A 57,671-nucleotide genomic window follows, 5' to 3' on the forward strand; every position below is an offset into this window, starting at 1 on the left:
ACCGCATACGCACCGAAGGCATCGAGAAGAACACCCACGACAACCCCTTCGGCGCCGTCCTCTCCTTCCGCGGCACCGTCACCGACACCACCGTCGAACACACCCTGAGCGCCGCGATGCCGGACCTCTGCGACCTCTTCGAGGTCGGAGACTCGTCGAAGTTCGCCGTGGGCCAGTGGTGGGCCGTGGAGATCAACGCCCTGGCCGGGAAGTACGAGAAGGAGATCCAGCGGCTCGTCCAGGTCACCGATGTCGTCGACTCCACGCACATCCGGGTCAACTACCAGATCGGCTGGGATCTGGCCGCCGGCCGCACCCTGACCTGGACCCGCGTCGAGCCCGTCGACCGCGCCCACGTCCGCAACATGGTCTTCGAGGGCTGGGGCGAGGACGAGATGACCGGCTCGCACCCGGTCGCCTACGAGTACGCGGTGCGCTGCGACGTCTCCGGCATCGAGGCCATCGGCACCTTCTGGCCGGTGGTGATGCGCCGCTGGTGCACGTACTACCGCACCGAGCAGTGCTCGCTGACCAACCCGAAGTCCGTCACCTACGGCGGCGCCGGCTACCTCACCCAGCAGATCTACTGCCTGTACGGGCACGTCGAGGACTGTCACACCTCCAACGCCCGTCACCTCAACGACTTCACGGCCTCCGCCTACTGCTATGTCACCAACTGCCACGGCGACGGTGACGACGAGGGCCCGTTCGTGACGCACGGTCAGTTCGAGCACGACCTCGTCTACACCGGCAACTCCGGTCTGATGACCTTCGCCAACTCCGGCGCGGCCTGGGGCGGCAGGGCCAAGCGGATCACCGTACGCCGGCACGCCTGCTCCTGGTTCGTGGCCCGGGTCAAGATCACCGATCTGACCCTGGAGGACGTCCTGGTCGTCGGCAAGAAGTCCCTCGCAGGCTCCGGAATGCTCTGGGTCAACGCCGACGGTGTGCAGATGCGCGGCTGTACGGCCACCGGTCCACTGATCGTCTCCCGGGCCTCGGACCTCTCCGCCCGGCCCAATGTGATCGCCGACTCCTCGTTCGCGTTCGCGGCGGGCGCGGAGATCACCCAGGCCAACGTCAGCGCCCCGCTCAGCCTTCAGCGCTCCACTCTGAAGGGCGTCGACGGCGCGGTGTTCAACGGCACCGGTCCGCTCACCCTGGACCAGTGCACGCTGACCGGCTCCAAGGACACCGCCCCGGTCTCGCTCGCGCACTCCGAGGTCACCGTGCTGGGCGGCGAACTCCGGGACACCGGACTGAAGCTGACCTCGGCGAAGGACCAGCGACTGCGCATCGACGGAACACGGCTGAGCGGCACCAACAAGGACGGCGCCCTGCTCGCCCGTACCGGCTCCGGACGGACCGTCGACTGGCAGCTCACCGGCCTCGACTCGACCGCGCCCAAGGGCACCGCCCATGTGCTGGTCACCGAGGGCCCCAACCGCTACCGGGCCACCGGCTCCACCTTCACCGGCGGCCGGCTCGAACTGCGGCCCGCGGCGTTCACCGGCGACAGCCATCTGCTGCACACCGGCTGCGTCGAGGACGGCACCGAACGCACCGCGCTGCCGGACGAGGGCGACCGCGTCGCCCACACCGCGGCCACGCTGCGCATCTGACCACCACGCCCATCGAGCACCAGGGATTCCCGTGTCCACGCATACCCCGATCACCGGCCGGCCCGTACGGGTCGCGCTCGTCGGCGCCGGCAACCGCGGTCTGACGTACGCCGAGTGGATCAAGGCGCACCCCGAGCGCGCCGAGCTCGTCGCCGTCGCCGATCCGCGCCCCGCGGCGCGGGCCGCCGCCGGCGCACCCGTCGAGTTCGACGACTGGCGGCCGCTGGTCGACAACCGCATCGCCGACGCCGTCGTCGTCGCCACCCAGGACCGCTTCCATGTGGAGCCGGTGCTGGCACTGGCCGAGGCCGGCTACGCGATCCTCGCCGAGAAGCCCCTCGCCCCGACCGAGGAGGAGACCCGGCGGATCGTCGAGGGTGTGGAGCGGGCCGGAGTCCTGTTCGCGGTGTGCCACGTCATGCGGTACACCCCGTACACCGACCTGGTGAAGGAGGTCGTGGACTCCGGGGTGCTCGGTCAGCTGGTCTCCCTCGACCATCTGGAGCCGGTCGGCTGGTGGCACTACGCGCACAGCTATGTGCGCGGGCCGTGGCGCAGCGAGAAGGACTCCTCCCCGATGCTGCTCGCCAAGTCCTGCCACGACCTGGACTGGATCACGTATGTGATGGGCGGCCGGATCGAGCGGGTGTCCAGCTTCGGCGGGCTGAAGCACTTCCGGCCGGAGAACGCGCCGGCCGGGTCCGCCGAGCGCTGCCTCGACTGCGCGGTCGAGTCCGACTGCCCCTACAGCGCGCTGAAGCTCTACATGCCGACGCTGCGCGAGAAGGGCGCGGTCTGGCCGGTCACCCATGTCACCGAGGCGACCGACGAGGCCGGTCTCGTCACTGCGCTGCGCGAGGGCCCGTACGGCGTCTGCGCGTACCGGAGCGACAACGACGTGGTCGACCACCAGGTCCTCGCGATGCAGCTCACGGACGGGGTGACCGCGACCTTCCAGATGGTGGCGTTCACCGAGCAGACGCACCGCCAGACCCGGATCTTCGGCTCGCACGGCTGGCTGATCGGGGACGGCGAGCGGGTCACGGTGCAGGACTTCCGGACCGGCGAGACCACCGTCCATGAACTCGGCGCGTCCGGTTCGAACGCGGCCGACGGGCACGGCGGCGGGGACGCCGCGCTCGTCGAGGCGTTCGTCACCGCCGTCGCCACGGGTGACGCCGGGGCGGTCCGCTCCGGTCCCGCCACCTCGCTCGGCAGTCATCTCGCGGCGTTCGCCGCCGAACGTGCCCGGCACACCGGCACCGTCCAGACGGTCCCGGCGCAGTGACTTCTTCCCGCCCCACCCTCACGTCCTCGGAGGACCACCTCATGTCCCGTCTCCTCACCCGCCGTTCCAGAGTCCGCGCCGTGGCAGCCCCCGTGGTGGCCACCGCGCTCGCCGCCGGAGTGCTGGCCGGCTGTTCCGGCAGCGGCAGCGACGACAACACCGTCACCATGTGGACCTACCCGGTCATCTTCGACGAGGCCAAGAACAAGGCGTACTGGGACGGCCTGGTCAAGGCGTTCGAGAAGGAGCACAAGGGCGTCAAGGTGAAGGTGGAGACCTTCCCGTGGGCCAACCGCGACACCGCGCTGGCCACCGCGATCGCCTCCGGCAAGGGCCCGGACGCGGTCTACCTGATCCCGGACCAGCTGCCCAAGTACGCCAAGAGCATCGTCCCGGCCGACGACTACATGCCGGCCGACGCCAAGTCGGACTACACCGACTTCGCGCTGAAGTCCGTCACGGTCGACGGCAAGGCGCTCGGCACCCCGGTGCTGACCAGCGCCAACCCGCTGATCTGCGACAAGCGGGTGTTCGCCGCGATCGGCGAGAAGACCTACCCGACGAGCTGGGCGGACCTGGAGGCGCTGGCGCCGAAGCTGAAGGCGAAGGGCTACTACGCCACCAGCTACAGCGGTGACACCCAGCAGACCCTGAACATGACCTTCTACCCGCTGCTGTGGCAGGCCGGCGGCGACGTCTTCTCCGAGGACGGCAAGAACGTCACGTTCAACGACGCGGCCGGTGTGAAGGCGCTGACGTACCTGAAGAAGCTGGTCGAGGGCGGTTACACCGACAAGGACCTGGTCACCACCACTCCGAAGCTGGAGCAGACCCCGACCGCCAAGGGCAAGGTCGCCTGCACCTGGCAGAACACCCCGGCGGACGTCGAGCCGTTCTGGGGCAAGGAGAACATCGTCGTCCAGCCGCCGCTGAAGGACGCGAAGTCGGTCGGCTACGGCACGGTCGGCGCGCTGTCGATGCTGAAGGGCGCCGACAAGAAGAACACCGGTGACTGGCTGAACTTCGTCGCCGAGTCGAAGAACGCGGCCGGCCTGCAGAAGGGCGCGGGCTACTTCCCGGCCCGCAAGTCCGGCGGCGACCTGTACCCGGGCGACGCCCTGCAGACGGCGGTCGGCGCGACGCTGCCGAGCATGACCGTGGGCCCGCTCCAGGACAAGGCCCGTGAGGTCCAGGGCGTGCTCGCGCCGGAGATCCAGGCGGCGCTGCTGGGCAAGAAGAGCCCGCAGGAGGCGCTGAACGCCGCACAGAAGGCCGCGCAGGCGATGCTCGGCCGCTGACCGGGCGCGGTGCCCGGGTCCGGCCGCACCCCGACCCGGGCACCGCTCCCTCCCCGGGGGCACTCCCCCCGAACCCCCGCAATTCCCCCGTACCGCAAGGAGATCCCCGTGGCAGTCGTCGCGGAACCAACCCGCCGGGGCCGTCGCAGCGGGCCGCAGGCGCGCCGCGAGGCCCGGATCGGCCTGCTCTTCGTCCTTCCGTGTTTCCTGCTCTTCCTGGCGTTCCGGTTCGGTCCGGGCATCGCCGGTGTGCTGATGAGCTTCACCGACTACTCCCTCACGGGCGGCGGCAGCTTCATCGGGCTGGACAACTTCACCCGCCTCTGGGACGACCCGCTGTTCTGGCAGGCGCTGAAGGTCACGGTCCTCTACACCGTGCTCGCCGTGCCGGGCACGCTCATCGCCTCGGTGTCGCTGGCACTGATCACCCGCCGCGCGTTCCGCGGCGCCAAGTTCTTCCGTTCGGTGTTCTTCCTGCCGGTCGTCACCTCGCTGGTGCTGGCCGCCACCGTCTTCGTCTGGATCTTCTCGACCGGCGGACCGTGGTCCACCCTGATGAGCTGGTTCGGGATGTCCGAGGGTTCCTGGCTCTCCGACGACGTGCTGGTGCTGCCCGCGCTCGCGATCGTCGGCGTCTGGTCCCGCTTCGGGTACGGGATGCTCATCCTGCTGGCCCGGATGCAGGACATCCCCCGGGAGCTGGAGGAAGCCGCGCTCACCGACGGCGCGGGCCCCTGGCAGCGGTTCCGGTACATCGTGCTGCCGCAGCTCAAGCCCGCCCTGTTCTTCCTCGCCGTGATCGAGACGACGGCGTCGTTCCAGGTCTTCGACGCGGTCTACACGATGACCGGCGGCGGCCCCGCCAACGCCAGCTACACGCTCGTCTTCCAGCTCTACGACGCGGGCTTCAAGTACTTCGACCTGGGTTACGCCTCCGCCATCGGCGTCGCGCTCTTCGCGCTGACCGTGGTGGTCGCGGTGATCCAGCGGCTCGTGATCGGGAAGGACCAGTGACCATGACCGCAGCACCCGCCCAGACCGAGACCCCGCCCGCGCCCGAGGCCCCGGCGCCCCCCGACCGGGCCACCCGCCGCGCCGAACGCAAGCTGCGCAAGCTCTCGGAGCAGGACACCGTCCCGCACGGCATGCGGCCCAGCCGGGCCGGCCGGATCGGGCGCGCCGCGCTGCTGACGGTGGCGGCGATCGTGACGATCTTCCCGTTCTACGCGATGGTCGTGCTCTCCCTGAAGCCGTCCGCGGCGGTCGAGTTCCCCGGCAGCCTGCTGCCGTGGCCGCTGACCGGCGAGGCGTACGACACCGTCATGAACGCCCAGGACGTTCCGCGCTGGCTGGTCAACACGCTGGTCTACTCGGTCGTCTCGGTCGTCGGCGTGCTGCTGCTCGCCTCGCTCGCCGGGTACGCGTTCGCCAAGAAGCGCTTCCCGGGCCGGGAGACCATGTTCTGGTCGTTCCTGTCGATGGTGATGGTCCCGTACCACGTCACGATGATCCCGACGTTCGCGATGATCGCGAAGCTGGGCGGCGTGGACACGTACTGGGGTCTGATCGTGCCGACCCTGGCCAACGCCCAGGCGGTGTTCCTGATGCGGCAGTTCATCCAGGGACTGCCGGACGAACTCTTCGAGGCGGCCCGGCTGGACGGCTGCAACGAGTGGCAGATCTTCTACCGGATCGTGCTGCCGCTGCTGAAGCCGATCCTGGCCACGCTCGGCGTCTTCGTCTTCCTGTGGCACTGGAACGACTTCCTGTGGCCGCTGGTCATCGGCCAGTCCACCGACATGCGCACCCTCACCGTCGGCATCGCCTCGCTCCAGCAGCAGAACGTGCCGCTCAACGTGGTGCTCTCCGGCTCCGTCATCGCGTTCGTGCCCATCTTCGCCGCGTACATGGTGGGCCAGCGCTACTTCACCGAGGGCGTCACCGCGTCCGGAATCAAGGGATAGCTACGAATGTTCACCGATGAGGCCGCGCTCGAAGAGCGGCTCGCCACCCCCTCCCCCGCGCTCGTCGCCGATCTCGGCCGCCTCGAAGGCGATCTGCTGGTGCTCGGAGCGGGCGGCAAGATGGGCCCCAGCCTGTGCCGACTGGCCCGCCGGGCGCTGGACGCCGCGGGCCGCGACGACGTGACCGTGTACGCGGTCTCCCGCTGGTCCGACAAGTCCGCCGCCGACGAGCTGGAGGCCGCCGGGGTCTCCACCGTGGCCTTCGACCTGATGGACCCGGCCGCCGACCTGGCCGAACTGCCGGACGCCGGGAACGTCGTCTTCATGGTCGGCGCCAAATTCGGCTCCGCCGGGGCCCCTTCGCACGCCTGGGCGGTGAACGCCGCGATGCCGGACCGGGTTGCGCGCCGCTGGTCGGGAGCGCGGATCGCCGCGTTCTCCACCGGCAATGTGTACCCGCTGGTGCCGGTCTCCTCCGGCGGCTGCACCGAGAGCGACCCGGTCGGCCCGGTCGGCGAGTACGCCATGTCCTGCCTGGGCCGGGAGCGGATCTTCGGCCACGCCGCACTGACCCGCGGCACCAAGGTCGCCAACATCCGCCTCAACTACGCGGTCGACCTGCGCTACGGCGTCCTCGCCGACATCGCGTACCGCGTACAGGCCGGCGAGCCCGTCGATGTGACGACCGGTCATGCCAATGTGGTGTGGCAGGGGTACGCCAACGAGGTCGCGCTGCGCTCACTGCTGCACGCCACCGACGGCGAGGCGTTCACCATCAACCTCACCGGCCCCGAGACCGCTTCGGTGCGCCGCATCGCCCGGTGGTTCGGCGAGGAGTTCGGCAAGGAGCCGGTGTTCGCCGGCGAGGAGGCTCCCACCGCGTTGCTCTCCGACGCGAGCCGCTGCCACGCGCTGTTCGGGTATCCGGACGTCGCGCTGCGCACCCTCGTCGAGTGGCAGGCCGACTGGCTGCGCCGCGGGCTGCCGCTGTCCGGCAAGCCCACCAAGTTCCAGGTCCGTGACGGAAGGTTCTGATCCACTCCATGTCCACTCCCTCCCTCGCGTCGACCCCTGCCCTGGACGCGCTCGCCCAGGGTGCCGTGATCCCCGCGCACCCGCTCGCCCTGCACGACGACGGCTCCTTCGACGAGCGCCGGCAGCGTGCGCTGACCCGCTACTACCTGGCCTCGGGCGCGGGCGGTGTCGCCGTCGCCGTGCACACCACCCAGTTCGAGATCCGCGAGCCGGAGGTCGGCCTGTTCCGGCCGGTGCTGGAACTCGCCGCCGAGACGATCGACGCCGAGGCCGGCCGCCCGTTCATCAAGGTCGCCGGTGCCTGTGGGTACACGGCCCAGGCCGTGGCGGAGGCGGAGACCGCCGCCGGGCTCGGCTACGACGCGGTGCTGCTCAGCCCGGCCGTGCCCGGCGCGGACGAGAAGGGCCTGCTGGAGCGGGCGCGGGCGGTCGGCGAGGTGCTGCCGGTGATCGGCTTCTACCTCCAGGAGGCCGTCGGCGGACGCTATCTGTCGCCGCACTTCTGGTCCTCGTTCACCGATCTGCCGAACACGGCCGCGGTGAAGATCGCCCCGTTCGACCGCTACCGCACCGCCGATGTCGTACGCGCCGTGGCCGCCGCCGACCGGGCCGACGAGGTGGCGCTGTACACCGGCAACGACGACGACATCATCGGTGATCTGCTCACCCCGTACGAGACGGCGGCCGGCCGGCCGCGCTGGTTCGCGGGCGGGCTGCTCGGCCAGTGGGCCGTGTGGACCGGCTCCGCCGTGACGCTCCTGGACGATGTCCGAAGGGCCCGCGGCGGGGACCACGAGGCGATGGTGCGCTGCCTGGCCCGGCGTCCGGAGCTGACCGATGCCAACAGCGCGGTCTTCGATGTGCGCGGCGCGTTCCGCGGCTGCATCGCCGGTGTTCACGAAGTGCTGCGCCGCCAGGGCCTGTTGGCGAACATCCGGTGCCTGGACCCGGCCGAGACGCTCTCCCCCGGGCAGGCCGAGGAGATCAGCCGGGTGGCCGCGGCCTACCCTTGGCTGACCGATGACGCCTTCGTTGCGGAGCACCTCGATGCCTGGCTCTCCTGATCCTGCCGATCGCTCCCGGGTGGTCGTCGCCGTACCGCCGGGCCTGCGCGGCCAGTTCTTCACCGCCGAGGTGTGGCGGGAGCTCGAACGGTCGGCCGACCCGGTCGTCATCGACGACCACTCCGACCGGGCGGCGGTCGCGGCCGCGCTGCCCGGCGCCCGTGCGCTGATCACCTCGTGGCGGGCGCCCAAGGTGGATGCCGGGCTGCTCGCCTCGGCCGACCGGCTGGAGCTGGTGGCGCACACCGGTTCGGCGGTCGCGCCCTATGTCACCGAGGAGGTGTTCCGGCGGGGCATCCTGGTCACCCAGGCCGGTGACGAGATGGCCCGCCCGGTCGCCGAGGTGGCCCTGGCCTTCACGCTCTCGCTGCTCCACCGCATCCAGCGCTTCGACCACGCGCTGCGCGGCGGGCTGGAGTGGGCGGCGGCGAGCGAGGCCCCGCCGCGCCACGAGATCCACGGCTGTGACGTCGGCGTGGTCGGCGCCTCCCGCACCGGGCGCGCCTACATCGCCCTGGTGCGGGCGATGGGCGCGCGGGTGAGCGTCACCGACCCGTATCTGTCCGCCGCGGACGCCGAGGCGCTCGGGGTGGAGTCCGTACCCCTCGAAACGCTGCTCTCGCGCAGCAGGATCGTGGCCGTGCACGCGCCGGTCACCGAGGAGACCCACCGGATGATCGGCGCCGAGCAGCTGGCGCTGATGCCGGACGGGGCGGGTCTGGTGAACACGGCCAGGTCGTGGCTGGTGGACGAGGACGCGCTCCTCTCCGAACTGGCCTCGGGCCGGCTGGACGCGGCGATCGATGTCTTCGACGCCGAACCGCTGCCCGTCGGCCACCCCTTCCGTTCGCTGCCGAACGTGCTGCTCACCCCGCACCAGGCGGCGGGCAGCGTCGAGTGCCGGCAGCGGCTGGGCACCAGCGCCGTCAACGAGGTGCTGCGGCTGCTCGCCGGGCGACCCCCGGTCCACGCCGTCACCGCCGACGCCCTCGCCCGTCTGCACTAAGGGCTCGCCGAGCCCTCAACCCCCGTACCGTTCAGGAGATTTCACTTCATGCGACTGATGCGCATCGGCGAGCCGGGCCACGAGCGCCCGGTCCTCGTCTGCCCCGAGGGCCGTCACTACGACCTGTCCGGCGTCACCGAGGACATCGACGGCGCGTTCCTCGCCGCACTCGCCGACAACCCGCACCTGGTGCCCGCCGAGCCGGTGCTCCCGGAGACCGACATCACCGGTCAGCGGATCGGCGCCCCGGTGGCCCGGCCGTCCGCGCTGCTCTGCATCGGGCAGAACTACGCGGCCCACGCGGCGGAGTCGGGGGCCGAGCCGCCCGAGCAGCCGATCCTCTTCTACAAGTCGCCGAACACCGTCGTCGGCCCGTACGACGACGTGCTGATCCCGCGCGGCTCGAAGAAGACGGACTGGGAGGTGGAGCTGGCCGTGGTCATCGGCCGCCGCGCCTCCTACCTGGCCTCCCCCGCCGACGCCGCCGCGCACATCGCGGGCTACGCCGTCAGCAACGACGTGTCCGAACGGGCCTTCCAGCTGGAGGAGTCGGGCGGGCAGTGGTCCAAGGGCAAGAGCTGCGCCACGTTCAACCCGCTGGGCCCGGTGCTGGTGACGGCCGACGAGGTCGGCGACCCGCAGCAGCTGCGGCTGCGCAGCTTCGTCAACGGTGAGCCCCGCCAGGACTCCTCCACCGCGGACATGATCTTCAGCGTGGCGCATCTGGTGCACCACCTGTCGCAGTACCTGGTGCTGGAGCCCGGCGACATCATCAACACCGGCACCCCGCAGGGCGTGGCGCTGTCCGGCCGCTTCCCCTACCTGGGCCCGGACGATGTGATGGAGGTCGAGATCTCTGGCCTCGGCCGGCAGCGCAGCGTCTGCCGGCCCGCGTAACGAGGCTCAGTCCTCCGGGAGTTCGACCGGGGCGATGTCGTCGAAGACATCGCCCGGGCCGGGGTTCGTCGCATCGGTCGCGCCGCCGAACCGGGTCATCACACCCCAGACGGCGTTGAGCGCGGTCTGCACGGCGCCCTCGGCCCATCCGGCCGTCCAGGAGATGTCGTCGCCCGCGAGGAACAGCCCCCGGCGGTCGGCGGGCAGCCGGTCCTGCATGAAGTGGGTGAACAGCCGCCGCTGGTAGCGGTAGTGGCCCGGCAGGTTGGCCTTGAACGCGCCCATGAACCAGGGCTCGTTCTCCCAGGAGACCGTGACCGGGTTGCCGATGATGTGCTTCCTGATGTCGACGTCCGGGTAGATCTCGCCGAGCGACTTGAGCATGACGTCCATGCGCTCGTTCGGGGAGAGCGGCAGCCACTTCAGGCTGTCGTCGCACCAGGTGTACGAGAGGCAGATGACGGCGGGCTTGTCGGGGCCGTCGTCCAGCAGGTACGTCCCCCGGGTCATCCGGTCGGTGAGCGTCATCGACATGGCCTCCCGCCCCGTGGCCTCGTCCTTGTCGAGCCAGAACGGCCGGTCGACGGGGACGAAGAGCTTGGACGACTCCATGTAGTGGGTGCGCTCCATCGCCGTCCAGTGGTCGATCGGGAAGAGCGCGTCGTCGCAGTCGATCTTCGAGAGCAGCAGCCAGGACTGCCCGGTGAAGATCGCGGCCGGGTAGGTACGGATGTCGCCGGTGGCGTCGGTGACGGTGATCCGGTTGCCGGCGGTGCGGTTCAGCCGGGTCACGGCGGGGCGCGGTTCGCCGTCGTGCAGCGAGGACAGCGACGTGCCGAGCGGCCAGTGGACGATCTTCTCGGGTTCGCGGTCCCAGAGCCGCAGCGGGAGCTGCTGGCTGCCGCCGACGATGCCCCGGTGGTGGTCGTCCGCCTCGGTGTAGACGACGCGGAGGATCTCCAGGATGGAGTTGGGGAAGTCGGTGTCCCAGCCGCCGGTGCCGAAGCCGACCTGGCCGAAGATCTCCCGGTGCCGGAACGACTTGAAGGCGTCGGAGTCGCAGAGGAATCCGTAGAAGGTCTGGTTGTCGAGCTTCTGGACGAGCTTCGACCAGATCTCCCGGATGCGCGGCACATCGCGCTCACGCATCGCGCGGTTCATGTCGGAGAAGTCCGCGCCCTCCTCCAGGCACCGGTTCCAGGCGTCCATCACATCGCGGTAGACCTGCGGCAGGTCGTCGATGGTCCGCGCGTAGTGGGACTCGCCCTTGAGGTCGACGACGGTCGAGGGGGTGGCCGGGGAGAGCGGGTTGGGGAACGGCTTCGTCTCCAGGCCGACCAGGTCGATGTAGTGCTGGAGCGCGGTGGAGGACGGCGGGAACCGCATCGCGCCCATCTCGGCGGTGAGCTGCGGGTCGCAGCCGTCGAAGCCGACGGTGCGCAGCCGGCCGCCGATCTCGTCCGCCTCGTAGACGACGGGCTTGAGCCCCATCTTCATCAGCTCGTACGCGGCGACGATGCCGGAGAGCCCGCCGCCGATGACGGCGACCTCGGTGCCGTGCTCGGTCGCCGGTATCTGCCCGATGCCGGCGGGGTGCGCCAGGTAGTCGTCGTACGCGTAGGGGAAGTCCGGTCCGAACATGGTGATCGGCTCGGCGGCGTCGGTGTGCTGGACGGCGTTGGGCACCGTGGACGTCATGGGGTACGGACTCCTTGCGCGAAAGACAGTGGAACGGTGGGGCGGGCTCAGACGAGGGAGCCGTACAGGCCGGGGCGGCGGTCGTGCAGATACGGGTTGGCGGTCCGCGAGGCGCTCAGCAGCGCGGGGTCCACCTCACCGACGACCAGTTCCTTTCCGCGCCCGGCGCGACTGCGGACGGCGCCGTCGGGACCGGCCAGGCAGCTCAGCCCGACGAACTCGAACTCGCCCTCCTGACCGGTCCTGTTGACGTACGCCACGTACATCTGGTTCTCGAAGGCGCGGACCGGTACGAGGGACTCGGCGACGAACTGGAAGGGGTGCATCTGCGCGGTGGGCACCAGCAGCAGATCGGTGCCCGCGAGGGCGTGGGCGCGGACGTTCTCCGGGAACTCGACGTCGTAGCAGATCATGATCCCGATGCGTACGCCGTCCAGTTCGGCCTGGACCACGGTCTGCTCGCCGGGGGTGAACCACTCGTGCTCGAAGGAGCCGAAGAGATGGGTCTTGCGGTAGTTGGCGAGCGGTGCTCCGTCCGGGCCGATGAGCTGTGCGGCGTTGAAGATCCGCTCGCCGGCGCGCTCCGGGTAGCCGTAGAGGACGGCGAGTCGGTGCCGGGCGGCGATCTCACCCACGGCCAGGGCGGACGGCCCGTCGGCCGGCTCGGCCAGCCGGGGCACCTCGGCCCCGATCGCGTAGCCGGTCAGGAACAGTTCGGGGCAGACCAGGAGCCGGGCCCCGGCGTCGGCCGCACGCCGCGCCGCGCCGTCGAGCACCTCGATGTTCTCGGCCACGTGCCCGGGACGTCCGGAGTTCTGGAGCAGGGCGGTACGCAACGGCGGCATGGCTGACCTCGGACGGTGCGGGCTGGCGGGGACGTATCGACGGTACGGTCCGCCGCTCGTGCCGGACAAGGCGCGAGCGTTGCGCGTGCACCGTCGATCCATTGCGCGCGAAAGGCCGTCGGCGGCGATTCATTGCGTGGGGCGTCTTCGCAGGTCAAAAGGGTGACCTGGGTCTCATACGGCTCGGGGCGCGGACCCTACTCCGGCGCGCCCGACGAGTACCGCCGCAGCAGCGGCGACAGCACCAGTACGGACTTCGTCCGCTCCACGTACGGCTCGCCCGCGATCCGCTCCAGCACTTGCTCGAAGTGGCGCATGTCGGCGGCGAAGACCTGCACGATCGCGTCGGCCTCCCCGGTCACCGTGGAGGCCGAGGCGATCTCCGGATAGCGCGCGAGCCCCCGCCTGATCGCCTCCGGCGAGGTGTTGCGGCTGCAGTAGATCTCGATGAACCCCTCGGTCTCCCAGCCGAGCGCCGCCGGGTCGACCCGGACCGTGAAGCCGGTGATGGCGCCCTCGGCGCGGAGCCGGTCCACCCGGCGTTTCACGGCGGGCGCGGACAGGCCGATCATCGCGCCGATGTCCGCGTAGGAGCGCCGGGCGTCTTCGGCGAGGGCGTGGACGATGCGTTCGTCGAGGTCGTTCAGGCGCACGTCGGGCGGTTCACTTCTCTGCGATGGCCGGTGTCGGGGGCGGCGCGGGCCGCCCCCGAAGTAGACCATGGCGCGCCCGCCCGGGCGCGCTCACGGCGGTGTGCGACCGGTCAGAACGGGAACCGCGAACGGCCGTGCTGCACGGAGATCCACTTCTGGGTGGTGAAGGCCTCGATCATCGAGTCGCCGTTCAGCCGGCCGAGGCCGGAGCTCTTCTCGCCACCGAAGGGGACGATCGGCTCGTCGTGGACCGTGCCGTCGTTGATGTGGATCATGCCGGTGTGGATGCGCTGCCCGACCCGTACACCGCGCTCGATGTCGCCGGTGTGCACCGCGCCGCTCAGGCCGTACGGAGTGTCGTTGGCGATCCGGACCGCCTCGTCCTCGCCGTCGAACGGGATGAGCAGTGCGACCGGGCCGAAGATCTCCTGGGAGAGTACGGGGGAATCGGCGGCCAGCCCGGTCAGCACGGACGGGCTCACCAGATTGCCGTCGGCGCTGCCGTGCAGCAGGGCCGTCGCACCGGCCGCGACGGTCTGGTCGACGAGCGAGGAAATGGCCTCGGCCTGCGAGGAGTTGATCAGCGGGCCGATCACGGTGTCCGGCTCGGCCGGGTCGCCGACCTTGAGCGAGGCGACCTTGGCGACGAACTTCTCGGTGAACTCCCGCTCCACCGCCCGGTCGACCAGGATCCGGTTGGCGGCCATGCAGACCTGGCCCTGGTGCACATACCGGCTGAAGACGGCCGCGTCCACGGCGTAGTCGAGATCGGCGTCGTCGAGGACGATCAGCGCGCTGTTGCCGCCGAGTTCGAGCACGGCGCTCTTGAGGTTCGCCGCGCACACCGTGGCGACGTGCCGTCCCACCTTGTCCGAGCCGGTGAAGGAGATGACCTGCGGCACGGGGTGCTCCAGCAGGGCGTCGCCGATCTCGGCGATGTCGGTGACCACGACGTTCAGCAGGCCGGCCGGCAGCCCGGCCTCCTCGAACACCTTCGCCACCAGCGTGCCGCCGCAGACCGGGGTGTTCTGGTGCGGCTTGAGCACCACCGCGTTGCCGAGCGCGAGGGCGGGGGCGACCGACTTCAGGGACAGCAGGAACGGGAAGTTGAAGGGGCTGATGACACCGACGACGCCGACGGGCACCCGGTAGACCCGGTTCTCCTTGCCCTCGGTCGGCGAGGGCAGGATCTGCCCGGAGGGGCGCAGCGCGAGCTGGACCGACTCCCGCAGGAACTCCTTGGCGAGGTGCAGCTCGAAGGCCGCCTTCAGCCGGGTGCCGCCCAGCTCCGCGACGATGGCGTCACCGATCTCGGACTCGCGCTCCTCGACGATCCGCAGCGCCCGCTCCAGCACCGCGCGCCGGGCGTACGGGTTGGTCTCGCCCCAGGCCCGCTGGGCGTCCTGCGCGGACCGGTACGCCTGGTCGACCTCGTCGGCCGTGGCAACCGTGATCGAGGCGAGCTTCTCCCCGTTGTACGGGTTGAAGTCGATGATGTCCCAGGACCCCTTGCCCGGCCTCCACTCTCCGTCGATGTACTGATGGGCCAGGTCGGTGAAGAAGGACATGAGTTCCCTTACCACGGAGGAACGGGCAGCTGATTGCGCTTCATGTTACTTATATTTCAATGGGGTTGAAGCGGGTGAGGGAGCCTTCGAACGGCTGGAACCGGACATCCGCGCGGGCCCTCGCGGCCACCCGGAAACACCGGTGCCCCTCCGGGCCGCAGCGGCCGGGAGGGGCACCGAGGTCATCCTGGGGGATCAGCTCCAGCTGGCGTGCAGCGGCTTGCCCTCGGCGTAGCCGGCGGCGCTCTGCACCCCGACGACCGCCTTCTCGGCGAACTCCGCCAGGGAGGCCGCACCGGCGTAGGTGCAGGAGGAGCGGACGCCCGCGATGATCGAGTCGATCAGGTCCTCGACGCCCGGCCTGGCCGGGTCGAGGAACATCCGCGAGGTGGAGATGCCCTCCTCGAAGAGCGCCTTGCGGGCCCGGTCGTAGGCGGACTCGTCGGACGTGCGGTTCTTCACGGCGCGCGCGGACGCCATGCCGAAGGACTCCTTGTAGAAGCGGCCGTCGGCGGACTGCTGGAGGTCGCCGGGCGACTCGTACGTACCGGCGAACCAGGAACCGATCATCACGTTGGACGCGCCCGCGGCGAGCGCCATGGCGACATCGCGCGGGTGCCGGACGCCGCCGTCCGCCCAGACGTGCTTGCCGTACTTCTTCGCCTCGGCTGCGCACTCCAGAACGGCGGAGAACTGCGGCCGGCCCACGCCGGTCATCATCCGGGTGGTGCACATGGCGCCGGGGCCGACACCGACCTTGATGATGTCCGCGCCGGCCTCGATGAGGTCGCGGACGCCCTCGGCGGCGACGATGTTGCCGGCGACGATCGGAACCTGCGGGTCGAGCGCGCGCACGGCCCGGACCGCGTTGATCATGGACTCCTGGTGGCCGTGGGCGGTGTCCACGACGAGCGTGTCGACGCCCGCGTCGAGGAGCTGCTTGGCCTTGCCCGCGACGTCGCCGTTGATCCCGACGGCGGCGGCGATCCGCAGCCTGCCCTGCGCGTCGGTGGCGGGGGTGTAGAGGGTGGCGCGCAGTGCGGCCTTGCGGGTGAGGATGCCGACGAGCCTGCCGTCCGCGTCGACCGCGGGGGCGAGCTTGCGGTTGGCGCCGTCCAGTTTGTTGAACGCGTCGCGTGGATCGATGTCCGCCTCCAGCAGCACCAGGTCCTTGGTCATGACCTCGGAGAGCTGGGTGAAGCGGTCGACGCCGGTCAGGTCGTGCTCGGTGACGACGCCGACGGGGCGCTGCTCCTCGTCGACGACGACGCCCGCGCCGTGCGCGCGCTTCGGCAGCAGCGACAGGGCGTCGGCGACCGTCTGGCCCGGGGCCAGCACGATCGGGGTGTCGAGCACCAGGTGTCGCGTTTTCACCCAGGAGATGACGTCGGTGACGACCTCGATCGGGATGTCCTGCGGGATGACGACGATGCCACCGCGGCGGGCGATCGTTTCGGCCATCCGGCGGCCCGCGATCGCCGTCATGTTCGCGACGACGAGGGGAATGGTGGTGCCGGTGCCGTCGGGCGCGGAAAGATCGACACCCTGGCGGGAACCGACTGCCGAACGGCCCGGGACCATGAAGACATCGTCGTACGTGAGGTCGTACGGGACCGAGGGGGACTCTGTGTAACGACCAGTACCGGGCTCAAGAAAACGCATAACGCTCATTTTTTCACACGAAACGGAGCAGGTCGCTTCCACGAAGACACAACAAAGGACACCCGCGTTCGTATGTTCCTCCGAAGGAACCGGACGGGCGTCCCGGGCAAGTGGAACCTGCCTTGCCCGCGGACCCTACCCGAAAGGCATTCGAATCATTCGCGATCATCTTCCCTGGACCTGGTGACAAGGGGTCCGGTAGCTTCAAACTCGCAGGTCCCGTGGGTCTCGCAGACGCCCCGGAGGAACAGCCGGAAGGGTCACAACTTCCGTCACCCGTACGACCGGAGAGGATCACGACCCACCCGTGGAGAGCGAACTGCCGGACATCTACTGCCCGTTCCCCCAGCTCACCAACCCGCACGTCGGACACACCCGGGACCATCTCGACGAGTGGACCCGCAACACCGGTCTGGTGCACCGCGATTCGGCCAGGGACCGCTTCACGCAGGCGGACTTCGGTTCGTTCGTCGGCATGGTGTACCCGACCGCCGACAGCAAGAATCTCGACCTCGTCGCGGACTGGTTCGTCTGGCTGTTTCTCGTCGACGACCAGCTCGACGACGGCCATCTGGGCCGCAGTCCGGAGCGGGTACGGGACGTCGTCGAGCTGATGCGGACCGTCATCGAGGGCAAGGCTCCGGCCCCGCTGCCGGACGGGCGGCTCCCCGCCGCCGTGGTCGCCCTGGCCGATCTGTGGGAGCGGACGACGCCGACCGCGGCCCCGCACTGGCGCACCCGGTTCGGCTGGCACCTCACCACTTACCTCACGACGGCCACCACCTGGGAGGCGGGCAACCGGGCCGCCGGCGTGGTGCCGTCCGAGGAGACCTATATCGCCAAGCGGCGCCACACCGGGGCGATACATGTCTGCATGGACCTGATAGAGATCGTGGCCGGGATCGAGGCTCCCGAGTCGATCCACAACGACTCCCGGTTCATCACCGCCCTGGAAGCCTCGTGCAACGTCGTGTGCTGGGCCAATGACGTGTACTCGTACGAGAAGGAGCAGGTGCTCGGCGAGATCCACAATCTCGTCCACCTGGTCCGGCACCATCGCGGCTACGGACAGCGGCAGGCGCTCGAACACGTCTGCGCGGAGATCGCGACGGAGACCGAGCGCTTCCTCGCCGCCGAGGCCGAGCTGCTGACGGCGTACCCGCAGCTCTCCTGGATGCTCAAGCCGTACCTGGAGGGGATGCGCAGCTGGATGCGCGGCAACCTCGACTGGTCGCGGCAGACCCCGCGCTACAACCCGGCCGACGTGAGTCAGTACGAGGAGCCGGAGGAGTACCTGGAGGCGACGGTCCTGGGCGTGGTCCGGGACTGAGCCACGGGGCAGCGAAACGCCCGGACAGCGCGTGCGTCGTCCGGGCGTTCTCCGTGTCCGCCACCGGGAGCGGCAGCGACCGCCTCCCGGTGGCGCTCAGTCGCCGTCCGGGTCGGCCCGCTCCAGGGCCGGCCGCTGCGGGGCCGCCGACTCCGTGAGCAGATAGTCGGCCGCCGCCGTGTCCGTCACCAGGCTGGTGACCAGCCCGGACCTCAGTACCGCCCCGATCGCCGCGGCCTTGCGCTGGCCGCCCGCGATCGCCACCACTTCGGGGATCCGGCGCAGCCGGTCGGCCTCGACCGTGATGCACCGCTCCCCCAGGTCCCGGCCGACCCGCCGCCCCTCGGTGTCGAAGAGGTGCGCCGACATCTCCGCCGCGGCACCGAGCGAGGCGTAGTGCGCCCGCTCCTCGTCGGTGAGCATGTCGTGGACGGTCGAGATGCCGGGCTCCCAGGAGCCGATGGAGACCGCCGCGACCGTCACCTTGTCGAAGTAGTCGAAGGCGCGGGCGATCCCGGTCTGGTGGCGCAGCGCGGCGGCCGTCGCCGGGTCGGGCAGCAGCATCGGCGCGTAGATGGGGTGGGCCTCGCCGCCGGACACCTGGGCGGCCCGCCGGACCGCCTCGACGGAGCCGCGCTCGGCCGTCCCCGCGTCGTACACCCCGGTGAGCTGCACGACCGTGCACGGCGGAAGCCGGTCGAGCGCCGCCGCCATGTGAATGGTGGACCGGCCCCAGGCCAGCCCGAGCACATCTCCCTCGTTCACCAGTTCGCCGAGGAGATCGGCCGCGACCTCGCCCAGGTTCTCCGGGTCCGGTGCGTCGTCCTGCTCCTCGGCCGGGGACTCGACGACGACCGCGTGACGCAGCCCGTACCGGGCGCGGAGCGCGTCGGAGCGCTCCGCGTCCAGTTCGGCGGGGACGCGGATCTCGATCCGTACGAGGTCACGCTCAAGGGCCGTCTCCAGGACCCGGGCCACCTTGAAGCGGCTGACGCCGAACTCCTCGGCGATCTGGATCTTCGACTTGCCCTCGAGGTAGAAGCGGCGGGCCATGGCCGCCGCCTGCACCAGCTCCGCGGGCCCCATCCGCAGGGCGGACCTGCCCGCCGACATTGCAGACACCGCGATCTCCTCACTGCTGTTCACACTCTCGATACGCCGTTCATCCTGTCAGATCCGGCGTTCCTTGATCGGTCCCGTCGGACCGAGTTCATCTGTCCTTGGCCGGGCGGACCCGCAATCGCGGGCGGGAGCCGGCTGCGGTGTCAGTGGGCGCACGCCCAGGCAGCCGAGGCGGTGACTCCGTCGGCCTGGGCACGCAGCGCCCGCACGGCTTCGGCCGGGTCCGTCGCCCCGTACACCGCCGAACCCGCGACGAAGACGTCCGCCCCGGCCTCGGCGCACCGCTCGATGGTGGACGCGGAGACGCCGCCGTCGACCTGGAGCCACAGTTCGAGGCCGTGCTTGGAGATCAGCTCACGGGTGCGGCGGATCTTCGGCAGCATGATGTCCAGGAAGGCCTGGCCGCCGAAGCCCGGCTCCACCGTCATGATCAGCAGCATGTCCAGCTCGGGGAGCAGGTCCTCGTACGGCTCGATGGGCGTCGCGGGCTTGAGCGCCATGGAGGCACGGGCCCCCTTGGCCCGGATCTCCCGCGCCAGCCGTACGGGGGCCGCCGCGGCCTCCGCGTGGAAGGTGACCGAACCGGCGCCGGCCTCGACGTACTGGGGCGCCCAGCGGTCCGGGTCCTCGATCATCAGATGGCAGTCCAGCGGGGTGTCCGTGGCCCGGCTGAGCGATTCGACGATCGGCACGCCGAGGGTCAGATTGGGCACGAAGTGGTTGTCCATCACATCGACGTGGAGCCAGTCGGCGCCTTCGACGGCCTTCGCCTCCTCGGCGAGACGGGCGAAGTCGGCGGACAGGATGCTGGGGTTGATCTGGGCCATGTCCCAAGCCTGCCATGTTCCTCGCCACTTCCCCGCCGCGGTGCGGGCCAAAGCCTCACGGGATCATTACAGTTCGTGCGATCCGGGGCCCCCGGCCGCACGATCCGGGCGTTTCGGTCCCGGGCGGGCGCTCCCGGGGCCCGTGGCCGCCGGAGCGTCCGGAACGGCCGCAGGGCCCCGAGGCCCGTCGAAGGTGTCAGGCGGTACGCCGCAGCAGCGCCAGGTACATCGCGTCGGTGCCGTGCAGATGCGGCCACAGCTGTACGTCGGGGCCGTCGCCCAGCGCGGGCACGCCCGGCATCAGCGGGCGGGCGTCCACCCACTCGGCCTCGACGGGGTGGCCGCCGCGCCCCTTGAGCACGTCCTCGACGACCACCCGGGTCTCCGCGAGGTGCGGCGAGCAGGTCGCGTAGCCGACGACGCCGCCGACCCGTACCGCCTTCAACGCCTCGCGCAGCAGGCCGCGTTGGAGCGGGGCGAAGTTCTCCAGGTCCTCCTTGCGACGGCGCCAGCGCGCCTCGGGGCGGCGGCGCAGGGCGCCGAGGCCGGAGCACGGCACGTCCATGAGGACCCGGTCGAAGCTGCCGGGCTGCCACGGCGGGCGGGTGCCGTCGGCGGTGATCACCTGGTACGGGCCGGGGTTGCCGGCCAGCGCGCGTTCGACGAGGCGGGCCCGGTGCGGCTGCTTCTCGGCGGCGAGCAGGGCAGCGCCCCGTCCGGCGGCGAGCGCGGCGAGCAGGGCGGCCTTGCCGCCGGGGCCGGCGCAGCCGTCGAGCCAGCGGCTGTCGCTGCCCTCCACGGGTGCGTCGGCCAGCGCGGCGGCCACCAGCTGGCTGCCCTCGTCCTGGACCCCGGCCCGGCCCTCCTGGACGGCGGTCAGCGCGCCGGGCTCACCGCCCTCCGCCATCCGTACGGCGTACGGGGACCAGCGGCCCGGCAGGCCGTTCTCGTCGCCGAGCGCGGTGAGCAGCTCATCGGTGGTGGAGCGGCCGGGGCGGGCGACCAGGGTGACCTCGGGCCGCTCGTTGTCGGCTTCGAGCAGGTCCTCGATCCCGGCGCGGCCGCCGCCCAGCGCGTCCCACAGGGCGGAGACGACCCATCGCGGATGCGAGTGCACGACGGCGAGGTGGTCCTCGGCGTCCTCCTCGTACGACGGGGCCACCTTGGCCACCCAGCCGTCGAGGTCGTCCGCGGAGACCTTGCGCAGCACGGCGTTGACGAACTTCGCCCGGCCCTCGCCGAGCACCACCCGGGCCAGCTCCACGCTGGCGGAGACCGCCGCGTGGGTGGGGATGCGGGTGCCGAGCAGCTGGTGCACGCCCATGTCGATCACGTCGAGGACCGGCGGGTCGACCTCGCGCAGCGGCCGGTCGATGCAGGCCGCGACGATCGCGTCGTACGTACCCTGGCGGCGCAGCGTCCCGTAGACCAGCTCGGTCGCCAGCGCCGCGTCCCGGCTGTCGAAGTCGCCCTTGGCGCGGGCCTTCTTCAGCAGCGGGGGCAGTACGAGGTTGGCGTACGCGTCCCGTTCGTCGACGGCCCTGAGGGCTTCGAAGGCGAGGAACCGGACGGGGTCCTTCTTGGGGCGGCGATGCGGCTTGGCGGGACGGCGACGCTGCTGGTCGTTCACGTGAAAGGTGCTCCGCTGATGGTGAGGGGGCGAACCCTCCCAGCCTACGTCGCCGTCCCGGCCACCGACGGCTCAGCTGCCCAGCAGCTCGCCGTGGACGATCCGTACCCCGCGGGCCCAGTCGGCGGCCCGCATCGGCTTCTTGCCCTGGGGCTGGACCCAGAGCAGCTCGACCGCGTGCGATCCGGTGCCCACGTACACGTTGTTCTTGGCCGCCGACAGCTCGCCGGGCGCCAGGTCGGCACGGTCCAGCACGGGCACCGCCTGGACCAGCTTCAGCCGCTCCCCCCGGAACAGCGTCCAGGCGCCGGGCGCGGGCGTGCAGCCGCGCACCACGCGGTCGACCCGCAGGGCGGGAGCGGACCAGTCGATCCGGGCGTTCTCGACCGTGATCTTCGGCGCGAGGGTGATCCCGTCGGCGGGCTGCGGCACGGCATGCAGGGTGCCGTCCTCGATGCCGTCCATCGTGGCGACGAGCAGCCCCGCACCGGCGAATGCCAGCCGGGTGAGCAGGTCGCCGCTGGTGTCGGTGGGACGCACTTCCTCGGTGAGGACGCCGTACACCGGACCGGAGTCGAGCCCCTCCTCGATCAGGAAGGTCGAGGCACCGGTCACCTCGTCCCCGGCCATGATCGAGTGCTGCACGGGGGCCGCGCCGCGCCAGGCGGGCAGCAGCGAGAAGTGGAGGTTGACCCAGCCCCGGGCGGGCACGGCGAGCGTCTCCTTGGGGAGCAGCGCGCCGTAGGCGACGACCGGGCAGCAGTCCGGGGCGATCTCCCGCAGCCGGGCGAGGAAGTCCTCGTCGCGCGGCCGGGCGGGCCTGAGCACCTCGATGCCGGCCTCCTCGGCGCGCTCGGCGACGGGGCTCGCGACCAGGCGGCGGCCCCGCCCGGCGGGGGCGTCGGGCCGGGTCACCACGGCGGCCACTTCGTGCCGGTCGGAGGCGATCAGGGCGTCCAGGGCGGGTACGGCTACCTCGGGGGTGCCTGCGAAGACGAGCTTCATGGGTGGCTGACTGCCTCTCGGGCCGGAACGTGCGGTGACGAGCAACGCACAAGTCTATGGGCCCCGCGGCCGGGGGGCGTACGCATGGCCGCGCGCCCCTTTGAACGGCGCACGCGCCCCTGCTGCGTGACCAGATCCACGGCTGAGGCGTTGGTCAAGAGAGATTGACCGAAGCGAGCCGCCACGGTGCGGCCCGATCCCTTTCAACGCCGGTTCGAGAGGCTTCTTCATGGCCGACCACGCAACCCACGACGCCCAAGCGAGGGCCAGTCTGCATCTGTTGGTGCGGGACATCGAGCGGGTCCGGCGGCAGGTGGACGCGCTGCGCACGCTCACCGCCCAACTGGGCAACGTCTACCGCCCGCGCCGCTCCGGCCCGTCCACGGGCTTCGTCGTCTACGGCAGGGCCCCGGCCCCCACTGTCCGGCTGGCCCAGGAGCTGCGCGACAGCGTCGAGACCCTGGTCACCGCGGCAGTCGACTTCGACCGCTCGCTGGGCTTCTCCTGGGACGCGGTGGGCTCCGCGCTCGGGGTCACCAAGCAGGCGGTGCATCGCCGCTACGGCGCACGCCGCAACGCCCGCCAGCCCGGGGCGGCCGAATCCGGCGCGGAGACCGCGGTGCCGCGCCCCATGCCGGGCTCCGCCGGCCCGTCCGCGCTGCCGCCCGTGGTGCCTGCCGCGCGCTCCATGCCGCCGCAGCCGTCGGCGGACCGCCCGTCGCTGCGCGACGACCTGCGCCCCGGCGTCTTCCCCGGCCCGCGCAACGGCTGACCAACTCCATCCACTGCCCCGCCGCGCCCGCCACCCGGCGGGGCAGCCGCACGCCGAGCCCTCGGCCCCGGGAAACCCGGGCCCGGCTGCCCCGAGCACCCCGCCCCGTCACCCGATGTCCGGCGGATCCACCCTGATCCGGACCTGCCCGCCGCTGCCCCGGGACATCCGGGCGGCCTGCGCGGCCTTCAGCGCGGCCGCCAGGGCCGCCCCGCTGCCCGGAGGCACCCTGAGCAGCACCCGCTCCCAGGACTCCCCCTGCGGTGCGTCCCCGGGTCTGCGGGGCCGGCCCGGTACCGTGGCCGGCACCGGGACCGGGCCCAGTACCTCGGCCTCCGGCGGCAGCTCGGCCGCCGCGAGGAACGCGGCCAGCGCCTCGGGCTCGCCGGTCACCGCGGCCATCCGGGACACCGGGGGAAAGCCCAGCTCGGCCCGCTCCGCCAGCTCACGGCGGGCGTGGCCGACCGGATCCCAGCGCACCAGGGCCTGCACGGGCCGCAGAGTCGGCTCGGCGACGACCACCACCGTGCCGCCGTCCGGCTGCCCGCGCACCAGGGAGGCCGCGGCCGTCCAGCGGCGCAGCGCCTCCTCGCCGGCCCGCAGGTCGGGGCGGCCGACCATCGCCCATCCGTCCAGCAGCAGCGCGGCCGCGTAGCCGCCCTCGGCCACGGGCTCGGCACCGGGGGTGCTGACGACCAGCGCGGGTGCGTCCGGCACCGAATCGAGGATGTGGTCACGGCCCGACGTCCGCACCGGCACGGCCGGGAACGCCCGGCCGAGCTCCTCGGCCGTCCGGCGGGCACCGATGATCCGGGCCCGCAGCCGGTTGGATCCGCAGGCGACGCAGTGCCAGGCGGTCTCCGCCCGCCCGCACCAGGCACAGTTCAGATCCTGCTGATCCGGTGCCTCCAGCGGCCCCGCGCAGTGCCGGCACCGGGCGGGCTCGCGGCAGCGCTCGCAGGCCAGCCGCGGCGCGTATCCCCGGCGCGGCACCTGGACCAGGACGGGGCCGCTGCGCAGCCCGTCCCGTACCGTCTGCCAGGCCAGGCTGGGCAGCCGGGCGGCCCGCGCGGCACCGTCCCGCGCCAGCTCCCCGTCGCCGACCGTACGGACCAGGGGCGCCGCGATCCGCAGCTGCTCCCGGTCCGCGCGCAGCGGGAGCGCCCAGCCGCTCTCCACCAGCTGGGCGGCCTCCACCGTGCAGTTCGTACCGCCGAGCAGGAACGCGCAGCGGCCGTGCGCGGCCCGCAGTTCGAGCACCTCGCGGACGTGCGGGAAGGGGGCGTTGTCGTCGCTGTGGCTGGCGTCCCCGTCGTCCCAGACGGCGACCAGGCCGAGGTCCGCGACCGGGGCGAACATCGCGGCTCTCGTCCCGACGACCGCCCGCACCGAGCCGCGCCGCACGGCGAGCCACTCCCGGTAGCGCTTCTCCGGTCCGGAGTCGGCGGTCAGCAGCGCGTGGCGTCCCGGGCCGAGCAGCTCGGTGAGCGCGGCGTCCACCCGGCCGGCGGTCCGGCCGTCGGGGACGACGACGAGGGCGCCGCGCCCGGAGGCGAGGGTCGCGGCCATGGCCCTGGCGATCTCCTGAGGCCAGTGAGGTCCGGGCAGCGCGGTCCACACGGCACGGGGCGCCCCGCCCTCGGCCAGCGCCCGCAGAAAGGCGGGCCCCTGTGCGTACCGCTCCCAGGATCCCGCCGACGGCACGGGCGGGGGCGGGAGGGGCTCGGGCGAGGGTCTGGACTCGGCCCGGCCGTTGCGGGGCGGGACGGCGAGCTGGAGCACATCGGCGAGGCTGCCCGCGTAGCGGTCGGCGACGGCCCGCGAGAGCGCGAGCAGCTCTGGCCCCAGCACCGGTTCGGGCGATACGACATAGGCGAGCGCCGCGAGGGCGCCCGTGTAGTCCGACTCGGCGAGCCGCTCGACGAGGAAGCCGTCGATCAGGCCGCCCCCTTCGCGCCGGCCGCCGCGGACATTGCGCCCTCCGGCCCCGAACCGCACCCGCACCCGCACGCCGGGCTGTGCCTCGGCGTCGAGCTCCTCGGGCACCGCGTAGTCGAAGAACTGGTCGAGATGGAGCACGCCCTTGTTGACCAGCACCCGGGCGACGGGCAGCTCCTCGGCGAGCGCGGCGCCGCGCCAGGTCCGCGGCTTGGCCCGCGGCACCTTGGCCTTCCGCACCGTCTCCCGGATCAGCGCAAGCTGCTCCGGGGCCCCGTCGCCGGGGTCCGCGGATCGCTCGTTGTCGCTGCTCACAGCCAAATTCCTACCAGACACGACTGACAGCGGCCCCGCCGAGGCGGGACCGGGGTCCGGACGCGCCGGGGCCCGGACACCAGGTGCGGTGTCCGGGCCCCGGCGTACGGACGGAGAGCCGGCCGGCCTACAGCCCGGCCGCCGCGCGCAGCGCGTCCACGCGGTCGGTGCGCTCCCAGGTGAAGTCGGGAAGCTCACGGCCGAAGTGGCCGTAGGCCGCGGTCTGGGCGTAGATCGGGCGGAGCAGATCGAGGTCGCGGATGATCGCGGCCGGGCGGAGGTCGAACACCTCGCCGATGGCGTGCTCGATCTTCTCCGTTTCGATGGCGGCGGTGCCGAACGTCTCGACGAACAGACCGACCGGCTCGGCCTTGCCGATCGCGTACGCGACCTGCACCTCGCAACGGGCGGCGAGGCCCGCGGCGACGACGTTCTTGGCGACCCAGCGCATGGCGTAGGCGGCCGAGCGGTCCACCTTCGACGGGTCCTTGCCCGAGAAGGCGCCGCCACCGTGGCGGGCCATGCCGCCGTAGGTGTCGATGATGATCTTGCGGCCGGTCAGACCGGCGTCGCCCATCGGGCCGCCGATCTCGAAGCGTCCGGTCGGGTTGACCAGCAGCCGGTAGCCGTCGGTGTCCAGCTTGATGCCGTCCTCGATCAGCTGCCCGAGCACGTGCTCGACGACGAACTCGCGGATGTCGGGCGCGAGCAGCGAGTCGAGGTCGATGTCGCTGGCGTGCTGCGAGGAGACGACGACCGTGTCGAGACGGACGGCCTTGTCACCGTCGTACTCGATGGTGACCTGGGTCTTGCCGTCGGGGCGCAGGTACGGGATGGTCCCGTTCTTGCGGACCTCGGAGAGCCGGCGGGAGAGCCGGTGCGCGAGGTGGATCGGGAGCGGCATGAGCTCGGGCGTCTCGTCGCAGGCGTAGCCGAACATCAGGCCCTGGTCGCCGGCGCCCTGCTTGTCGAGCTCGTCCTCATCGCCCTCGACCCGCTTCTCGTACGCGGTGTCGACGCCCTGAGCGATGTCGGGAGACTGCGCCCCGATGGACACCGAGACGCCGCAGGAGGCGCCGTCGAAGCCCTTCTTCGAGGAGTCGTAGCCGATCTCCAGGACCTTGTTGCGTACGAGGGTCGGGATGTCGGCGTAGGCCTTGGTCGTGACCTCACCCGCAACATGCACCAGACCGGTGGTGATCAAGGTCTCGACGGCGACGCGGGACCGGGGGTCCTCGCGGAGCAGCGCGTCGAGAATGGTGTCGCTGATCTGGTCAGCGATCTTGTCGGGGTGACCCTCGGTGACGGATTCCGAGGTGAAGAGACGGCGGGACACATCGCTCCCTGGGGTTGCAGCGGCTGCTGGCTGATCATTTGGCGGACAGCCGGGAGCTGCGCCCGGCACGGTCCGGGACCAGTTTATCGGTCGCATCCGTCCGGCGGACAACGTGTCTCGGCCTTTGGGAGTTCTGTGACCTGCGGCACGGCCCTCCGATGCGGGCCGATCCCCCTCGGGCCATGCCATTTACGCCCGTATTCCCAGGGTTTCGGCCCGGCTACGGGCGCGTCACAAGATTTTCACCGGAGACGTGACGACACGAGATCCCAGACCGTGTCGGCGAGTGCTTCCTTGGGTCCGTGGGGCACCTGGGTCTCGCCGCCGTCGGCCGCGAGCACCACCGCCTCGTTCTCCTCCGAGCCGAAGGTCCGGCGCTCCCCCACCTCGTTGACCACGAGCAGGTCACAGCCCTTGCGGCGGAGCTTCTCCCGGCCGTTGGCGAGTACGTCGTCGGTCTCGGCGGCGAAACCCACGACGATCTGCTCCGGCCGGGCGCGTTCGCCGGCCACCTCGGCGAGGATGTCGGGATTGCGGACGAGTGTGATGGGCGCGGGCTCCTGGCCGTCCTTCTTCTTGATCTTCCCCGTCGCGTACTCGGCAGGCCGGAAATCGGCTACCGCCGCCGCCATCACGACCACGTCGGCGTCCGCGGCGGCCTTCAGCACGGCCTCGCGGAGCTGTACGGCGGTCCCCGCGTGCAGGACGTCGGCGCCGGCCGGGTCGGGCAGGCCGGTGTTGGCCTCGACGAGGGTGACCCGGGCGCCGCGGGCGACCGCGGTGCGGGCAAGGGCGTAGCCCTGCTTGCCGGAGGAGCGGTTGCCGAGATAGCGCACCGGGTCGAGCGGCTCGCGCGTACCGCCCGCGCTGATCACCACATGGCGGCCGGCCAGGTCGGGTTCGACGGGCCCGCGGGCCAGTGCCCGGCGGCAGACCTCGAAGATCTCCCCGGGGTCGGGCAGCCGCCCCTTGCCGGTGTCGACGCCGGTCAGCCGGCCGACGGCGGGCTCGATGACGACGGCGCCGCGGCGGCGCAGCGTGGCGACGTTCTCCCGAGTGGCGGGGTGCTCCCACATCTCGGTGTGCATGGCGGGTGCGAAGACGACCGGACAGCGGGCCGTGAGCAGCGTGTTGGTGAGCAGGTCGTCGGCGAGGCCGTGGGCCGCCTTGGCGAGCAGGTCGGCGGTGGCGGGGGCGACGACCACCAGATCGGCGCCCTGCCCGATCCTGACGTGCGGCACCTCGTGGACGTCGTTCCACACCTCGGTGGAGACCGGGTGGCCGGACAGCGCGGACCAGGTGGCCGCCCCCACGAAGTGCAGCGACGACTCGGTCGGTACGACGCGCACGTCATGACCGGACTCGGTCAGCCGGCGCAAGAGTTCGCACGCCTTGTACGCGGCGATGCCTCCGCTGACCCCCAGAACGACCTTCGGCTTGTCCACTGCGTCTCCCCGCACTCGGATACGAACACCCCCATGCTGCCTCACCGCGACCGGTCCGACGCCGTCGCCCCGGACACAGCTCAGGCCCGGCGGTCGCGGCCGCCGGGCCTGAGCTGAAGGTGCAACTCCTGCTTACTGCGCGGGGCCCTCGATGGCCTCGGAGGTGAGCAGGCCCGCGTTGATCTCGCGGAGCGCGATCGAGAGCGGCTTCTCGTGCACGTGGGTGTCGACGAGCGGACCGACGTACTCCAGGAGACCCTCGCCGAGCTGCGAGTAGTACGCGTTGATCTGGCGCGCGCGCTTGGCGGCGTAGATCACGAGGCTGTACTTCGAGTCGGTGGCCTCGAGGAGCTCATCAATCGGCGGGTTGATGATGCCCTCGGGCGTGGTGATGGAAGAGGACACTCTCTGCCTTCCGAAGGGGGTAAAGATCAAAGAAATCTTTGACGATGCGGAGATCCGCGGTGGCGTGCGTACCGGCTTCGGCGACTTCGTCAGTCGCTGTCGGCACGGTGGCCGGAAACCTCCAGCATCAAGGCTAGCAGCTCACGGGCCACATCCTCGACGGAGGTGTTGACCAGCGTCGTATCGAATTCGGCCTCGGCGGCCAGTTCGACCGTGGCGGCGGCGAGCCGGCGCTCGATCACCTCGGGCGCCTCGGTCCCGCGGCCGGTGAGCCGGCGGACCAGCTCCTCCCAGCTCGGCGGGGCCAGGAAGACCAGCTGTGCGTCCGGCATGGACTGCCGGACCAGCCGGGCCCCCTGGAGGTCGATCTCCAGCAGCACCGGCTCGCCCGCCTCCAGGCGGTCGAGCACGGCGCGGCGGGGCGTGCCGTAGCGGTTGCCCGCGAATTCGGCCCACTCCAGCAGCTCGCCGTTGGCGATCAGCTTGTCGAACTCCTCGTTGTCCACGAAGAAGTAGTGGACACCGTTGCGCTCGCCGGGGCGCGGCTTGCGGGTCGTCGCCGACACCGAGAGCCAGACCTCGGGGTGGACCTTGCGCATATGAGCGACGACCGTGCTCTTGCCGACCCCGGAGGGGCCGGAGAGCACGGTCAGCCGCGGACGTACGTCCGGGGGTACGGGGGACGTCCCCCGGGATGTTGCAGCCATGGAGCGATTATCCAGGTTCTCAGGAGTGCCTGAGAACGTCAGGCGGCGCTGCCGCCGAACTCACGCTCCAGAGATGCGATCTGGTTGGAGCCGAGACCCCGGACCCGGCGGCTCTCGGAAATGCCGAGCCGCTCCATGATCTGCTTGGCGCGGACCTTGCCCACGCCCGGCAGGGACTCCAGAAGGGCGGAGACCTTCATCTTGCCGATGACGTCGTTCTCCTGGCCCTGCTTGATGACCTCGTGGAGGGAGGCGCCGGAGTGCTTGAGTCGATTCTTGACCTCGGCCCGCTCCCGGCGAGCCGCGGCGGCCTTTTCGAGCGCGGCTGCGCGCTGTTCAGGGGTAAGGGGCGGAAGAGCCACGCCTACGTCACCTCGGATGTCGATCTGTCGGATACGGACCGGTGAGGAAGCTGAACGCTCCACACCAGGTGAGCGACGGACAACTTGTGTACGTCGGCTCTCGTCGGAGACTAGCGGCCAAGGCCGCCGGAGTCAGCGAGAACCAACGAAAAGTCCTGGTCAGCCTTGGCCGACCAGGACATTTCTGGCATAACAACCGAGATTTTTGGTCAGGAAAGAGTCAACACCCGGTTACGTGGCATGATCACCTATCCACCACGGCTGCCCGGATCTCGTCCGTGAGCCGTTCGGCGGCCGCCCGGAGGCCCGCCACGTCCGGTCCCTGGCTCAGCACTCCGCGGCTCACGCTGGGCAGCACATTGCCCACCGAGTCGCCGAACACGCCGGGCAGATCCGCGGGCGTCGCGCCCTGCGCCCCGATCCCGGGAGCGAGCAGCGGGCCGTTGATCGCCAGGTTCGCCCCGGCGTCCCCGAGCGTGGCCCCGACCACCGCGCCGACGGAGCCGAGCGGGGTCATCCCCTCGTTCTCGGCGGCCATGTGGTCGAGCATGAGCTGGGCCAGCGAGCGGCCGTCCGCGGCGGTGGCGCGCTGCACCTCGGCACCCTCCGGGTTGGAGGTGAGGGCCAGCACGAAGACGCCCGCGCCGGAGAGGACCGCCGCGTCGAGCGCCGGGCGCAGCGAGCCGAAGCCGAGGTACGGCGAGACGGTGACCGCGTCCGAGAACAGCGGCGAGTCCTTCTCCAGGTAGGTCGCCGCGTAGGCGCCCATGGTGGAGCCGATGTCGCCGCGCTTGGCGTCCATCAGCACCAGCGCGCCGGCCGCCCGCGCCTCCTCGACGGCCTTTTCCAGGACGGCGATGCCGCGCGAGCCGAAGCGCTCGAAGAACGCGGACTGCGGCTTGAGCACGGCGACCCGGTCGGCCAGTGCCTCCACGACCGTGCGCGTGAAGCGTTCGAGTCCGGCGACGTCGTCGTTCAGGCCCCAGGCGGTGAGCAGCGAGGCGTGCGGGTCGATGCCGACGCACAGCGGGCCGCGGGTGTCCATGGAGCGGCGCAGGCGCGCGCCGAACGGTTCGGGGCTCATACGGTGGCCTTCCTGGTCTCTGCGCCGACGGCCTCGGCGAGGGTGGCGTACGGGGAGGCGGCCAGGCGCGCGGCCAGGCCCTTGTGGATCGCCCGGGCGTAGAACGGGCCCTCGTAGATGAAGGCGCTGTAGCCCTGGACGAGCGTGGCGCCGGCCAGGATGCGCTGCCAGGCGTCCTCGGCGTTCTCGATCCCTCCGACGCCGACCAGGGTGATCCGGTCGCCGACGCGCGCGTAGAGGCGGCTCAGCACCTCCAGGGAGCGCGCCTTGAGAGGGGCGCCGGAGAGCCCGCCGGTCTCCTGGACCAGGGACGGCGAGGACTTCAGGCCGAGGCCGCTGCGGGCGATGGTGGTGTTGGTGGCGATGATGCCGTCCAGGCCCAGTTCGACCGCGAGGTCGGCGACCGCATCGACGTCCTCGTCCGCGAGGTCCGGGGCGATCTTGACGAGCAGCGGAACCCGGCGCCCGGTGACGGTACGGTCGGCCGCCTCGCGCACGGCGCTGAGCAGGGGCCGCAGCGCCTCGGTGGCCTGGAGGTTGCGCAGCCCCGGGGTGTTGGGCGAGGAGACGTTCACGACGAGATAGTCGGCGTGGGCGGCGAGCCGCTCGGTGGACTTCACGTAGTCGCCGACCGCTTCGGCCTCCGGCACGACCTTCGTCTTGCCGATGTTGACGCCGACCGTGGTCCGGAAGACCGGCCTGCGGGCGGCGAGGCGGGCGGCGACGGCGGCCGAGCCCTCGTTGTTGAAGCCCATGCGGTTGATCAGCGCACGGTCCGCGACGAGGCGGAAGAGGCGCTTCTTGGGGTTGCCGGGCTGCGGCTCGCCGGTGACCGTGCCGATCTCGATGTGATCGAAGCCGAGCATCGACATGCCGTCGATCGCGACGGCGTTCTTGTCGAAACCGGCGGCGAGACCGAACGGGCCGTGCATCCGCAGGCCGAGGGCCTCGGTGCGCAGCTCCTTGTGGCGGGGCGCGAGCGCGGCGGCGACGAAGGTGCGCAGCACGGGGGTCCGGGCGGCGAGGCGGATCCACCGGAAGGCCAGGTAGTGGGCCTGCTCCGGGTCCATCCGCTTGAAGACCAGGCGGAAGAAGAGCTTGTACATCGGGTTGTCCTCGGTGTCCTCACGGAGAGGGGGACACCGTTTCCGGTGTCCCCCTGTCGGCTGCTAGTCGCGGGCCGCGGTCAGATGTTCGGCGTGTTCCTGGAGGGAACTGACGCCGACGCCCCCGTGGGTGAGTGCGTCGATGCCCTGGACGGCGGCGGCGAGCGCCTGGACCGTCGTCAGGCACGGTACGGACCGGGCCACGGCCGCGGTACGGATCTCGTAGCCGTCGAGCCGGCCGCCCGTTCCGTACGGCGTGTTGACGATGAGGTCGACCTCGCCGTCGTGGATCAGCTGGACGATGGTCTTCTCGCCCTGCGGGCCCACGCCCTCGGACTGCTTGCGCACGATCGTGGCGTTGATGCCGTTGCGCTTGAGGACCTCGGCGGTGCCGGAGGTGGCGAGCAGCTCGAAGCCGTGGGCGACGAGTTCGCGCGCCGGGAAGATCATCGAGCGCTTGTCGCGGTTGGCGACGGAGATGAAGGCGCGGCCCTTGGTGGGCAGCGGGCCGTACGCGCCGGCCTGCGACTTGGCGTACGCCGTGCCGAAGACCGAGTCGATGCCCATGACCTCACCGGTGGAGCGCATCTCCGGGCCGAGGACGGTGTCGACGCCGCGGCCGTGGATGTCGCGGAAGCGCGACCACGGCATGACGGCCTCCTTGACGGAGATCGGCGCGTCGAGCGGCAGGGTGCCGCCGTCGCCGTTGGCCGGGAGCAGGCCCTCCGCGCGCAGCTCGGCGACGGTCGCGCCCAGCGAGATGCGGGCGGCGGCCTTGGCGAGCGGGACCGCGGTCGCCTTCGAGGTGAAGGGGACGGTGCGCGAGGCGCGCGGGTTGGCCTCCAGGACGTAGAGGATGTCGCCGGAGAGCGCGAACTGGATGTTGATCAGTCCGCGTACGCCGACACCCTTGGCGATGCCCTCGGTGGAGGCCCGCAGCCGCTTGATGTCGTAGCCGCCGAGCGTGATCGGGGGCAGCGCGCAGGCGGAGTCGCCGGAGTGGATGCCGGCTTCCTCGATGTGCTCCATGACGCCGCCGAGGTACAGCTCGGTGCCGTCGTAGAGCGCGTCGACGTCGATCTCGATGGCGTCGTCGAGGAAGCGGTCGACCAGGACCGGCCGGGTGGGGCTGATCTCGGTGGACTCGGCGATGTACGAGGAGAGCCGCATCTCGTCGTACACGATCTCCATGCCGCGGCCGCCGAGCACGTAGCTGGGGCGGACGAGGACGGGGTAGCCGATCTCGTCGGCGATGGCCTTGGCCTCGTCGAAGGTGGTGGCCGTGCCGTGCTTCGGGGCGGGGAGCCCGGCCTCGGCCAGGACGCGGCCGAAGGCGCCGCGGTCCTCGGCGGCGTGGATGGCCTCCGGGGACGTGCCGACGACCGGCACGCCGTTGTCCTTGAGCGCCTGCGACAGGCCCAGCGGGGTCTGGCCGCCGAGCTGGACGATGACGCCGGCGACCGGTCCCGCGAGAGTCTCCGCGTGCACGATCTCCAGCACGTCCTCCAGCGTCAGCGGCTCGAAGTACAGGCGGTCGGAGGTGTCGTAGTCGGTGGAGACGGTCTCCGGGTTGCAGTTGACCATCACGGTCTCGTAGCCCGCGTCGCTCAGCGCGAAGGAGGCGTGGACGCAGGAGTAGTCGAACTCGATGCCCTGGCCGATGCGGTTGGGGCCGGAGCCGAGGATGATCACCGCGGGCTTGGTGCGGGACGCGACCTCGCTCTCCTCGTCGTACGAGGAGTAGAAGTACGGGGTCTTCGCGGCGAACTCGGCGGCGCAGGTGTCGACCGTCTTGTAGACCGGGCGGATGCCCAGCGCGTGCCGCACCTCGCGCACGACGTCCTCGCGCAGGCTGCGGATCTCGGCGATCTGCGCGTCGGAGAAGCCGTGCCGCTTGGCCTCGGCGAGCAGTTCGGGGCCCAGCTCGTCGGCGGCGGCGAGCTCGTCGGCGATCTCCTTGATCAGGAAGAGCTGGTCGACGAACCAGGGGTCGATCTTCGTGGCGTCGAAGACCTCTTCCTGGGTGGCGCCGGCCCTGATCGCCTGCATGACGGTGTTGATCCGGCCGTCGGTCGGGCGGACCGCCTCGGCCAGCAGCTCGGCCTTGTCGCCGGGCTCGCCGACGAAGGAGAACTGCGAGCCCTTCTTCTCCAGCGAGCGGAGCGCCTTCTGGAGCGCCTCGGTGAAGTTCCGGCCGATCGCCATGGCCTCGCCCACCGACTTCATGGTGGTGGTGAGGGTGGAGTCGGCGGAGGGGAACTTCTCGAAGGCGAAGCGGGGGGCCTTGACGACGACGTAGTCGAGGGTCGGCTCGAAGGAGGCCGGGGTCTTCTCGGTGATGTCGTTGGGGATCTCGTCGAGCGTGTAGCCGACGGCCAGTTTGGCGGCGATCTTGGCGATCGGGAAGCCGGTGGCCTTCGAGGCGAGCGCCGAGGAGCGGGAGACGCGCGGGTTCATCTCGATCACGATGACCCGGCCGTCGGTCGGGTCGATGGCGAACTGGATGTTGCAGCCGCCGGTGTCGACGCCGACCTCGCGGATGATCGCGATGCCGATGTCGCGCAGCCGCTGGTACTCGCGGTCGGTGAGCGTCATCGCCGGGGCGACGGTGATCGAGTCACCGGTGTGGACGCCCATCGGGTCGAAGTTCTCGATGGAGCAGACGACCACGACGTTGTCGTTCTTGTCGCGCATCAGTTCCAGCTCGTACTCCTTCCAGCCGAGGATGGACTCCTCCAGGAGCACCTCGGTGGTCGGCGAGAGCGTGAGGCCCTGTCCGGCGATGCGGCGCAGCTCGTCCTCGTCGTGCGCGAAGCCGGAGCCGGCGCCGCCCATGGTGAAGGAGGGGCGGACGACGACGGGGTAGCCGCCGAGGGTGTCGACGCCGGCGATGACGTCGTCCATGGAGTGGCAGATGACGGAGCGGGCGGACTCGCCGTATCCGATCTTCTCCTTGACGGCCTCGACGACGCCCTTGAACAGGTCGCGGTCCTCGCCCTTGTTGATGGCCTCGACGTTGGCGCCGATGAGCTCGACGCCGTACTTCTCCAGGACACCGTTCTCATGCATGGAGATCGCGGTGTTGAGCGCGGTCTGGCCGCCCAGGGTGGGGAGCAGCGCGTCGGGACGCTCCTTGGCGATGATCTTCTCGACGAACTCGGGGGTGATCGGCTCGACGTACGTGGCGTCGGCGATCTCCGGGTCGGTCATGATCGTCGCCGGGTTGGAGTTCACCAGGATGACGCGCAGGCCCTCGGCCTTGAGTACGCGGCAGGCCTGGGTGCCTGAGTAGTCGAACTCGGCGGCCTGGCCGATGACGATCGGGCCGGAGCCGATGACCAGGACGGACTGGATATCGGAGCGCTTAGGCACGCTGGCCCTCCATCAGGGAGACGAAACGGTCGAAGAGGTACGCGGCGTCGTGCGGGCCGGCGGCTGCTTCGGGGTGGTACTGGACGCTGAAGGCCGGCTGGTCGAGGAGCTGGAGCCCCTCGACGACCTGGTCGTTCAGGCAGACGTGGGAGACCTCGGCGCGGCCGAACCCGGTGTCGGACACCTTGTCGAGCGGGGCGTCGACGGCGAAGCCGTGGTTGTGCGCGGTGACCTCGACCTTGCCGGTCGTGCGGTCCTGCACGGGCTGGTTGATGCCGCGGTGGCCGTACTTCAGCTTGTAGGTGCCGAAGCCGAGGGCGCGGCCGAGGATCTGGTTGCCGAAGCAGATGCCGAAGAGCGGGGTCTTCCGCTCCAGGACGCCCTGCATGACGGAGACCGGGTGGTCGGCGGTGGCCGGGTCGCCGGGGCCGTTGGAGAAGAACACGCCGTCGGGCTCGACCGCGTACACGTCCTCCAGGGTGGCGGTGGCGGGCAGTACGTGCACCTCGATGCCGCGCTCCGCCATCCGGTGCGGGGTCATGCCCTTGATGCCGAGGTCGATCGCGGCGACGGTGAACTTCTTGGTGCCGATCGCGGGGACGACGTAGGTCTCCTTGGTGGCGACCTCGGCGGAGAGGTCGGCGCCGACCATCTCGGGGGCCTGCTGGACGCGGGCCAGCAGCGTGGCCTCGTCGGCGACGGCGTCACCGGAGAAGATGCCGACGCGCATGGCGCCGCGCTCGCGCAGGTGGCGGGTGAGCGCGCGGGTGTCGATGCCGCTGATGCCGACGACGCCCTGGCGCTCCAGCTCCTCGTCGAGCGAGCGCTGCGAGCGCCAGTTGGAGGGCACCCGGGCGGGGTCACGGACGACGTAGCCGGAGACCCAGATCCGTCCGGACTCGGGGTCCTCGTCGTTCACCCCGGTGTTCCCGACGTGCGGGGCGGTCATCACGACGACCTGGCGGTGGTACGAGGGGTCGGTCAGCGTCTCCTGGTAGCCGGTCATGCCGGTGGAGAAAACCGCCTCGCCGAAGGTCTCCCCCACGGCCCCGTAGGCGCGGCCGCGGAAGGCGCGGCCGTCCTCCAGGACGAGTACGGCGGGAGCTTTGGCGGCTCCCCGGGTGGAGATCGTCATCGTGCGGTGCCTTCCGTAGTGCTGGTGAGTTGGTCGATGGCCTCGACCCAGGCGGGGTGCTCGGCGGAGCGGTCGGAGCGGAATCCGGAGTCGATCAGCTTGTCGCCGTGCGCCCAGGTGATGATCAGCAGGCCGCCCTCGGGGAGGACCTTGCCGGCGATGCCCTTGTCGAGCCGGGCCTCGCGCAGGGCGGCGGCCGGCACGAAGAAGTCGGCCGCGCCGGGCCGTACGACGTCGAGGCCCTGTTCGGTGAGGGTGAGCTCGACGCGGCTGCGGGTGCCGAGGCCATGGGCGACGATCCGGTCGAGCCACTGCCCGGCGGTGGTCGAGGCGTGGTACCGGCCGCTCAGCGTGAGCAGCTTCTCGCCGTCCGCGTACCCCTCCGGGGTGGTGGCGAGTTCGGGCAGGTCGGACTGGAGGCTGCCCCGCCACTTCCATCCCTGGCGCATCAGCCAGTAGACGAAGGCGATGAGGACGATCAGTCCGATGACCCAGCTGATCCGGGCGGACCAGTCGGTCACCTCGGCCGACTTCCGGTCGGCTGCGAGCTGGTACAGGGGGGTGAGTGATGTCACGCGAGCTTCCCGTCGACGACCGTTGCACGGCCCCGCAGGAAGGTGTGGGTGACTCGGCCCGGCAGCTCGCGCCCCTCGTACGGAGTGTTGCGGCTGCGGGAGGCGAAGCCCGCGGGGTCCACGACACCACGGTAAGCCGGATCGACCAGGGTGAGGTTGGCGGGTTCACCGGCCGAGACGGGCCGGCCGTGTCCGTCGAGCCGGCCGATGGCGGCCGGGCGGAACGACATCCGGTCGGCGACACCCGCCCAGTCGATCAGGCCGGTCTCGACCATCGTCTGCTGGACGACGGAGAGCGCGGTCTCCAGGCCCACCATGCCCATGGCGGCGGCGGCCCACTCGCAGTCCTTGTCCTCGTGCGGGTGCGGGGCGTGGTCGGTGGCGACACAGTCGATGGTGCCGTCGGCGAGCGCTTCGCGCAGGGCCATGACGTCGGCCTCGGTGCGCAGCGGCGGGTTCACCTTGTAGACCGGGTTGTAGGACCGTACGAGCTCGTCGGTGAGGAGCAGGTGGTGCGGGGTGACCTCGGCGGTGACGTTCCAGCCCTTGGACTTGGCCCAGCGGACGATCTCGACGGAGCCGGCGGTCGACAGGTGGCAGATGTGCACCCGGGAGCCGACGTGGGCGGCGAGCAGTACATCGCGGGCGATGATCGACTCCTCGGCGACGGCGGGCCAGCCGCCGAGGCCGAGTTCGGCGGAGACGATGCCCTCGTTCATCTGGGCGCCCTCGGTGAGGCGGGGCTCCTGGGCGTGCTGGGCGACGACGCCGTCGAATGCCTTCACGTACTCCAGCGCGCGGCGCATGATCACCGCGTCGTCGACGCACTTGCCGTCGTCGGAGAAGACCTTCACTCCGGCGGCCGAATCGTGCATGGCGCCGAGCTCGGCGAGCTTCTTGCCCTCCAGGCCGACGGTGACGGCGCCGATCGGCTGCACGTCGCAGTAGCCGGACTCCTTGCCGAGCCGCCAGACCTGCTCGACGACACCGGCGGTGTCGGCGACCGGGAAGGTGTTGGCCATGGCGTGCACGGCGGTGAAGCCGCCGACGGCCGCCGCCTTGGTGCCGGTGAGGACGGTCTCGGAGTCCTCGCGGCCCGGCTCGCGCAGGTGGGTGTGGAGGTCGACCAGTCCGGGCAGCAGGATCTGGCCCCCTGCCTCGACGACGGTCGCGTCGCCGGCCTCGATGCCGGTGCCGACCGCGGCGATGGTCTCGCCGTCGATCAGGACGTCCTGGGGTGCGCCGCCGAGGACCTTCGCGCCGCGGATAAGGATCTTGCTCATGACTACTTGTTCTCCTCGGTACGGGACGGGGCGGCGGGGGCGGCGGATTCGTACCCGCCCAGCAGCAGGTACAGGACGGCCATGCGGATCGAGACGCCGTTGGCCACCTGCTCGACGACCGTGCACCGGTCGGAGTCGGCGACCTCGGCGGTGATCTCCATGCCGCGGACCATCGGGCCGGGGTGCATGACGATGGCGTGCCCGGGCATCCGCGACATCCGGTCGGCGTCCAGGCCGTAGCGGCGCGAGTACTCGCGCTCGGTCGGGAAGTAGGCGGCGTTCATCCGTTCGCGCTGCACACGCAGCATCATCACCGCGTCGGACTGCGGCAGCACCTCGTCGAGGCTGTAGCTGACGTCGCACGGCCACTGCTCGACACCGACGGGGACGAGGGTCGGCGGGGCCACCAGGGTGACGTGGGCGCCGAGCGTGTTGAGCAGGTGGACGTTGGAGCGGGCCACCCGGCTGTGCAGGATGTCACCGACGATGGTGATCCGGCGGCCGTCGAGGTCCCGGCCCAGGCCGCTGTCGGCCCCGACCAGGCGGCGGCGCATCGTGAAGGCGTCCAGCAGGGCCTGGGTGGGGTGCTCGTGGGTGCCGTCACCGGCGTTGACGACGGCGCCGTCGATCCACCCGGAGGTGGCGAGGCGGTACGGGGCGCCGGAGGCACCGTGCCGGATGACGACGGCGTCGGCGCCCATCGCCTCCAGGGTCAGCGCGGTGTCCTTGAGCGACTCGCCCTTGGAGACGGACGAGCCCTTCGCGGAGAAGTTGATGACGTCGGCGGAGAGGCGCTTGGCGGCGGCCTCGAAGGAGATGCGGGTACGTGTCGAGTCCTCGAAGAAGAGGTTGACGACGGTACGGCCGCGCAGGGTCGGGAGCTTCTTGATCGGCCGGTCCGCGACCCTGGCCATCTCCTCGGCGGTGTCGAGGATGAGGACGGCGTCGTCGCGGGTGAGATCGGCGGCCGAGATGAGGTGACGCTTCATCTGGGTGTTCTCCGGGGGCTGGAGGGTTCAGGCATGCGGGCGTGCGGAAGCAGCCGTAGTGGCTCGTGGTGGGCCGTACGGGGGTGGTGGGGCTACTGCTCGCCCGTCGGGGCGGTCCGCTCCACACCGAGCAGCACGGCGTCCCGGCCGTCCTCCTCGGCGAGCTGGACCTTGACCGTCTCCCGCAGCGACGTGGGGAGGTTCTTGCCGACGTAGTCGGCGCGGATCGGGAGTTCGCGGTGACCCCGGTCGACGAGGACCGCGAGCTGCACCGCACGGGGCCGGCCGATGTCGCCCAGGGCGTCGAGGGCGGCGCGGATCGTGCGTCCCGAGAACAGGACGTCGTCGACGAGCACGACCAGCCGGCCCTCGATGCCCTCGCCGGGGATCTCGGTGCGGGCCAGGGCGCGCGCCGGGCGCAGCCGCAGGTCGTCGCGGTACATGGTGATGTCGAGGGAACCGACCGGCATTTTTCCGCCGGTGATCTCTTCGAGCTTCTCGGCGAGCCGGCGGGCGAGGAACACGCCCCGCGTCGGGATGCCGAGGAGAACCACGTCGTCGGCGCCCTTGGCGCGTTCGACGATCTCGTGGGCGATCCGGGTCAGTACCCGGGCGATGTCGGGAGCCTCCAGAACGGGGCGTGCCGCATTGCCGGTGGCTTCGTGCTGTGCGTCCATAAGAAACGGACCTCCTTCTCCGTCTCACGGGACGGACCTTAAAGGACGTCGAAATTGCGTCATCCACGTTACCAGGGCTTGCGCCGGCCTCCGCTCCCGCCCCCGGGAGGTGCCGGTCCGGACCATTCGGCTTGACGCATCCAAGTAACGCTGCGTAACCTCACAGTGAGTTACCAGCAACGCGGCGGAGCCGCGAAATGTCCCAGCGTCCGGGGAGCCTTATGTCCAGCGAATACGCAAAACAGCTCGGGGCCAAACTCCGTGCCATCCGCACCCAGCAGGGCCTTTCCCTCCATGGCGTGGAGGAGAAGTCCCAGGGCCGCTGGAAGGCCGTCGTGGTCGGTTCGTACGAGCGCGGCGACCGTGCCGTGACCGTGCAGCGCCTCGCTGAGCTCGCGGACTTCTACGGGGTTCCGGTCCAGGAGCTCCTGCCCGGTACGACGCCCGGCGGTGCCGCCGAGCCGCCGCCGAAGCTCGTGCTGGACCTGGAGCGGCTCGCCCACGTCCCGCCGGAGAAGGCCGGTCCGCTGCAGCGCTACGCGGCGACGATCCAGAGCCAGCGCGGTGACTACAACGGCAAGGTGCTCTCGATCCGCCAGGACGACCTGCGCACACTTGCCGTGATCTACGACCAGTCGCCGTCCGTGCTCACGGAGCAGCTGATCAGCTGGGGCGTGCTGGACGCGGACGCGCGTCGCGCCGTTGCCCACGAAGAGGGCTGACGCCCCACTGAAGAAACGTGCCGCCGTGTCGGCGCGGTTCACCCCATCGGGTGCCCGCGCCGGCACGGCTTTTTCGTACGTGACGGCTGGTGCGCGGCGCCTCGCGTGACCGGCCGCCACACGCCGAAGGGCCCACGGTCGCTCGACCGTGGGCCCTTCGTTGGCTGAACGCCGCCGGAGGCTACTGCTCCCGGCGGAGGTTCGGCTTGAGGTCCTTGAAGCGGGCCAGCAGCCCGTTCACGAAGGACGGGGAGTCGTCGGTGGAGAACTCCTTGGCGAGCTGGACCGCCTCGTCGATCACCACCGCGTCCGGGGTGCCGTCCACCCAGATCAGCTCGTAGGCACCGAGCCGCAGGATGTTCCGGTCGACGACCGGCATACGGTCGATCTCCCAGTCCACCGCGTAGGTCACGATGAGGTCGTCGATCCGGTCCGCGTACTGCGCGTACCCCTCGACCAGCTCCATCGTGTACTCGGTGACCGGCGGCTGACGGTTGTCGGCCCGCGAGTGCCGCACCCAGTCCGCGAGGACCGTCTGCACGGACTCGCCGCGCTGGTCGGCCTCGAAGAGGATCTGGAAGGCACGCTTGCGGGCCTTGTTCCGGGCAGCCACGGTTAGCTGTTCACCCGGCCGAGGTAGTCGCTGGTGCGGGTGTCGACCTTGACCTTCTCACCGGTGGTGATGAAGAGCGGGACCTGGATCTGGTAACCGGTCTCCAGGGTGGCGGGCTTGGTGCCACCGGTGGAGCGGTCGCCCTGGACGCCCGGCTCGGTCTCCTGGATGACGAGCTCGACGGCGGCCGGGAGCTCGACGTAGAGCACCTCGCCCTCGTGCTGAGCCACGGAGGCGGTGAAGCCCTCGATCAGGAAGTTGGCGGCGTCGCCGACAGCCTTGCGGTCGACCATGAGCTGGTCGTAGGTGTCCATGTCCATGAAGACGAAGTACTCGCCGTCCATGTACGAGAACTGCATGTCGCGACGGTCGATGGTGGCCGTTTCGACCTTCACGCCGGCGTTGAACGTCTTGTCGACGACCTTGCCGGAGAGCACGTTCTTGAGCTTGGTGCGCACGAAGGCCGGGCCCTTGCCGGGCTTGACGTGCTGGAACTCGACGACGGACCAGAGCTGGCCTCCGTCGAGCTTGAGCACCAGGCCGTTCTTGAGGTCGTTCGTGGAAGCCACGGTTGCGGAATCTCCTGGACTGAAGCTGGTGGAACGGCCGAGGATGCGCGCTAGAGCGCGAGCAGCTCCTTGGTCGTAATGGTGAGTAGCTCGGGTCCGCCGTCCGCCTCGGGGCGCACGACGAGCGTGTCATCGATCCGGACCCCGCCCCGGCCCGGGAGGTGGACCCCCGGTTCGACGGTGACCGGCACACAAGCGTCCAGTTTACCCATGGCCGCAGGTGCCAACTGCGGGTCCTCGTCGATTTCGAGTCCCACCCCGTGCCCGGTCCAGGGTGCCAGACCCCCGCCGTGCCCCGCGGAGTCCAGGAGATACCGGGCCGCACGGTCCACGTCACGGTAGGCCGCACCCGGCACGAGGGCCTCCCGCCCGGCCCGCTGAGCGGCGAAAACCAGGTCGTAGAGCTCGATCTGCCAGTCGGCCGGCGTCGTCCCGATGACGAACGTACGGCCGATCTCGCAGCGGTAGCCGCGGTAGTTCGCGCCCAGGCAGACGGAGAGGAAATCTCCTTCCTCCACCCGCCGGTCCGAGGGGCGGTGGCGTCCCTGGCCCGAGTTCGGTCCGGTGGCGACGGAGGTGGCGAAGGCGGGGCCGTCGGCACCGTGGTCCACCAGGCGTCGCTCCAGTTCCAGGGCGAGGTGCCGTTCGGTGCGGCCCACCAGGATGGATTCGAGGAGTTCGCCCAGGGCCTGGTCGGTGATCTCGGCGGCGATCCGCAGGCAGGCGATCTCCTCCTCGTCCTTCACCACCCGAAGCTGCTCGACGGTGGCACCGAGATCGGCCAGCCGGAGCCGCGGGGCGACCGAGCCCATGGCCCGGTGGCGGGAGACCGTCAGATGGTGCTCCTCGACGGCCAGCGACTCCGCGCCGGAGGAGCCGGCCAGATCGGCGGCAGCGACCACGGGATCGCCGTCGGAGGCGGGCAGCAGGGAGACCCTCAGCTGATCGTCGGTGCGCCCGTCGGCGGGATCACCGCTCGGGGCCCGGGACGAGATCAGGACGTCCCCGCCGGGTCCGAGCAGCAGCACGGCACCTGGGGGCGCTCCGCCCGCGAGATAGCGGACGTTGGCGGGGCGGGAGACCAGAGCGGCCGCGGATCCGACGGCGGCGCACCGGTCGCGAAGCAGCCCGCGGCGGACGGCGTACACCTCTGACATGCCACGAGCCTACGAGCGGTGGCGCGGGCCTGCTCGGTCAGCGCATCCGACCGGGGGGCGGCCGCGCACCGGAAGCACCGCCCGGTGACGGTTCACCAGGTCGGCGGGCTGGCTATGGAGCGGGCGAGTATGTCGTCCAGGACGCGGGCGGTGGTCTCCACGTCGTACGTCGAGTTGTCGATGATCGGCAGCCCGGAGCCGTACCAGCCGGCCATCCTGCCGTGGATCCTGGCGACCTCCTCGTCCGAGAGGCGGCGGTTCCCGCTGCGGGCGGCGTTGCGCTCCAGCACGATCTCCAGGCCGGGCAGCAGCACGACGGGCAGGAGCCCGGGGCCGACATGGCGCTTCCAGCCGCCGAGTCCGACCACCGGCCGGTCGGGGAAGACGGCGTCGTCGAGGATGCAGGAGATGCCGTTGGCGAGGAAATTGCGGGCGGCGAAGCCGCAGGTGCGGCGGGCCAGGCGGTACTGGGCCTCGGAGTGGTCGTTCCACCCGGACTGCGGGTCGGCGAAACCGGAGCAGACCCATTCGCGGACGTCGTCGAGGCTGACGTGTGCCGTGGGCACCCGGCGGCGGCTGGCCCAGAGCTTGGCCACGGTGGTCTTGCCGGCGCCGGCCGGGCCGATCAGGAGGACCGCGAGGGTCGCGCTGCCGGTGCCGGGCTCGGCGGGCGGCGCGGGCAGCGGGACCGGGCCGCCGGGCGGCAGCTGGACGTGTCCCGTGGTCTCCCTGAGGGGAGGGCCCGGGGCATGGTGCGGGGCAGGCCCGCTCCATCCACCGGGCGCGGGCGGGGTGCTGGGCGGCTGCCCCGGCGGACCGGGGTGGCCGGGGTGCTGGGCCTGGTGCGACCAGCCGACAGGTCCGCTTCCGGGTCCTTGGGGCGGCGGCAGCGGGGCCCCCACTGCGTGCTGCATCCGGTGCCACTCCGTCTCGTACAGGCAACTGGCGCTGGTGGAACGGCAACCGTACCGTTCCCGGCCGCCGCTGGGACAACGGCCGGGAACGCGCAACGGTGCCCGGATGGCCGGGAAACCGGTCCGTCAGTCGGTCAGCTCGTCCGCGAGGGCGCGCAGGGCGAGGCGGTAGGAGCCGATGCCGAATCCCGCCACGGTGCCCGTGGCCACCGGCGCGACCACGGAGTTGTGGCGGAATTCCTCCCGTGCGTACGGATTCGAGATGTGCACCTCGATCAGCGGGGCGGTGCGCTGGGCCGCCGCATCCCGCATCCCGTACGAGTAGTGGGTGAAGGCGCCCGGGTTGAGAACGACCGGAATTGATCCGTCCGCGGCCTCGTGGAGCCAGCGGATCAGCTCGCCCTCGTCGTTGGTCTCGCGGACGTCGACGTCGAAGCCGAGCTCCTTGCCGAGGGTGCGGCAGGTCTCGACGAGGCCGGCGTACGAGGTGGCTCCGTACACGTCGGGCTCACGGGAGCCGAGCCGGCCGAGGTTCGGGCCGTTGAGGACGAACACCCGGCGGGTCACGCCGACACCTCCCCGTAGGCGGCCAGCAGCACGGCCGGGTCGGGGCCCTCCAGGACGGTGGGCTTGCCGAGGCCGTCCAGGACGATGAAGCGCAGCAGGTCGCCGCGGGACTTCTTGTCGACCTTCATGTTCTCCAGCAGCTTGGGCCACTGGTCGCCGCGGTAGGTGAGCGGGAGTCCGACGGACTCCAGGACCGCGCGGTGCCGGTCGGCGGTGGCGTCGTCGAGCCGCCCGGCCAGCCGGCCCAACTCGGCGGCGAAGACCATGCCGACCGAGACCGCAGCGCCGTGCCGCCACTTGTAGCGCTCGTTCTTCTCGATCGCGTGGGCCAGGGTGTGGCCGTAGTTGAGGATCTCGCGCAGTCCGGATTCCTTCAGGTCGCTGGAGACGACCTCGGCCTTGACCCGGATGGCGCGCTCGATCAGCTCGGCGGTGTGCGGTCCGGTGGGCGTGCGGGCGCCCTCCGGGTCGGCCTCGATCAGGTCGAGGATCGCCGGGTCGGCGATGAAGCCGGCCTTGATGATCTCGGCCATGCCGCTGACGTAGTCGTTCACGGGCAGCGAGTCCAGCGCGGCCAGGTCGCACAGCACCCCGGCAGGCGGGTGGAAGGCGCCGACGAGGTTCTTGCCCTCGGCGGTGTTGATGCCGGTCTTGCCGCCTACGGCCGCGTCGACCATGGCGAGCACCGTGGTGGGCACGGCGATCCAGCGCACTCCGCGCAGCCAGGTCGCCGCGACGAAGCCCGCCAGGTCGGTGCTGGCGCCGCCGCCGACGCCGACGATCACGTCGGTACGGGTGAAGCCGGTCTGCCCGAGCGCCTTCCAGCAGTACGCCGCGACCTCGGCGGTCTTGGCCTCCTCGGCGTTCGGCAGCTGGATCGCGATGGCCTCGTAGCCCTGCTCGGCGAGGTCCTGGCGGACCGCCTCACCGGTCTCGGCGAGCGCCTCGGGGTGCAGCACCGCGACGCGCTTGGCACGGTCGCCGATGAGCGTGGGCAGCTCGCCCAGCAGCTGCCGGCCCACCAGCACCTCGTACGGGTCGGTGCCCGCGCTGCCTGCGATCGGGATACGGATGAGGCCCTGCTCGGTCATGGCTGTGTTCTCCCGGCCGGGCGTGACGGGGTCGTCCGTGCGCTCCGGCAGTTCCAGTGCGTCGAGGACCGCCTGGGCGACCTCTTCGGGTGTGCGCTCGTCGGTGGCGACGGTCACCCGGGCCACCTCGGTGTACAGGTGGCGTCGGGCGTCCATCAGCTCGCGCCACTGCCGGCGCGGGTTGACCGCGAGCAGCGGGCGGGCGGTGTTCAGGCCGACCCGCTTGACGGCCTCCTCCACCTCCATCGAGAGGTAGACGACGGGGCGGCCGGCGAGCAGCGCCCGGGTCGCCTCGTCGAGCACGGCGCCGCCTCCGAGGGAGAGGACACCGGTGTGCTCGGCGACGGCGGTGTGCACCGCCTGCCGCTCCAGCTCGCGGAAGCGCTCCTCGCCCTCGTCGTAGAAGATCTCCGGGATCGGCTTGCCGGCCGTGGCCACGACGTCCGCGTCGGTGTCGCGGTAGCCGGTGCCCAGCCGGCCGGCGAGCAGCTCACCGACCGTGGACTTGCCGACGCCCATCGGGCCGACGAGGACGATCAGCGGGCCGCTCATCGGATCTGGAGGTGGTCGAGGTACGACTGCACATTGCGGTGGGTCTCGGCGACGCTGTCGCCGCCGAACTTCTCCGCGACGGCGTCGGCCAGGACCAGCGCGACCATCGCCTCGGCGACGATGCCTGCGGCCGGAACAGCACAGACATCGGAGCGCTGGTGGTGGGCCTTGGCGGGTTCACCGGTGACGACGTCGACGGTGGCGAGCGCACGCGGCACGGTCGCGATGGGCTTCATCGCGGCCCGGACCCGCAGCAGCTCGCCGGTGGTCAGACCGCCCTCGGTACCGCCGGAACGGCCGGAGGCGCGCTTGATGCCGTCCTCGGTGACCAGGATCTCGTCGTGCGCCTTCGAGCCGGGGACGCGGGCCAGGTCGAAGCCGTCGCCGACCTCGACCCCCTTGATGGCCTGGATGCCCATCAGGGCGGCGGCGAGCCGGGCGTCGAGCCGGCGGTCCCAGTGGACGTGCGAGCCGAGCCCGACGGGCACCCCGTACGCCAGCACCTCGACGACGCCGCCGAGGGTGTCGCCGTCCTTGTGGGCCTGGTCGATCTCGGCGACCATTTCCTTGCTCGCGTCGGCGTCCAGGCAGCGCACCGGGTCGGCGTCGAGCTTGTCCACGTCGGCGGGCGTCGGATAGACACCGTAGGGCGCCTTGGCCGCGGCCAGTTCGACGACATGGCTGACGATCTCGATGCCGGCGGTCTCCTTGAGGTACGACCGGGCGACGGCGCCGAGTGCGACGCGGGCCGCCGTCTCCCGGGCGCTGGCGCGCTCCAGGATCGGCCGGGCCTCGTCGAAGCCGTACTTCTGCATGCCCGCGAGGTCGGCGTGACCGGGCCTCGGGCGGGTCAGCGGGGCGTTACGGGCCAGCTCGGCCAGGACCGCGGGGTCGACCGGGTCGGCCGACATGACCTGCTCCCACTTGGGCCACTCGGTGTTGCCCACCATCACGGCGACCGGGGAGCCCATGGTGAGGCCGTGGCGGACCCCTCCGAGGAAGGTGACCTCGTCCTTCTCGAACTTCATCCGCGCGCCGCGGCCATAACCGAGCCGCCGCCGGGCGAGTGCGTCCGCCACCATCTCCGTGGTGATCGGGACACCGGCGGGAAGACCCTCCAGCGTCGCCACGAGTGCGGGGCCGTGCGACTCCCCCGCGGTCAGCCAGCGCAACCTGCTCAACGGTGCTCCTCATGCTCGCGCCTGGAACTGCAACGGCGCGACCGGGTGCGCGGCCCTGGCCCGCCGCCTTCGATCCTCCCACGGCCGGGGGCCCCGGCCCGCCGCCGGTCCAGCAGACGGACGGATCGGCGGGGCCGAGAGCACGGTCAGCGGGCGGCCAGCGCCTGTTCGCCGGCCCGGCGCATGGCGGCCAACGGCGCCGGGGAGCGGCCCGTCATCTGCTCGACCTGAAGGACGGCCTGGTGCACCAGGAGGTCCAGACCTCCGATGACTGGGCCTCCATGGGCCGCCCAGGCGGACGCGAGCCCGGTGGGCCAGGGCTCGTAGAGCACGTCGAAGAGCGTGCCGGGACGCTCCGGTACCGCGCCCACCAGATCGTCGGTGGCCCCGGCCGGGGTGGTAGCCACGACCAGCGGGGCGCGCAGCGCCTGCTCGGCCTCCGCCCAGTCGGCGATCCGGACGTCCACGCCGAGGCGTTCGCCCCAGCCGCGCATCTCGTCACCGCGCTCGCGGCTGCGTACGTAGGCCGTGACCGGTCCGGTGCAGATCTGCGAGAGCGCGGCGAGCGCGGACGAGGCGGTGGCGCCGGCACCGAGGACGGCGGCGGACTCGGCCTTCTCCACCCCACGCTCGCGCAGCGCCGCGATCATCCCGGGGATGTCGGTGTTGTCGCCGGTCCGTCGGCCGTCCTCGGTGAGGACGACCGTGTTGACGGCCTCCACCGAGGACGCGGTCTCGCTGACGGAGTCCAGCAGCGGGATGATCGCCCGCTTGAGCGGCATGGTCAGCGAGAGCCCGGCCCAGGTGGAGTCGAGCCCCTGGACGAAGCCGGGGAGCGCGGCCTCGTCGACCTCGAACCGGTCGTACGTCCAGCCGTCGAGGCCGAGTTCGGCGTACGCGGCCCGGTGCAGCACCGGCGAGAGCGAGTGCGCGATGGGCGAACCGAGGACGGCTGCCCGGCGGGGCCCGTCATTCGAGGCCATGCTGTTCCTTGAACTTGTCGTTGAGCTTCTCGTGCTCGGCGGCTGTCTTGGTGAACTGGGTCTTCTTGCCGTCGAGCGAGATGAAGAACATCCACCCATCGCTGGTGGGACTGAGCGTGGCTCGCAGGGCCTCGTCACCCGGATTGCTGATCGGCCCCGGCGGAAGTCCCGCGTGGTAATAGGTGTTGTACGGGTCCGGGTTGGTCCGGATCTCCTTCGAACTGATCTTGATCTTGCTCTGGTTGTTGAGGTAATTGAACGCGGAGTCGAATTCGAGCTTGCGCATCGTGGCCATGTTGTCGGGCTTCAAGCGGTTGTAGACGACTTCGGCCATCTTGCGGAAGTCGTCGTGCGTGAGGCCCTCCGCCTGCACCAGGCTGGCGACGGTGAGCACCTGCCACGGGCCGTCGAGCTTGTACTTCTTGGCGGCTCCTTCGAGGTCGAGCTTCTCGTACTCCTCGTTGGACCGCGCGACCATCTTCTTGAGGATCGCCTCGGGCTTGGTTTCCTTCGTGACCGGATACGCGGCCGGGTAGAGGAAGCCTTCCAGCGGGTCCTTGACGTCCTTGCCGTTGACCGCCCAGTCGGGCAGGCCGAGTTCGGACCTCTTGGCCGTGGCGATTCCCTTGGTCGTGCCCTTCTTGAGGCTCAGCTTCTTGTCGACCATCTCGTAGACGGCGACATTGCGGAAGCCTTCGGGAATCACCAGAAGATTCTGGCTGTTCGGGTCGACCATCATCTTCACGGCCTCGGCCGCGGACATCTTCTCGTGGAGGAGATACACCCCGGCCTGGATCGACTTCCCCTTGGGGTTCTCGGTCTGCGCGGAGACGAAAGCGTCGACGCTCTTGACCACACCCTGCTTCTTCAGGATGTTGCCGATGTCGTACCCGAACGCGCCCTTGGGGATCTCCACCTCGACCGACCCCGAGCCGCTGCCCGCGTAGTCGGGCGCCGCGCCGAACTTGTCCTTCCAGTACGAGTAGCCGAAGTAGCCCACCCCGCCGAGGCCGCCGACCAGGACCAGCGAGACGACCAGACAGGCACAGCCGTTGCGGCTCTTCTTCTTGCCCTTGCCACGGCGCTCGTTGCCGCCCCGGCTGCCACGGCGTGACTCACGCGGGTCGTCGTCGTACTCGCCGTCCTTGTCGTCGCCGTTGTCGTCGCGTTCGTCGGCGCCCGTGAAGAACGGGTGGGTCTCCTCCGGCTGGACCTCGGGATCCCAGTCCGGAGACTGCGTCGGGGCCTGCTGGGCAGCGGCCTCGCGACGGCCCGGGGGCTGCGGCGGCGGGTAGGCCTCCGGCGTGCCGTAGTGGTCGTGCGTCTCGCCGTAGCCGCTCTGTCCCCCGCCGTACGGGTCGGCCGCCGGCTGGGTGTCGTACGGCATCGCGGCGGGCTGCTGCCCGGTGCCCCAGCCGCCGTTGTCGTACTGCGGCTGCTGGGGCTGCTGGGGCTGCTGCGCGTACGGGTCCTGCTGGACTCCGTAGCCGGGCTGCTGCTGGTACTGCTGCTGGGCGTACGGGTCCTGCGCCTGCGGGTGTTGCGGCTGCTGCGCGTACGGATCGTGCGGGTAGGGCTGTTGCTGCTCGCCGCCGTACTGGTTCTGGCCGTGGGCAGACTGCTGTCCTCCCCATCCCTGGTCCCCGTACAAGGGGTCCTCGGGATGCCACGGTTCGGAGCCGGGGCCCCGGCCATACTCAGTCATCGATCCCCTAGAGCCGCGAGACGACGTTCCGTCTCTTGCTGTGCGGTGTTTGTTCGAAGCACCGCCGCATCGCGCGGAACGTTACCGTATCGCGATCAGGCAACCACTTCGACGCCTTCGCCGGGCGCTCGGCCCGACGCCCGTTCGGACTCCAGAGCGTTCTGAAGGATCACCACAGCGGCAGCTTGATCGATGACGGATCGGCCTTTCTTGGACTTCACGCCCGAAGCGCGCAGCCCTTGACTGGCCGTCACTGTGGTCATCCTCTCGTCCACCAGTCGCACCGGAATGGGCGCGACCGCGCGGGCGACCTCCTGGGCGAAGACCCGGATCTTGGCGGCGGCGGGTCCTTCACCGCCGCCGAGGGACCGCGGCAGACCGATGATGATCTCGATCGGCTCGTACTCCTCGACGATCTGCCCGAGCCGCCGGTGGGCCGCCGGGACATCACGTCCCGGAACGGTCTCCACCGGCGTGGCGAGGATCCCGTCGGGGTCGCACGAGGCGACCCCGATCCGGGCGTCCCCGACATCGATCGCGAGACGACGACCGCGGCGCATCTGCGTCATTCCCGTCGTCACGCCGTCTCGGTGACGAGGCGTTCGACGGCGGACACCGCGGCGCCGATGGCCTCGGGGTCCTGGCCGCCGCCCTGGGCGACGTCCGGCTTGCCGCCACCGCCGCCGCCGAGGGTCTTGGCGGCGGCACGGACCAGGTCACCGGCCTTGAGACCGCGCTCGCGGGCGGCCTCGTTGGTGGCGATGACGGTGAGCGGACGGCCGTTGGCGGTGGTGAACAGGGCCACGACGGCCGGGCGGCCGCCCTGGATGCGGCCACGGACGTCGAGGACGAGCCTGCGCAGGTCGTCGGCGGTCGTGCCGTCGGGGACCTGGCCGGTGACCAGGGCGACGCCGCGTACGTCCTTGGCGGACTCGGCCAGTCCGGCGGCGGCCTGGAGGACCTTCTCCGCGCGGAACTTCTCGATCTCCTTCTCGGCGTCCTTCAGCTTGCCGAGCATTCCGGCGATCTTCTCCGGGAGCTCCTCGGGACGGCCCTTGACCAGCTCCTGGAGCTGGGCGACGACCGTGTGCTCCTTGGCGAGGAAGTTGTACGCGTCGACGCCGACGAGGGCCTCGATGCGCCGCACACCGGAACCGATCGACGACTCGCCGAGCAGCTTCACCAGACCCAGCTGGGCGGTGTTGTGGACGTGCGTACCGCCGCAGAGCTCCTTGGAGAAGTCCCCGATGGTGACGACCCGGACCCGCTCGCCGTACTTCTCGCCGAACTCGGCGATGGCGCCCTGCTTCTTGGCCTCGTCGATCGACATGACCTCGGCCTGGACGTCGAGTTCGCGGGAGAGCACGTCGTTGATCTTCTGCTCGACGTCGGTCATGACCGAGCCGGGGACGGCGTTCGGCGAACCGAAGTCGAAGCGGAAGCGGCCGGGCTGGTTCTCCGAACCGGCCTGGGCGGCCGTCGGGCCGAGCGCGTCGCGCAGGGCCTGGTGCGTGAGGTGCGTGGCCGAGTGGGCGCGGGCGATGGCGCGGCGGCGCTTGACGTCGATCGAGGCGAAGACCGGAGCGCCGACGGTGACCTCGCCGACCTGGACGACACCCTTGTGGACGTGGACGCCGGGGACCGGCTTCTGGACGTCGCGGACCTCGATGACGGCGCCGGTGTCGAGCCTGATCCGGCCCTGGTCGGCGATCTGGCCGCCGCCCTCGGCGTAGAACGGGGTGCGGTCGAGGACGACCTCGACCTCGTCGCCCTCGGACGCGGCCGGGGAGGACACACCGTCGACGAGGAGGCCGACGATGGTCGACTCGCCCTCGGTGGTGGTGTAGCCGGTGAAGTCGGTGGCGCCGGAGTTGTCGGCGACCTCGCGGTAGGCGGACAGGTCGGCGTGACCGGTCTTCTTGGCGCGGGCGTCCGCCTTGGCGCGGTCCCGCTGCTCCTTCATCAGGCGGCGGAAGCCCTCCTCGTCCACGGAGAGGCCCTGTTCGGCGGCCATCTCCAGGGTGAGGTCGATCGGGAAGCCCCAGGTGTCGTGGAGCAGGAACGCCTTGTCGCCGGCGAGGACCTTGCCGCCGGCGGCCTTGGTCTCGGTGACGGCGGTGTCGAGGATGTTGGTGCCGCCCTTGAGTGCCTTGAGGAAGGCGGCCTCCTCGGCGAGGGCGACGGTCTCGATGCGCTTGCGGTCGGTGATCAGCTCCGGGTACTGCAGCCCCATCGTCTCGATCACGACGTCGACCAGGTCCTTGACGACCGGTCCGGTGGCACCCAGCAGCCGCATGTTGCGGATGGCGCGGCGCATGATCCGGCGCAGCACGTAGCCGCGGCCCTCGTTGCCCGGCGTGACGCCGTCGCCGATGAGCATCACGGAGGTGCGGATGTGGTCGGCGACCACGCGGAGCGAGACGTCCGAACCGTGTTCGGCGCCGTAGCGGACGCCGGTCAGCTCGGTGGCCCTGTCCATGACGACGCGCAGGGTGTCGGTCTCGTACATGTTCTGTACGTCCTGCAGGATCATGGCCAGGCGTTCCAGGCCGAGACCCGTGTCGATGTTCTTCGACGGCAGGTCGCCGAGGATCGGGAAGTCCTCCTTGCCGTCACCGGCGCCGCGCTCGTACTGCATGAAGACCAGGTTCCAGATCTCCACGTACCGCTCGTCGTTGACGGCCGGGCCGCCCTCGACGCCGAACTCGGGGCCGCGGTCGTAGTTGATCTCGGAGCAGGGGCCACAGGGTCCGGGGACGCCCATGGACCAGAAGTTGTCCTTCTTGCCCAGCCGCTGGATGCGCTCGGCCGGCACACCGATCTTGTCGCGCCAGATGGCCTCGGCCTCGTCGTCGTCGAGGTAGACCGTGATCCACAGCCGCTCGGGGTCGAGACCGAAGCCGCCGTCCGCCACGGAGCTCGTCAGAGCCTCCCAGGCGTAGCTGATGGCGCCTTCCTTGAAGTAGTCGCCGAAGGAGAAGTTGCCGCACATCTGGAAGAACGTGCCGTGCCGGGTGGTCTTGCCGACCTCTTCGATGTCCGGCGTACGGACGCACTTCTGCACGCTGGTGACGCGCGGGGCGGGCGGCTTGACCTCGCCGAGGAAGTACGGCTTGAAGGGCACCATGCCCGCGGGGACCAGCAGCAGAGTCGGGTCGTCCGCGATGAGCGACGCCGAAGGGACGACGGTGTGACCGCGCTCCTCGAAGAAGCTCAGCCAGCGGCGACGAATTTCAGCCGACTCCATCAGTGGTCCTCATTCCGGTTGTACGACTTGTAGGGGAGCTTGCGGTATTCGGTGGCCCCGAGGGACCTTTCGGGTCCGACGGGCTCGGACGCCTCGACGACGTAGTGCCGCCGCAGCGGGAGGTCCGGGTCGACCGGCGCCTGAAGGCCCAGCGCCTCGCCCAGTTCGGCTTCGCGCCGCGCCATGGACTCACGGACGTCCAGGGCGAAGTCCTTGAGCTTGTGCCCCGTCTCGATCGCCCGGTCCGCGGCCTGCGCCGCGAGGCTCTCGGGGGTGAGCTGCTTGAGCTTCCGGTTGACCTTGGCGGTGGCCCAGACACCGGCGGCGGCGCCGGCGGTGAACCAGAACGTACGGCGGAACATGGCTGCGTCAGTCCTTCGATCCGCGGGAGTTTCTGCCGTTGCGCTTCCTGCCGCGTGCGGACGGCACGGTACGGCCGACGACCACGGCGCGGCGGGCGGGTTCCGGTTGGGCATCCGCCTTGCGGCCGATCGCCCGCCGCACCCCGTAGCCGAACGCGGCGACCTTGACGAGCGGGCCGCCGAAGGTCGAGGCCACGGTGGTGGAGAGCGCTGAGGCGTTGGAGGTGACTTCCTGGACGTCCGTGGCGATCGCGTCGACCTTGTCGAGCTGGGTCTGCGCGGAACGCACCGTCGCGGAGGCGTCGGCGAGCAGCGGGACCGCCTGTTCGGTCACGTCCGCCACGAGCTTGGTGGTCGCCCTGAGCGTCTGGGCCAGCCTCACCAGCACGACGGCGAGGAACGAAACCAGGATCGCCCAGAAGACGGCCACCAGGATCCCGGCCACCTCTCCACCGGACACAGTGCACCGCTCTCTAGCTTGTCGCTGTCTCTGTTCTGTCTCTCCGGCGAGGGCCGTCGCAGCGGCCCATCGTCGTCCCCCGAGCCTATCGCGCCGGTGGTCTCACCCCGTACCGCATTACCCGCGGGAAGGGCGGGCGTTGCCATAAGGAGATTGTACGGAGAGCTTTCGGGCCAGTACCCTGCGTGTCTCATGCGACGCCCCCAGCGCTCCGTTCCGTCCCCCCACGAACCGAACGGCCCCACCGCGCCCGGAAACCTCCCGGCGGAACTGAACAGATTCGTCGGACGGCAGAACGAACTCGTCCGTCTCGCTCAGCTCCTGGAAGAGTCCAGGCTCGTCACCGTGGTCGGCGTCGGTGGCGTGGGCAAGACCCGCTGCGCCGCCAGGATCGCCGCGCTTCTGGAGAAACGGTACTGCGACGGTGTCCGGATGGCCGAGCTCTCCGCCGTCCACGACCCCGAGCTGCTGGAACACGCCCTGGCCGACGCCCTGGGACTCACCGACCACACCGGCAGGCCGCCCCGCACCACCCTCGTCGAGCACCTGGCCGACCGCCGTCTCCTCCTGGTGATCGACGGCTTCGAGCACTTGGTCGACGCCTGCGCCGACCTCGTACGGGAACTGCTGCGCCGGGCCCCGCACCTGCGGGTGCTGGCCGCCGGGCGGCTGCCGCTGGAGCTGGACGGGGAGTTCGTCTTCCCGCTCCCGCCGATGACGGACGAGGACGCGATGCTGCTCTTCACCGAACGGGCCGTCGCCGTGCGGCCGGACTTCCGGCTGACCGACGAGAACCGCGCGACCATCTTGGAGCTGTGCCGCCGGCTGGACGGAATCCCGCTCGCGCTGGAGCTGGCCGCCGGGCGGCTGCGCGCCCTGTCCACCGTCCAGGTGCTGCAACGCCTGGACGACCGCTTCCGGCTGCTGACCGGTTCGAGCCGCAGCGCCCTGGCGCGCCACCAGACGCTCCGTACGGCCGTCGGCTGGAGCCATGAACTCTGCGCTCCTGAGCAGCGGTTGCTCTGGGCCCGGCTCTCGGTCTTCGCCGGGCAGTTCGACCTGGAGGCCGTCGAATACGTCTGCAGCGGCGCCGATCTGCCGGCCGATTCGGTGCTCGACGTGCTCTCCGGGCTGCTCGCGCAGTCCGTCGTGCTGCGCGAGGACACGGTGCAGGGCACCCGCTACCGGATGCTGGACACGGTGCGGGAGTACGGCGCCGAGTGGCTGGCGGCCACCGATGACACGGACCGGCTGCGGCGCCGCCACCGGGACTGGTTCCTGGGGCTGGCGACCTGGTGCGAGCTCGACTGGTTCAGCCCGCGCCAGGGCGAGGTGGCCGCCCGGGCCGGGAGCGAGCTGCCGAATCTGCGGCGGGCGATGGAGTATTCGCTGGAGAGTCCGGGCGAGGCCCATCTCGCGCAGTACCTGGCGGGCACCCTGTGGTTCCTCTGGGTGGGCTGCGGGCGGCTCTCGGAGGGCCGGCACTGGCTGGACCACGTGCTGGAGGAGGACTCCGCGTACGACTCCTCGCGGCTGAAGGCGCTGTGGGTGCTCGGTTATGTGGCCGTGCTGCAGGGCGATCCGGTCGGCGCGGTCTCCGCGCTGCAGGAGTGCCGCGACGAGGCGGACCGGGCCGGTGACTCCACGGCGCTCGCGTACGCGGTGCACCGGACGGGCTGTCTGGCGCTCGTCACCGACGACATGGTCCGGGCCCAGGAGCTGCTGGGCGAGGCGCTGCGCCGCTACCGGGAGCTCGGCGAGCTGAACAGCAATGTGCTGATGGCCCAGATCGAGCTCGCGATGACGGTCGGATTCCAGGGGGATCTGGACGGGGCGGCCACCATCTGCGAAGAGGTCCGGGAGATCTGCGAGGACCACGGGGAGCGGTGGGCCCTGTCGTACGCGCTGTACGTACTGGCCTTCGCGGCGTTGCAGCGCGGCCGGCCGGAACGGGCCCGGGAACTGCTCGGAAAGTCGCTGGCGATCAGCCACGCCTTCCACGACCTGCTCGGCTCGGTGCTCGCCCTGGAGCTGCTGGCGCTGATCACCGCCGTCGAGGGCGATCCGGCGGAGGCGGCGGTGCTCCAGGGGGCCGCCGACCGGATCTGGCCGTCGGTGGGGCTGCCGCTGTTCGGGTCGGCGCACTACGGGCAGCCCCGGGTGCGCTGCGAGGAGCTGGCCCGCCAAGAGCTGGGCGACGACCGGTACGAAGCAAAGCTGCGCGCGGGCGGGCAGCTCGATCCGGACACGGCGGTGGCCAGGGCTCTGGCGAGCGGCCCCGCGGGCCACCGGGAGACTCCGGAGCGGCTGCCCGGGGCACTGCCCGGCCCCGGGAAAACGCGGAGGCCCGCCACCTCCCGTGCTTCGGGGAAGGGCGGGCCTGAGCGCTGGTGAGAGCGACTACGCCTGGATCAGCGGGCGTAGTACTCGACGACGAGCTGCTCGTCGCAGATCACGGGGATTTCCTTGCGGTTCGGGTCCCGGTCAAGGCGGAAGGCCAGGGCCTTCAGGTTCACCTGCAGGTAGCGCGGGGTCTCACCGTCGGTGTCGTAACCACCCTCGCGGGCAACCTGGAAGGGGTGCTTGTCGCGGCTGCGCTCGCGGACCATCACGATGTCGTCGGGACGGACACGGAACGACGGCTTGTCGACCTTGCCACCGTTGACCTCGATGTGGCCGTGGACGACCATCTGGCGGGCCTGGTAGATCGTCTTGGCGATACCCGAACGCAGGACCAGGGCGTCGAGACGGCGCTCGAGCTCGACGACGAGCGCCTCGCCCGTCTTGCCCTCGGCCTTCTTGGCGCGGTCGTAGGCACGCGCCATCTGGCGCTCGCTGATGTCGTACTGCGCACGCAGGCGCTGCTTCTCCAGCAGACGGACCTTGTAGTCCGAGTTCTGCTTGCGACCACGGCCGTGCTCGCCCGGCGGGTAGGGGCGGGCCTCGAAGTACTTGACGGCCTTCGGCGTCAGCGCGATGCCGAGCGCGCGGCTCTTCTTGACCTTGGGACGCGACTGGTTAGGCACGTTCTCCAGACCTCCGTTGTAGGTTAGGTTAGGCTCACCTTACTTAAGGAGATCGCATGTCTCGCCCGGGGAACACCAGTCACATCACGGACAGCACTGACAGCGTCGACACCCCTCAGGGTGCCGATACGACGGAGGACCGATCAGATCGTGGTCAGCCGCGTCCCGGCGGGCTTGAAAACACTCGGATGCCGTCAGCAGCCGAGCGCACACGAACTCTCGTACAGAGTACCTGCTCGTCGGTGCTGCTCATCCCCGGGGTGGACGCAGCGGCCTGGGACCAGCTGATGCCGCTCACCCGGAGCATCGGTCCCGACGGGGATCTGTTCCTCGAACTCCCCGCCGATTCCCCGGTGGTACGGACCGCGACACACGCCGAGGACGACGAGCTGTCGGCTGTGCTGGAGCTCACGGATGTGGCCCCGGTATCCGTCCCGCACCGCATCCGCGGCCGCGCCTGGGTCTCGGGCCGGCTCACCACCGTACCCGGCCTGTCGGGGCCCGGCC

51 protein-coding genes (1 of these 51 running past the window's edge) are annotated in these 57,671 nt (G+C 70.9%); 14 read left to right on the forward strand and 37 right to left on the reverse strand.

Annotated elements, in window-relative coordinates; translation table 11 throughout:
- The 9 genes from ACFVH0_RS31975 to ACFVH0_RS32015 all read left to right on the forward strand — a co-directional run.
- The coding region (locus ACFVH0_RS31975) for a peptidase C14 (RefSeq protein ID WP_385825936.1) at window positions 1-1,622 on the forward strand (1,622 nt) is incomplete at its 5' end.
- Window positions 1,623-1,653: 31 nt separating this feature from the next.
- On the forward strand, window positions 1,654-2,910 hold the full coding sequence (locus ACFVH0_RS31980) for a Gfo/Idh/MocA family protein (RefSeq protein ID WP_385825938.1): 1,257 nt from the start codon (window positions 1,654-1,656) through the stop codon (window positions 2,908-2,910).
- 80 nt (window positions 2,911-2,990) lie between these two features.
- Window positions 2,991-4,208: an ABC transporter substrate-binding protein gene (locus ACFVH0_RS31985; protein WP_385825940.1), complete on the forward strand. Its 1,218-nt coding sequence runs from the start codon at window positions 2,991-2,993 to the stop codon at window positions 4,206-4,208.
- A 108-nt stretch (window positions 4,209-4,316) separates the two neighbouring features.
- Window positions 4,317-5,222 carry a carbohydrate ABC transporter permease gene (locus ACFVH0_RS31990; protein ID WP_093541011.1) on the forward strand — a complete coding sequence of 302 codons (906 nt, stop codon included), beginning with the start codon at window positions 4,317-4,319 and terminating at the stop codon, window positions 5,220-5,222.
- A gap of 2 nt (window positions 5,223-5,224) precedes the next feature.
- Entirely contained in the window at window positions 5,225-6,172 is a 948-nt protein-coding gene (locus tag ACFVH0_RS31995) for a carbohydrate ABC transporter permease (RefSeq protein ID WP_385825942.1), read from the forward strand.
- Window positions 6,173-6,178: 6 nt separating this feature from the next.
- On the forward strand, window positions 6,179-7,207 hold the full coding sequence (locus ACFVH0_RS32000) for an NAD-dependent epimerase/dehydratase family protein (protein ID WP_385825944.1): 1,029 nt from the start codon (window positions 6,179-6,181) through the stop codon (window positions 7,205-7,207).
- Between the two features lie 8 nt (window positions 7,208-7,215).
- Window positions 7,216-8,271, forward strand: a complete 1,056-nt coding sequence (locus ACFVH0_RS32005) for a dihydrodipicolinate synthase family protein (RefSeq protein ID WP_385825946.1) — start codon at window positions 7,216-7,218, stop codon at window positions 8,269-8,271.
- A complete protein-coding gene (locus tag ACFVH0_RS32010; protein ID WP_385825948.1) occupies window positions 8,255-9,277 on the forward strand; it encodes a hydroxyacid dehydrogenase in 1,023 nt (340 codons plus the stop codon). Before ACFVH0_RS32005 ends, ACFVH0_RS32010 begins: the two co-directional genes overlap by 17 nt.
- A 48-nt stretch (window positions 9,278-9,325) precedes the next feature.
- Window positions 9,326-10,174 (forward strand): fumarylacetoacetate hydrolase family protein, encoded by an 849-nt coding sequence (locus ACFVH0_RS32015; RefSeq protein ID WP_385825950.1) that lies wholly within the window; start codon window positions 9,326-9,328, stop codon window positions 10,172-10,174.
- A gap of 6 nt (window positions 10,175-10,180) precedes the next feature.
- Here the strand turns inward: ACFVH0_RS32015 and ACFVH0_RS32020 are convergent, their stop codons facing one another.
- The 5 genes from ACFVH0_RS32020 to ACFVH0_RS32040 all read right to left on the reverse strand — a co-directional run bounded on the left by ACFVH0_RS32020 (window position 10,181) and on the right by ACFVH0_RS32040 (window position 16,600).
- A complete protein-coding gene (locus tag ACFVH0_RS32020; protein ID WP_385825952.1) occupies window positions 10,181-11,872 on the reverse strand; it encodes a flavin monoamine oxidase family protein in 1,692 nt (563 codons plus the stop codon).
- Between the two features lie 47 nt (window positions 11,873-11,919).
- On the reverse strand, window positions 11,920-12,717 hold the full coding sequence (locus ACFVH0_RS32025; protein ID WP_385825954.1) for a carbon-nitrogen hydrolase family protein: 798 nt from the start codon (window positions 12,715-12,717) through the stop codon (window positions 11,920-11,922).
- Between the two features lie 197 nt (window positions 12,718-12,914).
- The gene (locus tag ACFVH0_RS32030; protein WP_385825956.1) at window positions 12,915-13,370 is read right to left on the reverse strand and encodes an Lrp/AsnC family transcriptional regulator; all 456 of its coding nucleotides are present in this window, start codon (window positions 13,368-13,370) and stop codon (window positions 12,915-12,917) included.
- A gap of 110 nt (window positions 13,371-13,480) precedes the next feature.
- Window positions 13,481-14,938: an aldehyde dehydrogenase family protein gene (locus ACFVH0_RS32035; protein ID WP_385825958.1), complete on the reverse strand. Its 1,458-nt coding sequence runs from the start codon at window positions 14,936-14,938 to the stop codon at window positions 13,481-13,483.
- 195 nt (window positions 14,939-15,133) lie between these two features.
- Entirely contained in the window at window positions 15,134-16,600 is a 1,467-nt protein-coding gene (locus ACFVH0_RS32040) for a GuaB1 family IMP dehydrogenase-related protein (RefSeq protein ID WP_385825960.1), read from the reverse strand.
- A gap of 307 nt (window positions 16,601-16,907) precedes the next feature.
- On the opposite strand from ACFVH0_RS32040, the gene ACFVH0_RS32045 reads away from it, so the two are divergent.
- Window positions 16,908-17,930, forward strand: a complete 1,023-nt coding sequence (locus tag ACFVH0_RS32045; RefSeq protein ID WP_385825962.1) for a terpene cyclase — start codon at window positions 16,908-16,910, stop codon at window positions 17,928-17,930.
- Window positions 17,931-18,026: 96 nt separating this feature from the next.
- Here the strand turns inward: ACFVH0_RS32045 and ACFVH0_RS32050 are convergent, their stop codons facing one another.
- From ACFVH0_RS32050 to fmt, 4 genes are all read right to left on the reverse strand, one after another.
- Window positions 18,027-19,043: a sugar-binding transcriptional regulator gene (locus ACFVH0_RS32050; RefSeq protein ID WP_385826021.1), complete on the reverse strand. Its 1,017-nt coding sequence runs from the start codon at window positions 19,041-19,043 to the stop codon at window positions 18,027-18,029.
- A gap of 152 nt (window positions 19,044-19,195) precedes the next feature.
- The gene (gene rpe, locus ACFVH0_RS32055) at window positions 19,196-19,879 is read right to left on the reverse strand and encodes a ribulose-phosphate 3-epimerase (protein ID WP_385825964.1); all 684 of its coding nucleotides are present in this window, start codon (window positions 19,877-19,879) and stop codon (window positions 19,196-19,198) included.
- A gap of 196 nt (window positions 19,880-20,075) precedes the next feature.
- On the reverse strand, window positions 20,076-21,509 hold the full coding sequence (locus tag ACFVH0_RS32060; RefSeq protein ID WP_385825966.1) for an RsmB/NOP family class I SAM-dependent RNA methyltransferase: 1,434 nt from the start codon (window positions 21,507-21,509) through the stop codon (window positions 20,076-20,078).
- Window positions 21,510-21,581: 72 nt separating this feature from the next.
- Window positions 21,582-22,514: a methionyl-tRNA formyltransferase gene (gene fmt, locus ACFVH0_RS32065; protein WP_385825968.1), complete on the reverse strand. Its 933-nt coding sequence runs from the start codon at window positions 22,512-22,514 to the stop codon at window positions 21,582-21,584.
- Window positions 22,515-22,743: 229 nt separating this feature from the next.
- On the opposite strand from fmt, the gene ACFVH0_RS32070 reads away from it, so the two are divergent.
- On the forward strand, window positions 22,744-23,286 hold the full coding sequence (locus tag ACFVH0_RS32070) for a hypothetical protein (protein WP_385825970.1): 543 nt from the start codon (window positions 22,744-22,746) through the stop codon (window positions 23,284-23,286).
- A 108-nt stretch (window positions 23,287-23,394) separates the two neighbouring features.
- On the opposite strand, the gene ACFVH0_RS32075 is transcribed toward ACFVH0_RS32070, so the two are convergent.
- The 14 genes from ACFVH0_RS32075 to pyrR form a co-directional block, all read right to left on the reverse strand.
- Window positions 23,395-25,539, reverse strand: coding sequence for a primosomal protein N' (locus ACFVH0_RS32075; RefSeq protein ID WP_385825971.1), 2,145 nt, complete (start codon window positions 25,537-25,539; stop codon window positions 23,395-23,397).
- 127 nt (window positions 25,540-25,666) lie between these two features.
- The gene (gene metK, locus ACFVH0_RS32080; RefSeq protein WP_385825973.1) at window positions 25,667-26,875 is read right to left on the reverse strand and encodes a methionine adenosyltransferase; all 1,209 of its coding nucleotides are present in this window, start codon (window positions 26,873-26,875) and stop codon (window positions 25,667-25,669) included.
- A 242-nt stretch (window positions 26,876-27,117) separates the two neighbouring features.
- On the reverse strand, window positions 27,118-28,320 hold the full coding sequence (gene coaBC, locus ACFVH0_RS32085) for a bifunctional phosphopantothenoylcysteine decarboxylase/phosphopantothenate--cysteine ligase CoaBC (protein WP_385825975.1): 1,203 nt from the start codon (window positions 28,318-28,320) through the stop codon (window positions 27,118-27,120).
- 132 nt (window positions 28,321-28,452) lie between these two features.
- Window positions 28,453-28,725: a DNA-directed RNA polymerase subunit omega gene (rpoZ, locus tag ACFVH0_RS32090; protein ID WP_003970369.1), complete on the reverse strand. Its 273-nt coding sequence runs from the start codon at window positions 28,723-28,725 to the stop codon at window positions 28,453-28,455.
- A gap of 89 nt (window positions 28,726-28,814) precedes the next feature.
- Window positions 28,815-29,432 carry a guanylate kinase gene (gene gmk, locus ACFVH0_RS32095; protein ID WP_385825977.1) on the reverse strand — a complete coding sequence of 206 codons (618 nt, stop codon included), beginning with the start codon at window positions 29,430-29,432 and terminating at the stop codon, window positions 28,815-28,817.
- 38 nt (window positions 29,433-29,470) lie between these two features.
- Complete coding sequence (locus ACFVH0_RS32100; RefSeq protein WP_014157387.1) at window positions 29,471-29,794, reverse strand: integration host factor; 324 nt, start codon at window positions 29,792-29,794, stop codon at window positions 29,471-29,473.
- Window positions 29,795-30,038: 244 nt separating this feature from the next.
- Entirely contained in the window at window positions 30,039-30,878 is an 840-nt protein-coding gene (pyrF, locus tag ACFVH0_RS32105) for an orotidine-5'-phosphate decarboxylase (RefSeq protein WP_385825980.1), read from the reverse strand.
- The gene (locus ACFVH0_RS32110) at window positions 30,875-31,984 is read right to left on the reverse strand and encodes a quinone-dependent dihydroorotate dehydrogenase (RefSeq protein WP_385825982.1); all 1,110 of its coding nucleotides are present in this window, start codon (window positions 31,982-31,984) and stop codon (window positions 30,875-30,877) included. Before ACFVH0_RS32110 ends, pyrF begins: the two co-directional genes overlap by 4 nt.
- Window positions 31,985-32,047: 63 nt before the next feature.
- A complete protein-coding gene (gene carB / locus ACFVH0_RS32115; protein WP_385825984.1) occupies window positions 32,048-35,356 on the reverse strand; it encodes a carbamoyl-phosphate synthase large subunit in 3,309 nt (1,102 codons plus the stop codon).
- Window positions 35,349-36,491: a glutamine-hydrolyzing carbamoyl-phosphate synthase small subunit gene (gene carA, locus ACFVH0_RS32120; protein ID WP_385825986.1), complete on the reverse strand. Its 1,143-nt coding sequence runs from the start codon at window positions 36,489-36,491 to the stop codon at window positions 35,349-35,351. Before carA ends, carB begins: the two co-directional genes overlap by 8 nt.
- Window positions 36,488-37,066 (reverse strand): hypothetical protein, encoded by a 579-nt coding sequence (locus tag ACFVH0_RS32125; RefSeq protein WP_385825988.1) that lies wholly within the window; start codon window positions 37,064-37,066, stop codon window positions 36,488-36,490. Before ACFVH0_RS32125 ends, carA begins: the two co-directional genes overlap by 4 nt.
- On the reverse strand, window positions 37,063-38,349 hold the full coding sequence (locus ACFVH0_RS32130) for a dihydroorotase (protein WP_385825990.1): 1,287 nt from the start codon (window positions 38,347-38,349) through the stop codon (window positions 37,063-37,065). Before ACFVH0_RS32130 ends, ACFVH0_RS32125 begins: the two co-directional genes overlap by 4 nt.
- A 2-nt stretch (window positions 38,350-38,351) precedes the next feature.
- Window positions 38,352-39,338 (reverse strand): aspartate carbamoyltransferase catalytic subunit, encoded by a 987-nt coding sequence (locus ACFVH0_RS32135; RefSeq protein WP_385825992.1) that lies wholly within the window; start codon window positions 39,336-39,338, stop codon window positions 38,352-38,354.
- A gap of 92 nt (window positions 39,339-39,430) precedes the next feature.
- Window positions 39,431-40,015, reverse strand: coding sequence for a bifunctional pyr operon transcriptional regulator/uracil phosphoribosyltransferase PyrR (pyrR, locus tag ACFVH0_RS32140; RefSeq protein WP_385825994.1), 585 nt, complete (start codon window positions 40,013-40,015; stop codon window positions 39,431-39,433).
- A 221-nt stretch (window positions 40,016-40,236) separates the two neighbouring features.
- On the opposite strand from pyrR, the gene bldD reads away from it, so the two are divergent.
- Entirely contained in the window at window positions 40,237-40,737 is a 501-nt protein-coding gene (bldD, locus tag ACFVH0_RS32145) for a transcriptional regulator BldD (protein ID WP_014044812.1), read from the forward strand.
- 181 nt (window positions 40,738-40,918) lie between these two features.
- Here the strand turns inward: bldD and nusB are convergent, their stop codons facing one another.
- The 13 genes from nusB to ACFVH0_RS32210 all read right to left on the reverse strand — a co-directional run bounded on the left by nusB (window position 40,919) and on the right by ACFVH0_RS32210 (window position 54,123).
- Window positions 40,919-41,350, reverse strand: a complete 432-nt coding sequence (nusB, locus tag ACFVH0_RS32150; protein WP_072484538.1) for a transcription antitermination factor NusB — start codon at window positions 41,348-41,350, stop codon at window positions 40,919-40,921.
- Between the two features lie 2 nt (window positions 41,351-41,352).
- A complete protein-coding gene (gene efp / locus ACFVH0_RS32155; RefSeq protein WP_093541039.1) occupies window positions 41,353-41,919 on the reverse strand; it encodes an elongation factor P in 567 nt (188 codons plus the stop codon).
- A gap of 50 nt (window positions 41,920-41,969) precedes the next feature.
- On the reverse strand, window positions 41,970-43,076 hold the full coding sequence (locus tag ACFVH0_RS32160) for an aminopeptidase P family protein (protein WP_385825996.1): 1,107 nt from the start codon (window positions 43,074-43,076) through the stop codon (window positions 41,970-41,972).
- A gap of 92 nt (window positions 43,077-43,168) precedes the next feature.
- Window positions 43,169-43,990, reverse strand: a complete 822-nt coding sequence (locus ACFVH0_RS32165) for a Pro-rich N-terminal domain-containing protein (RefSeq protein ID WP_385825998.1) — start codon at window positions 43,988-43,990, stop codon at window positions 43,169-43,171.
- Between the two features lie 126 nt (window positions 43,991-44,116).
- On the reverse strand, window positions 44,117-44,557 hold the full coding sequence (aroQ, locus tag ACFVH0_RS32170; RefSeq protein ID WP_385825999.1) for a type II 3-dehydroquinate dehydratase: 441 nt from the start codon (window positions 44,555-44,557) through the stop codon (window positions 44,117-44,119).
- Window positions 44,554-46,200, reverse strand: coding sequence for a 3-dehydroquinate synthase (aroB, locus tag ACFVH0_RS32175; protein ID WP_385826001.1), 1,647 nt, complete (start codon window positions 46,198-46,200; stop codon window positions 44,554-44,556). Before aroB ends, aroQ begins: the two co-directional genes overlap by 4 nt.
- Window positions 46,197-47,381, reverse strand: coding sequence for a chorismate synthase (gene aroC, locus ACFVH0_RS32180; RefSeq protein ID WP_385826003.1), 1,185 nt, complete (start codon window positions 47,379-47,381; stop codon window positions 46,197-46,199). The genes aroB and aroC overlap by 4 nt, the downstream gene beginning before the upstream one ends.
- A 146-nt stretch (window positions 47,382-47,527) precedes the next feature.
- Window positions 47,528-48,364 (reverse strand): shikimate dehydrogenase, encoded by an 837-nt coding sequence (locus ACFVH0_RS32185; protein ID WP_385826005.1) that lies wholly within the window; start codon window positions 48,362-48,364, stop codon window positions 47,528-47,530.
- A complete protein-coding gene (gene mltG, locus ACFVH0_RS32190; protein WP_385826007.1) occupies window positions 48,351-50,069 on the reverse strand; it encodes an endolytic transglycosylase MltG in 1,719 nt (572 codons plus the stop codon). The genes ACFVH0_RS32185 and mltG overlap by 14 nt, the downstream gene beginning before the upstream one ends.
- Window positions 50,070-50,164: 95 nt before the next feature.
- Entirely contained in the window at window positions 50,165-50,650 is a 486-nt protein-coding gene (gene ruvX, locus ACFVH0_RS32195; RefSeq protein ID WP_124718844.1) for a Holliday junction resolvase RuvX, read from the reverse strand.
- A complete protein-coding gene (alaS, locus tag ACFVH0_RS32200) occupies window positions 50,647-53,316 on the reverse strand; it encodes an alanine--tRNA ligase (RefSeq protein WP_385826008.1) in 2,670 nt (889 codons plus the stop codon). Before alaS ends, ruvX begins: the two co-directional genes overlap by 4 nt.
- Window positions 53,316-53,678: a DUF6167 family protein gene (locus tag ACFVH0_RS32205; RefSeq protein WP_385826010.1), complete on the reverse strand. Its 363-nt coding sequence runs from the start codon at window positions 53,676-53,678 to the stop codon at window positions 53,316-53,318. Before ACFVH0_RS32205 ends, alaS begins: the two co-directional genes overlap by 1 nt.
- A 7-nt stretch (window positions 53,679-53,685) precedes the next feature.
- Window positions 53,686-54,123, reverse strand: a complete 438-nt coding sequence (locus tag ACFVH0_RS32210) for a DUF948 domain-containing protein (protein WP_385826012.1) — start codon at window positions 54,121-54,123, stop codon at window positions 53,686-53,688.
- Window positions 54,124-54,330: 207 nt separating this feature from the next.
- Between ACFVH0_RS32210 and ACFVH0_RS32215 the strand changes: the two genes are divergently transcribed.
- Window positions 54,331-56,532 (forward strand): ATP-binding protein, encoded by a 2,202-nt coding sequence (locus ACFVH0_RS32215; RefSeq protein WP_385826014.1) that lies wholly within the window; start codon window positions 54,331-54,333, stop codon window positions 56,530-56,532.
- Between the two features lie 17 nt (window positions 56,533-56,549).
- On the opposite strand, the gene rpsD is transcribed toward ACFVH0_RS32215, so the two are convergent.
- Window positions 56,550-57,164 carry a 30S ribosomal protein S4 gene (gene rpsD, locus ACFVH0_RS32220; RefSeq protein WP_018103888.1) on the reverse strand — a complete coding sequence of 205 codons (615 nt, stop codon included), beginning with the start codon at window positions 57,162-57,164 and terminating at the stop codon, window positions 56,550-56,552.
- 188 nt (window positions 57,165-57,352) lie between these two features.
- Here rpsD and ACFVH0_RS32225 point away from each other — a divergent pair, with 188 nt between their 5' ends.
- Window positions 57,353-57,671: the beginning of a DUF2470 domain-containing protein gene (locus ACFVH0_RS32225; RefSeq protein ID WP_385826016.1), read on the forward strand. 383 nt of this gene lie beyond the right edge of the window; 319 of the gene's 702 nt are visible here — the first part of the coding sequence; its start codon is at window positions 57,353-57,355; its stop codon lies off the right edge, out of view.

It is taken from the genome of Streptomyces sp. NPDC127117, assembly GCF_042677325.1.
GTDB lineage: Bacteria > Actinomycetota > Actinomycetes > Streptomycetales > Streptomycetaceae > Streptomyces.

Bases quoted from the DNA above. Each gene is read 5' to 3' on its own strand.
- ACFVH0_RS31995 (WP_385825942.1), top strand. From the start codon at position 5,225: ATGACCGCAGCACCCGCCCAGACCGAGACCCCGCCCGCGCCCGAGGCC.
- ACFVH0_RS32000 (WP_385825944.1), top strand. From the start codon at position 6,179: ATGTTCACCGATGAGGCCGCGCTCGAAGAGCGGCTCGCCACCCCCTCC.
- ACFVH0_RS32005 (WP_385825946.1), top strand. From the start codon at position 7,216: ATGTCCACTCCCTCCCTCGCGTCGACCCCTGCCCTGGACGCGCTCGCC.
- ACFVH0_RS32010 (WP_385825948.1), top strand. From the start codon at position 8,255: ATGCCTGGCTCTCCTGATCCTGCCGATCGCTCCCGGGTGGTCGTCGCC.
- ACFVH0_RS32015 (WP_385825950.1), top strand. From the start codon at position 9,326: ATGCGACTGATGCGCATCGGCGAGCCGGGCCACGAGCGCCCGGTCCTC.
- ACFVH0_RS32020 (WP_385825952.1), bottom strand. From the start codon at position 11,872: ATGACGTCCACGGTGCCCAACGCCGTCCAGCACACCGACGCCGCCGAG.
- ACFVH0_RS32025 (WP_385825954.1), bottom strand. From the start codon at position 12,717: ATGCCGCCGTTGCGTACCGCCCTGCTCCAGAACTCCGGACGTCCCGGG.
- ACFVH0_RS32035 (WP_385825958.1), bottom strand. From the start codon at position 14,938: ATGTCCTTCTTCACCGACCTGGCCCATCAGTACATCGACGGAGAGTGG.
- ACFVH0_RS32040 (WP_385825960.1), bottom strand. From the start codon at position 16,600: ATGCGTTTTCTTGAGCCCGGTACTGGTCGTTACACAGAGTCCCCCTCG.
- ACFVH0_RS32050 (WP_385826021.1), bottom strand. From the start codon at position 19,043: ATGTCGGCGGGCAGGTCCGCCCTGCGGATGGGGCCCGCGGAGCTGGTG.
- rpe (WP_385825964.1), bottom strand. From the start codon at position 19,879: ATGGCCCAGATCAACCCCAGCATCCTGTCCGCCGACTTCGCCCGTCTC.
- fmt (WP_385825968.1), bottom strand. From the start codon at position 22,514: ATGAAGCTCGTCTTCGCAGGCACCCCCGAGGTAGCCGTACCCGCCCTG.
- ACFVH0_RS32070 (WP_385825970.1), top strand. From the start codon at position 22,744: ATGGCCGACCACGCAACCCACGACGCCCAAGCGAGGGCCAGTCTGCAT.
- gmk (WP_385825977.1), bottom strand. From the start codon at position 29,432: ATGGCTGCAACATCCCGGGGGACGTCCCCCGTACCCCCGGACGTACGT.
- pyrF (WP_385825980.1), bottom strand. From the start codon at position 30,878: ATGAGCCCCGAACCGTTCGGCGCGCGCCTGCGCCGCTCCATGGACACC.
- ACFVH0_RS32110 (WP_385825982.1), bottom strand. From the start codon at position 31,984: ATGTACAAGCTCTTCTTCCGCCTGGTCTTCAAGCGGATGGACCCGGAG.
- carA (WP_385825986.1), bottom strand. From the start codon at position 36,491: ATGACGATCTCCACCCGGGGAGCCGCCAAAGCTCCCGCCGTACTCGTC.
- ACFVH0_RS32130 (WP_385825990.1), bottom strand. From the start codon at position 38,349: ATGAGCAAGATCCTTATCCGCGGCGCGAAGGTCCTCGGCGGCGCACCC.
- ACFVH0_RS32135 (WP_385825992.1), bottom strand. From the start codon at position 39,338: ATGAAGCGTCACCTCATCTCGGCCGCCGATCTCACCCGCGACGACGCC.
- pyrR (WP_385825994.1), bottom strand. From the start codon at position 40,015: ATGGACGCACAGCACGAAGCCACCGGCAATGCGGCACGCCCCGTTCTG.
- bldD (WP_014044812.1), top strand. From the start codon at position 40,237: ATGTCCAGCGAATACGCAAAACAGCTCGGGGCCAAACTCCGTGCCATC.
- ACFVH0_RS32160 (WP_385825996.1), bottom strand. From the start codon at position 43,076: ATGTCAGAGGTGTACGCCGTCCGCCGCGGGCTGCTTCGCGACCGGTGC.
- ACFVH0_RS32165 (WP_385825998.1), bottom strand. From the start codon at position 43,990: ATGCAGCACGCAGTGGGGGCCCCGCTGCCGCCGCCCCAAGGACCCGGA.
- aroB (WP_385826001.1), bottom strand. From the start codon at position 46,200: ATGAGCGGCCCGCTGATCGTCCTCGTCGGCCCGATGGGCGTCGGCAAG.
- ACFVH0_RS32185 (WP_385826005.1), bottom strand. From the start codon at position 48,364: ATGGCCTCGAATGACGGGCCCCGCCGGGCAGCCGTCCTCGGTTCGCCC.
- mltG (WP_385826007.1), bottom strand. From the start codon at position 50,069: ATGACTGAGTATGGCCGGGGCCCCGGCTCCGAACCGTGGCATCCCGAG.
- alaS (WP_385826008.1), bottom strand. From the start codon at position 53,316: ATGGAGTCGGCTGAAATTCGTCGCCGCTGGCTGAGCTTCTTCGAGGAG.
- ACFVH0_RS32205 (WP_385826010.1), bottom strand. From the start codon at position 53,678: ATGTTCCGCCGTACGTTCTGGTTCACCGCCGGCGCCGCCGCCGGTGTC.
- ACFVH0_RS32215 (WP_385826014.1), top strand. From the start codon at position 54,331: ATGCGACGCCCCCAGCGCTCCGTTCCGTCCCCCCACGAACCGAACGGC.